The organism is Streptomyces sp. NPDC101219, assembly GCF_044767675.1.
Lineage (GTDB): Bacteria > Actinomycetota > Actinomycetes > Streptomycetales > Streptomycetaceae > Streptomyces.
Genome location: NZ_JBIWOK010000003.1, coordinates 389,138 through 445,939 on the forward strand (window position 1 = coordinate 389,138; position 56,802 = coordinate 445,939).

Annotated in this window: 48 protein-coding genes and 1 tRNA gene (2 of these 49 only partly in view); 23 read left to right on the forward strand and 26 right to left on the reverse strand. The window is 72.2% G+C overall.

Annotated features, from left to right (window positions below):
* On the reverse strand, positions 1-870 hold the 5' portion of the coding sequence (locus tag ACIRPP_RS07970; RefSeq protein WP_403638929.1) for an energy-coupling factor ABC transporter permease. The gene continues 351 nt to the left of window position 1, outside the view; only the first 870 of its 1,221 coding nucleotides appear in the window; the start codon lies at positions 868-870; its stop codon lies beyond the left edge, outside the window.
* 186 nt (positions 871-1,056) lie between these two features.
* On the opposite strand from ACIRPP_RS07970, the gene ACIRPP_RS07975 reads away from it, so the two are divergent.
* The gene (locus ACIRPP_RS07975) at positions 1,057-1,419 is read left to right on the forward strand and encodes an SsgA family sporulation/cell division regulator (RefSeq protein ID WP_403638930.1); all 363 of its coding nucleotides are present in this window, start codon (positions 1,057-1,059) and stop codon (positions 1,417-1,419) included.
* A gap of 219 nt (positions 1,420-1,638) precedes the next feature.
* On the opposite strand, the gene ACIRPP_RS07980 is transcribed toward ACIRPP_RS07975, so the two are convergent.
* Together ACIRPP_RS07980 and ACIRPP_RS07985 are read right to left on the reverse strand one after the other, a co-directional pair.
* Positions 1,639-3,309 carry a penicillin-binding transpeptidase domain-containing protein gene (locus ACIRPP_RS07980; RefSeq protein ID WP_403638932.1) on the reverse strand — a complete coding sequence of 557 codons (1,671 nt, stop codon included), beginning with the start codon at positions 3,307-3,309 and terminating at the stop codon, positions 1,639-1,641.
* A gap of 180 nt (positions 3,310-3,489) precedes the next feature.
* Positions 3,490-5,130 carry a penicillin-binding transpeptidase domain-containing protein gene (locus ACIRPP_RS07985; protein WP_403638934.1) on the reverse strand — a complete coding sequence of 547 codons (1,641 nt, stop codon included), beginning with the start codon at positions 5,128-5,130 and terminating at the stop codon, positions 3,490-3,492.
* 536 nt (positions 5,131-5,666) lie between these two features.
* On the opposite strand from ACIRPP_RS07985, the gene ACIRPP_RS07990 reads away from it, so the two are divergent.
* Positions 5,667-6,200, forward strand: coding sequence for a GNAT family N-acetyltransferase (locus ACIRPP_RS07990; protein ID WP_403638935.1), 534 nt, complete (start codon positions 5,667-5,669; stop codon positions 6,198-6,200).
* 245 nt (positions 6,201-6,445) lie between these two features.
* Here the strand turns inward: ACIRPP_RS07990 and ACIRPP_RS07995 are convergent, their stop codons facing one another.
* Complete coding sequence (locus ACIRPP_RS07995; protein ID WP_403638937.1) at positions 6,446-8,191, reverse strand: dolichyl-phosphate-mannose--protein mannosyltransferase; 1,746 nt, start codon at positions 8,189-8,191, stop codon at positions 6,446-6,448.
* Positions 8,192-8,286: 95 nt separating this feature from the next.
* Here ACIRPP_RS07995 and rsmI point away from each other — a divergent pair, with 95 nt between their 5' ends.
* The 6 genes from rsmI to ACIRPP_RS08025 all read left to right on the forward strand — a co-directional run bounded on the left by rsmI (position 8,287) and on the right by ACIRPP_RS08025 (position 14,055).
* Complete coding sequence (gene rsmI / locus ACIRPP_RS08000; RefSeq protein WP_403638939.1) at positions 8,287-9,135, forward strand: 16S rRNA (cytidine(1402)-2'-O)-methyltransferase; 849 nt, start codon at positions 8,287-8,289, stop codon at positions 9,133-9,135.
* Positions 9,136-9,348: 213 nt separating this feature from the next.
* Positions 9,349-9,747 carry a hypothetical protein gene (locus tag ACIRPP_RS08005; protein ID WP_403638941.1) on the forward strand — a complete coding sequence of 133 codons (399 nt, stop codon included), beginning with the start codon at positions 9,349-9,351 and terminating at the stop codon, positions 9,745-9,747.
* Between the two features lie 44 nt (positions 9,748-9,791).
* Positions 9,792-10,673, forward strand: a complete 882-nt coding sequence (locus ACIRPP_RS08010) for a TatD family hydrolase (RefSeq protein ID WP_403638943.1) — start codon at positions 9,792-9,794, stop codon at positions 10,671-10,673.
* Positions 10,674-10,795: 122 nt separating this feature from the next.
* Positions 10,796-12,193: a ubiquitin-like domain-containing protein gene (locus ACIRPP_RS08015; protein WP_403638945.1), complete on the forward strand. Its 1,398-nt coding sequence runs from the start codon at positions 10,796-10,798 to the stop codon at positions 12,191-12,193.
* Positions 12,194-12,277: 84 nt separating this feature from the next.
* Entirely contained in the window at positions 12,278-13,156 is an 879-nt protein-coding gene (gene rsmA / locus ACIRPP_RS08020; protein WP_403638947.1) for a 16S rRNA (adenine(1518)-N(6)/adenine(1519)-N(6))-dimethyltransferase RsmA, read from the forward strand.
* Entirely contained in the window at positions 13,153-14,055 is a 903-nt protein-coding gene (locus ACIRPP_RS08025) for a 4-(cytidine 5'-diphospho)-2-C-methyl-D-erythritol kinase (protein WP_403638948.1), read from the forward strand. Before rsmA ends, ACIRPP_RS08025 begins: the two co-directional genes overlap by 4 nt.
* A 10-nt stretch (positions 14,056-14,065) precedes the next feature.
* Here the strand turns inward: ACIRPP_RS08025 and ACIRPP_RS08030 are convergent, their stop codons facing one another.
* Complete coding sequence (locus ACIRPP_RS08030; RefSeq protein WP_239150608.1) at positions 14,066-14,671, reverse strand: Uma2 family endonuclease; 606 nt, start codon at positions 14,669-14,671, stop codon at positions 14,066-14,068.
* 143 nt (positions 14,672-14,814) lie between these two features.
* Between ACIRPP_RS08030 and ACIRPP_RS08035 the strand changes: the two genes are divergently transcribed.
* From ACIRPP_RS08035 to ACIRPP_RS08050, 4 genes are all read left to right on the forward strand, one after another.
* Positions 14,815-16,632 (forward strand): ABC-F family ATP-binding cassette domain-containing protein, encoded by a 1,818-nt coding sequence (locus ACIRPP_RS08035; protein WP_403638950.1) that lies wholly within the window; start codon positions 14,815-14,817, stop codon positions 16,630-16,632.
* A gap of 237 nt (positions 16,633-16,869) precedes the next feature.
* The gene (locus ACIRPP_RS08040) at positions 16,870-18,639 is read left to right on the forward strand and encodes a PQQ-binding-like beta-propeller repeat protein (RefSeq protein WP_403638952.1); all 1,770 of its coding nucleotides are present in this window, start codon (positions 16,870-16,872) and stop codon (positions 18,637-18,639) included.
* A 103-nt stretch (positions 18,640-18,742) separates the two neighbouring features.
* A complete protein-coding gene (locus ACIRPP_RS08045; protein WP_403638954.1) occupies positions 18,743-20,689 on the forward strand; it encodes a PQQ-binding-like beta-propeller repeat protein in 1,947 nt (648 codons plus the stop codon).
* 237 nt (positions 20,690-20,926) lie between these two features.
* Positions 20,927-21,628 (forward strand): LuxR C-terminal-related transcriptional regulator, encoded by a 702-nt coding sequence (locus ACIRPP_RS08050; RefSeq protein WP_403638956.1) that lies wholly within the window; start codon positions 20,927-20,929, stop codon positions 21,626-21,628.
* Positions 21,629-22,040: 412 nt separating this feature from the next.
* Here the strand turns inward: ACIRPP_RS08050 and ACIRPP_RS08055 are convergent, their stop codons facing one another.
* Entirely contained in the window at positions 22,041-22,427 is a 387-nt protein-coding gene (locus ACIRPP_RS08055; protein WP_403638958.1) for a hypothetical protein, read from the reverse strand.
* A gap of 31 nt (positions 22,428-22,458) precedes the next feature.
* Complete coding sequence (locus ACIRPP_RS08060) at positions 22,459-24,156, reverse strand: sodium:solute symporter family protein (RefSeq protein WP_403638960.1); 1,698 nt, start codon at positions 24,154-24,156, stop codon at positions 22,459-22,461.
* A 193-nt stretch (positions 24,157-24,349) separates the two neighbouring features.
* Between ACIRPP_RS08060 and galT the strand changes: the two genes are divergently transcribed.
* From galT to galK, 3 genes are read left to right on the forward strand one after another with little or no spacing between them, the layout of a single operon-like run.
* A complete protein-coding gene (galT, locus tag ACIRPP_RS08065) occupies positions 24,350-25,411 on the forward strand; it encodes a galactose-1-phosphate uridylyltransferase (protein ID WP_403638961.1) in 1,062 nt (353 codons plus the stop codon).
* Positions 25,408-26,376 carry a UDP-glucose 4-epimerase GalE gene (gene galE / locus ACIRPP_RS08070; protein WP_403638963.1) on the forward strand — a complete coding sequence of 323 codons (969 nt, stop codon included), beginning with the start codon at positions 25,408-25,410 and terminating at the stop codon, positions 26,374-26,376. The genes galT and galE overlap by 4 nt, the downstream gene beginning before the upstream one ends.
* A gap of 2 nt (positions 26,377-26,378) precedes the next feature.
* The gene (gene galK / locus ACIRPP_RS08075; protein ID WP_403638965.1) at positions 26,379-27,536 is read left to right on the forward strand and encodes a galactokinase; all 1,158 of its coding nucleotides are present in this window, start codon (positions 26,379-26,381) and stop codon (positions 27,534-27,536) included.
* Positions 27,537-27,545: 9 nt separating this feature from the next.
* Here the strand turns inward: galK and ACIRPP_RS08080 are convergent, their stop codons facing one another.
* Positions 27,546-28,001, reverse strand: a complete 456-nt coding sequence (locus ACIRPP_RS08080; RefSeq protein ID WP_403638967.1) for a GNAT family N-acetyltransferase — start codon at positions 27,999-28,001, stop codon at positions 27,546-27,548.
* 291 nt (positions 28,002-28,292) lie between these two features.
* Here ACIRPP_RS08080 and ACIRPP_RS08085 point away from each other — a divergent pair, with 291 nt between their 5' ends.
* Positions 28,293-29,063 carry a LuxR C-terminal-related transcriptional regulator gene (locus ACIRPP_RS08085; RefSeq protein WP_403638968.1) on the forward strand — a complete coding sequence of 257 codons (771 nt, stop codon included), beginning with the start codon at positions 28,293-28,295 and terminating at the stop codon, positions 29,061-29,063.
* A 34-nt stretch (positions 29,064-29,097) separates the two neighbouring features.
* Here the strand turns inward: ACIRPP_RS08085 and tamR are convergent, their stop codons facing one another.
* A complete protein-coding gene (gene tamR / locus ACIRPP_RS08090) occupies positions 29,098-29,595 on the reverse strand; it encodes a MarR family transcriptional regulator TamR (protein WP_192234588.1) in 498 nt (165 codons plus the stop codon).
* A gap of 122 nt (positions 29,596-29,717) precedes the next feature.
* Here tamR and ACIRPP_RS08095 point away from each other — a divergent pair, with 122 nt between their 5' ends.
* A complete protein-coding gene (locus ACIRPP_RS08095) occupies positions 29,718-30,536 on the forward strand; it encodes a trans-aconitate 2-methyltransferase (protein WP_403638970.1) in 819 nt (272 codons plus the stop codon).
* Between the two features lie 2 nt (positions 30,537-30,538).
* Here ACIRPP_RS08095 and ACIRPP_RS08100 read toward each other — a convergent pair whose 3' ends face one another.
* From ACIRPP_RS08100 to ACIRPP_RS08115, 4 genes are read right to left on the reverse strand one after another with little or no spacing between them, the layout of a single operon-like run.
* Positions 30,539-30,790 (reverse strand): type II toxin-antitoxin system RelE/ParE family toxin, encoded by a 252-nt coding sequence (locus tag ACIRPP_RS08100; protein ID WP_164442701.1) that lies wholly within the window; start codon positions 30,788-30,790, stop codon positions 30,539-30,541.
* On the reverse strand, positions 30,787-31,041 hold the full coding sequence (locus ACIRPP_RS08105; protein ID WP_164442700.1) for a type II toxin-antitoxin system Phd/YefM family antitoxin: 255 nt from the start codon (positions 31,039-31,041) through the stop codon (positions 30,787-30,789). Before ACIRPP_RS08105 ends, ACIRPP_RS08100 begins: the two co-directional genes overlap by 4 nt.
* Before the next feature lie 41 nt (positions 31,042-31,082).
* A complete protein-coding gene (locus tag ACIRPP_RS08110) occupies positions 31,083-31,757 on the reverse strand; it encodes a TetR/AcrR family transcriptional regulator (protein WP_403638972.1) in 675 nt (224 codons plus the stop codon).
* Positions 31,754-32,767: a fatty acid desaturase gene (locus ACIRPP_RS08115; RefSeq protein ID WP_192234386.1), complete on the reverse strand. Its 1,014-nt coding sequence runs from the start codon at positions 32,765-32,767 to the stop codon at positions 31,754-31,756. The genes ACIRPP_RS08110 and ACIRPP_RS08115 overlap by 4 nt, the downstream gene beginning before the upstream one ends.
* Before the next feature lie 289 nt (positions 32,768-33,056).
* On the opposite strand from ACIRPP_RS08115, the gene ppc reads away from it, so the two are divergent.
* Positions 33,057-35,786 carry a phosphoenolpyruvate carboxylase gene (gene ppc, locus ACIRPP_RS08120; protein ID WP_403638974.1) on the forward strand — a complete coding sequence of 910 codons (2,730 nt, stop codon included), beginning with the start codon at positions 33,057-33,059 and terminating at the stop codon, positions 35,784-35,786.
* A 116-nt stretch (positions 35,787-35,902) separates the two neighbouring features.
* Here ppc and ACIRPP_RS08125 read toward each other — a convergent pair whose 3' ends face one another.
* The 7 genes from ACIRPP_RS08125 to ACIRPP_RS08155 all read right to left on the reverse strand — a co-directional run bounded on the left by ACIRPP_RS08125 (position 35,903) and on the right by ACIRPP_RS08155 (position 41,594).
* Entirely contained in the window at positions 35,903-36,388 is a 486-nt protein-coding gene (locus tag ACIRPP_RS08125; RefSeq protein ID WP_403638976.1) for a hypothetical protein, read from the reverse strand.
* Between the two features lie 77 nt (positions 36,389-36,465).
* On the reverse strand, positions 36,466-37,062 hold the full coding sequence (gene pth, locus ACIRPP_RS08130; RefSeq protein WP_403638978.1) for an aminoacyl-tRNA hydrolase: 597 nt from the start codon (positions 37,060-37,062) through the stop codon (positions 36,466-36,468).
* A gap of 100 nt (positions 37,063-37,162) precedes the next feature.
* Positions 37,163-37,747 (reverse strand): 50S ribosomal protein L25/general stress protein Ctc, encoded by a 585-nt coding sequence (locus tag ACIRPP_RS08135; protein ID WP_403638980.1) that lies wholly within the window; start codon positions 37,745-37,747, stop codon positions 37,163-37,165.
* A 220-nt stretch (positions 37,748-37,967) separates the two neighbouring features.
* Positions 37,968-38,948: a ribose-phosphate diphosphokinase gene (locus tag ACIRPP_RS08140; protein WP_403638982.1), complete on the reverse strand. Its 981-nt coding sequence runs from the start codon at positions 38,946-38,948 to the stop codon at positions 37,968-37,970.
* Between the two features lie 133 nt (positions 38,949-39,081).
* Complete coding sequence (gene glmU, locus ACIRPP_RS08145; RefSeq protein ID WP_403638984.1) at positions 39,082-40,530, reverse strand: bifunctional UDP-N-acetylglucosamine diphosphorylase/glucosamine-1-phosphate N-acetyltransferase GlmU; 1,449 nt, start codon at positions 40,528-40,530, stop codon at positions 39,082-39,084.
* Positions 40,531-40,640: 110 nt separating this feature from the next.
* Positions 40,641-40,713: transfer RNA gene (locus ACIRPP_RS08150), tRNA-Gln, on the reverse strand.
* Between the two features lie 8 nt (positions 40,714-40,721).
* Positions 40,722-41,594, reverse strand: coding sequence for a hypothetical protein (locus ACIRPP_RS08155; protein WP_403638985.1), 873 nt, complete (start codon positions 41,592-41,594; stop codon positions 40,722-40,724).
* Between the two features lie 166 nt (positions 41,595-41,760).
* Here ACIRPP_RS08155 and ACIRPP_RS08160 point away from each other — a divergent pair, with 166 nt between their 5' ends.
* The gene (locus ACIRPP_RS08160; protein ID WP_403638987.1) at positions 41,761-43,071 is read left to right on the forward strand and encodes a sensor histidine kinase; all 1,311 of its coding nucleotides are present in this window, start codon (positions 41,761-41,763) and stop codon (positions 43,069-43,071) included.
* A gap of 24 nt (positions 43,072-43,095) precedes the next feature.
* Here ACIRPP_RS08160 and ACIRPP_RS08165 read toward each other — a convergent pair whose 3' ends face one another.
* Entirely contained in the window at positions 43,096-43,629 is a 534-nt protein-coding gene (locus ACIRPP_RS08165) for an SUKH-3 domain-containing protein (RefSeq protein ID WP_403638989.1), read from the reverse strand.
* A gap of 87 nt (positions 43,630-43,716) precedes the next feature.
* Positions 43,717-44,247: a YwqJ-related putative deaminase gene (locus ACIRPP_RS08170; protein ID WP_403638991.1), complete on the reverse strand. Its 531-nt coding sequence runs from the start codon at positions 44,245-44,247 to the stop codon at positions 43,717-43,719.
* 354 nt (positions 44,248-44,601) lie between these two features.
* Here ACIRPP_RS08170 and ACIRPP_RS08175 point away from each other — a divergent pair, with 354 nt between their 5' ends.
* Entirely contained in the window at positions 44,602-45,597 is a 996-nt protein-coding gene (locus ACIRPP_RS08175; protein WP_164334615.1) for an SMI1/KNR4 family protein, read from the forward strand.
* A 2-nt stretch (positions 45,598-45,599) separates the two neighbouring features.
* Positions 45,600-48,320 carry an SUKH-4 family immunity protein gene (locus ACIRPP_RS08180; protein ID WP_403638993.1) on the forward strand — a complete coding sequence of 907 codons (2,721 nt, stop codon included), beginning with the start codon at positions 45,600-45,602 and terminating at the stop codon, positions 48,318-48,320.
* An 80-nt stretch (positions 48,321-48,400) separates the two neighbouring features.
* On the opposite strand, the gene ACIRPP_RS08185 is transcribed toward ACIRPP_RS08180, so the two are convergent.
* The 4 genes from ACIRPP_RS08185 to ACIRPP_RS08200 form a co-directional block, all read right to left on the reverse strand.
* Positions 48,401-50,014, reverse strand: coding sequence for a cation acetate symporter (locus ACIRPP_RS08185; RefSeq protein ID WP_403638995.1), 1,614 nt, complete (start codon positions 50,012-50,014; stop codon positions 48,401-48,403).
* The gene (locus ACIRPP_RS08190) at positions 50,011-50,526 is read right to left on the reverse strand and encodes a DUF485 domain-containing protein (RefSeq protein ID WP_403638997.1); all 516 of its coding nucleotides are present in this window, start codon (positions 50,524-50,526) and stop codon (positions 50,011-50,013) included. Before ACIRPP_RS08190 ends, ACIRPP_RS08185 begins: the two co-directional genes overlap by 4 nt.
* 460 nt (positions 50,527-50,986) lie before the next feature.
* On the reverse strand, positions 50,987-51,484 hold the full coding sequence (locus ACIRPP_RS08195) for a GNAT family N-acetyltransferase (protein WP_403638999.1): 498 nt from the start codon (positions 51,482-51,484) through the stop codon (positions 50,987-50,989).
* 21 nt (positions 51,485-51,505) lie between these two features.
* A complete protein-coding gene (locus ACIRPP_RS08200; RefSeq protein WP_403639001.1) occupies positions 51,506-53,038 on the reverse strand; it encodes an MFS transporter in 1,533 nt (510 codons plus the stop codon).
* A gap of 469 nt (positions 53,039-53,507) precedes the next feature.
* On the opposite strand from ACIRPP_RS08200, the gene ACIRPP_RS08205 reads away from it, so the two are divergent.
* Both ACIRPP_RS08205 and ACIRPP_RS08210 read left to right on the forward strand, forming a co-directional pair.
* Complete coding sequence (locus ACIRPP_RS08205; RefSeq protein WP_403639003.1) at positions 53,508-54,296, forward strand: ABC transporter ATP-binding protein; 789 nt, start codon at positions 53,508-53,510, stop codon at positions 54,294-54,296.
* Positions 54,293-56,802, forward strand: the 5' portion of a protein-coding gene (locus ACIRPP_RS08210; protein ID WP_403639005.1) for an ABC transporter permease. It continues 70 nt past the right edge of the window; the window shows 2,510 of its 2,580 coding nt (coding positions 1-2,510); the start codon lies at positions 54,293-54,295; the stop codon falls past the right edge of the window. Before ACIRPP_RS08205 ends, ACIRPP_RS08210 begins: the two co-directional genes overlap by 4 nt.

Genomic DNA, 56,802 nt, shown 5'->3' on the forward strand with positions numbered 1-56,802 from the left:
GGCGATGCCGTGGTCGGTGGCGACCTTCTCCAGGCCGTCCGGGTCGGCGGACGCGTAGAAGCTGACGAACCCGGCGAGGAGCAGCGAGGTGACCAGGCCGGCCGCCCAGATCCGGCGCGGTGAGCGGGCCGGCGCGGAGGCCGCCGGCTCCGGCTCGGGCGCGTCGACGAGTTCGCCGTCCACCCGCAGCTTGAGCCGCTGCCGCAGCCCGCGCGCCCCGTGCACCAGGTCCGGACGCACGGCGACGACGGCCCCCACGGTCAGCGCGGTGATCGCGGCCTCGCCCAGTCCGATCAGCACGTGCACGCCCACCATGGCGGTCGCGACCTTGCCGATCGGGACGTCGGTGGTGCCGCCCAGCGCGAAGAGCAGGGTGAAGACGAGGGCGGAGGCGGGCACCGAGACCAGGGCGGCGACGAAGGACGCGACGGTCACCGAGCGGCGGGAGCGGGGCAGCACCGTCACCAGGCCGCGGAAGAGCGCGTAGGCCACGACGGTCGTGGTGAGCGCCATAGTGGTGAGGTTGACGCCGAGCGCGGTCAGCCCGCCGTCGGCGAAGAGGACCGCCTGGAGCAGCAGCACCACCGACACGCACAGCATCCCGGTGTACGGCCCGACCAGGATCGCGGCGAGCGCCCCGCCGAGCAGATGGCCGCTGGTGCCCGCCGCGACGGGGAAGTTGAGCATCTGCACGGCGAAGATGAACGCGGCGACCAGCCCGGCCAGGGGAGCCGTGCGGTCGCCTCCGCCAGAGGGGTCCCCCGCGAGTTCCCGGCGCGCTCCCCGCAGGCTCACGGCGATGGCGCCGGCGGCGAGGAGACCGGCCGCGGCGGACAGGGGCGCGTCGATGAATCCATCGGGTGCGTGCACACATCGATGATGTGGGCAGTTGCGAATCCTTCGCAAGAGCGAGTGGCTCGTTTCTTGCCCGGTTCACATCCGTGCCGTGCTGTACGGCGGCCGGACGGGCGCATTCCGCTTTTAGGTGGGACATTGGACGGGGGTGGGTATACGGCCTGCAAGGCTTTCCCTGGACAGCACGCGAAGGGGCCCACGATGTCCGTAGTCGAGCAGTACGCGCGAGCCCACGTCGTCACGGACGCCGACCCTCTGCTGGGCGACCGCGGAGCCGTCCCCGTGGTGCTGCGCTACGACCCCGAGTCCGACCCCCGGTCCGTCCGCGTCGCGCTCCCCGGATCGGGGCCCCGCGAGTGGACCGTGCCCCGCGAACTGCTGGAACAGGGGCTGCACATGCCCGTCGGCCACGGCGAGGTGCAGGTCTGGCCGTGCGGCCGGGTGCAGACGGTGGTGGAGCTCCACACCGCGCGCGGGGTGTCGGTGGTGCAGTTCGAGAACAAGGTGCTGAACCGGTTCCTGAGCCGGACGTACGCCGCCGCGGCGGCGCCCGTCCCGCACTGAGCCCGCAGCGCACCGAGCCCGTTTTCATCGCGTCGAGTCGGCGGCCCGGACGGTCCCAGTCCCGGCAGCCCGGACGGCCCGGATCTCCGGGCGGTTTCCAGCCCGGAGCCCGCACCGGCCTACACCGGCGTACCCGGGCGGACGCCGGTGACGGGCCGCCACGGGGATCGCGTCGGCCGGGTCAGCCGCCCGGCTGCCACGGGGATCGCGCGGGGCGGGTCAGCCGCCCAGCTTCAGCAACGACGCCACGATCGGGCCGGCGGACGAACCGCCGTGCCCGCCCTGCTGGACGACCGCCGCACCGGCCACGTCCCCGCGGTACGCGGTGAACCAGCCGTTGGGCTTCTTCTGCCCGTCCACCTCGGCCGACCCGGTCTTCGCGCCCTTGTCGCCGCCGACCCCGGCCATCGCCTCCGCCGCCGTGCCGGCGGTCGCCGTGTACGCCATCAGGTCCCGCAGCTGCGACGCCGTCTGCGGCGACATCGTGCGCCCGGCCTTCGCCAGGGTGCGCCCGTCCACCTCCGGCGGGACCAGGTACGGCTGACGGAACACGCCCGCCTTGACCGTCGCTGACACCGACGCCATGTTCAGCGGGTTCATGCGCACCCCGCCCTGGCCGATCAGGGACGCCGCCATCGACGCGTCCTTCTGCACCGGCACCGAGCCGTCGAAGGTGGACACCCCGACCTGCCAGTCGTTCTTCGACAGCCCGAAGACCTGCTGGGCCTGCTTGGTCAGGTCGTCGTTCTTCAACTCGGGCGCCTGGCTGATGAAAGCGGTGTTGCAGGACCGGGCGAAGCCGGCCCGGAAGGTGCCGTCCTTGATCTGGAACTTGTCGAGGTTCTGGAACTTCCAGCCGCCGTAGCTGAAGAACTTGGGGCACGGGTGCTTCTCGTCGACGCCCGCCAGGTCCTTCTCCAGCAGCATCGACGCCGTGACGACCTTCATCGTCGAACCGGGCGCCAGCGACCCCTGGAAGGCGGTGTTGAAACCCCGCGAGGAGTTCGCCGCCGCCAGGATCTCCCCGGTCGACGGGCGCAGCAGCACCACCGACGCCCGCGGCTTCTTCGCGACCTGCTCCTCGGCGGCCGCCTGCAGCGACGGGTCCAGCGTCGTCGGCACCGTGCCCGGCGTGCCCTCGCGCAGCTCCAGCAGCGTCTTGTCGGCCAGCTCCGCCTTCTCCGCCGCCTTGCCGCGCACCACCTGGAGCTCGATGCCCGCCGTGCCGCCCGCCGTCTTGCCGTACTTCTCGCGCAGCCCGTCCAGCACCGGGCCCAGACTCGGGTACTTCCCGGTCGTCAGCTCGCCGCCGTCCCGGTCCAGCGCCTTGACCGGCGGGGTGCCCGACTCCCCGGTGACCAGCCGGTCACCGTCCTTCAGATCGGGGTGCACCACCGACGCCCGCCACGCGACGCGCGGTTCGCCGTCCCCGGCACGGCGTACGACGGTCAGCTCGCTGTCGTACGCCAGCGGCTTGCTGATCTCCTCGTACTCCACCGTGCCCTTGACGGAGAACGGCACCTTGGCCGCGGCCGGCGCCGCCGGGGTGAGGGTGACGTCCTTGACGCGGGCGTCCTTGGTGTAGCCGCTGAGCAGCGCGGTCGCGGCCTTCGGGTCGTCGGTGAGCGCGGCGGCCTCGCCCACCTTGCCCTGCTGCCAGGCGGTGAGGAAACGCTCGGCCGTGCCGGTGACCTCGGCGGCGGACAGCGGGCCGGTCTTGGCCTCGACCTGCTGCGCGGACGCCGCGCGGGTGCCGTCCTCGGCGGCGGCACCGCCCCCGAACAGCGCGTAGGCGCCGACCCCGGCGCCGGTGGCCACCACGGCGATCATCCCGCCGAGGACGACGGGTCTCGTCTTCCGCCGCTCGGCGACGCGCTTCCTGTTGCCCACTGCTGCTCGTTCCTCCGCTGCTCGCCGGGCCCCTACGGCCCCGGGGTGTGTCCCGCGACCGGCCCGTGACACCGCGATGTCCGGCACCGGGCTGCGCGGGACATCCGCCGGTGGCCGTCGTGACGGGCCTGTGCACACACGACGGCCCCACCCTAGAGTCCCCGTCCGGGCGGGGCCCGCTCAGCCTGCCGCTCGTAGCACGGCTGCGACAATCGGACCGGCCGCGTCGCCGCCGTGGCCGCCCTGCTGGACCATGGCCGCCGCCGCGGTGTCGCCGCGGAAACCGGTGAACCAGCTGTCCGAGGTGGCGTTGCCGTCGACCTCCGCGGAGCCCGTCTTCGCCCCGATGTCGCCGCCGAGCCCGGCCATCGCCTTCTGCCCCGTGCCCTGCGTGGCGGTGAGCCGCATCATCTGCTTGAGCTGGGCGGCGGTCCCGGCGGGCAGGCCCTTGGCCTGCGCCAGCTGACGTCCGTCGAGCCGGGGGGAGACGAGGTACGGCTGCCGGAAGGTGCCGGTGATGGCCGTGGCGGTCACCGAGGCCATGTTCAGCGGGTTCATCTGCACCTGGCCCTGGCCGATGGCGTTCGCCGCGCGGTCCGGGCCGCTCACCGCGGGAACCCGGCCGTCGAAGGAGGCGATGCCGGTCTTCCAGTCGTCCCGGCCCAGCCCGAACCTCTCCTGCGCCTCCCGGGTCAGCGAGTCGTCGCCGAGCGGCGGCTCGTCGACCAGCTTGATGAAGGCGGTGTTGCAGGAACGCAGGAAGCTGTTGGCGAGGCTGGCGTTCTCGTCGGGCCGCATGCCGGTGAGGTTCTTGAAGGTCTGGCTCTGCCACTGCGCGGTGGGCGGGCAGGGCGCCGGGCCGTTCATCGTGGTCACGCCGTTGTCGATGAGCATCGCCGCGGTGATGATCTTCATGGTGGAGCCGGGGGCGACCTGGCCCAGGAAGGCCGCGTTGAAGCCGTCCTCGCGGTGGTTGGCCACCGCCAGCACCTCACCGGTGCTCGGCTGCACCGCCACCACGGAGGCGTCGGCGTGCTGCTGCACCGCCTTCTCCGCCGCCGCCTGCACCGACGCGCTGAGCGTCGTGCGCAGCTTGCCCGTCCGGCCCTTCTCCAGGGTGACCAGCGGGGTGTCGGCGGGTGCTTCCCCCGAGGCGTCCCCGGCGTGCCGGATCACCAGCTCCACACCGGGCGTGCCGCCCGCCTTGTCGCCGTACTTCTCGCGCAGGGTGTCCAGGACCGGGCCCAGCGAGGGGTACTTCCGCTTCGTCAGCACCGTCCCGTCGCGGCCCACCGCCTCGATGGGCGGCTGCTCCGACTCCCCGGTGACGAGGGTGTCGCCCTCCTGCAGATCCGGATGGACGACGGACGGCTCCCAGTCCACCAGCGCCCGCCCGGTCGACTTACCCCGCACCACCGTCAGTTCGCTCCGGTACTCCAGCGCCTTCGTGGTGCCCTCGAAGCCCACGGTCGCCCGCACCCGGAACGGCACGGTGTTCCCGCTCGGCGCACCCGGGGTGATCTTCACGCCGGATATCCGGGCGTCGTCCCCGTAGGCCGTCAGCAGCGCGTCGGCCGCCTGCGCGTTGTTCGTGTACGCCGCCGCCTGCGTCGCCTGCCCCTTCTCCCAGGCCGCGAAGAACTTCCCGGACGCCTCCTTCACCTCGCCCCCGTCCGGCGGGCCCGACTTCGTCACCGACGCAGGCCCGGACCCCCCGTCACCGCCGAGCGCCGACACGAAGGTGTACGCGCCGTACCCCGCCCCGCCGACCATCACCGCGAACACCCCGCCGACGACGGCGGCCTTGACCCCCTTGCCCATCGGGCGATTCCCCTCCCCCACCGGGCCCCCCACGCCTTGTGGACGTGTCCATGAGGCACGATGCCCGAGCACTCTACGCACGGTCTGTGACAGGGGCACCACTGTTTCCGTTTGGTGGCCGAAGAGAAAGGAGGTCGTGTGCGGACGGGTGCGCCGGGCCCCCTGGGAGCGCCGACCGCCCGGCGGCGCGGACCCGCCGAACCCGAGACGGCCGAGGGACCTCCCTGGTGGACACTGCTGGTCCAGTGAGTGAACTCGGCGTCGATCAGACGGTGCGGTGGGCCATGCCAGGGGGCGACGACCAGTGCTGTGACTGCTTTCCGCGGCGGATCCGCGATCAGCCCGAGCACCAGCTGCCGTGCCCGAGGGCGGGTTCGACCCGGGCAAACCCATCCGCGATCCGCCCATCAAGCTCTCGAACGCGTCCCGCCAGCGATCAAAGTCTGCGCACCAACGCCGGTGGAACTGAGCACCTCGAGCGGCCACCCTGAGTGCTTCAGCTGGCCAGGAGTCGGCACGAACAGGACCATGACAAGATGACTGATCGCCTCTCTTCCGCATCACCAACCGTGGTACGGCTCACGGAATATACGAAGACCGAGCAGATCGAAATCCTCGGTGACAGTGCCGATCCCTTCGGCGTTGCAGATGCCGGATTGACGTGGCTGCCCAAGGAAGAGCATTTCGGCATCCGGCACGAAGGCCGCCTCGTGGCACACGCCGGCCTGCTGCAGCTGCCCATATCGATCGGCGGGGTCGGCACACAGGTGGTGGGTGTCGGCGGGGTGGCTGTCGCGCCTGATCTGCGAGGGCACGGGCTCGCACGGTGGGTCGTATCGGCGGCCCTGGAGCACGCACGAACGATGGGGCCGAAGCACGGGCTTCTCTTCTGCAGGCCTTCCCTCGTCCCGCTCTACCGGCGACTCGACTGGCAATTGCTTGAGCAGGACGTCCATGTCGAGCAACCCGAGGGGTCCGTGATCATGCCGCTGCGGACCATGTGGACGCCGCTGCGCGACGGTGCGATTTGGCCTACTGGGGCGGTACGCCTGCTTTCGTTCCCCATGTGATGGACGGCTCCGGTGAGGGCCGTCACCGGACCGTCGGCCGTCATCTTTATGAATGCCTGAGCACGGGGTCGGCCGACTCGGGCGCTCGTCGGCCAACTGAAAACCCAGTCACAGCCAGTGAGATCACGATCTACGGCTGTAGTGCCGGCCTCGGACACCCCACCTCGTGAAAGCGCGAGGCTGACGACGTACGACGCACCTGTGGGCATGCCATGCCGCCGTGCCCACAGGGCGTGGCTGCCCAGCTAGACCCACGTGTCCAGCCACATCCGTGCCCGCCAGTCGTCGATGGGGATGGCCTGGCCGGTGTACAGGGGCCAGAAGTAGATGAAGTTCCAGGCGATCAACAGGGTCAGGACGCCCGCTGCCGTGGCGCCGGCGACGCGGCGGGTGTCGGTGGAGCGGGGCGGGCCGACGAGGGCGCCCAGGAGCATGGCGACGGCGAGGCAGAGGAAGGGGACGAAGACGACGGCGTAGAAGTAGAAGATGGTCCGTTCCTGGTAGAGGAACCAGGGGAGGTAGCCGGCGGCGATGCCGCAGGCGATGGCGCCCGCGCGCCAGTCGCGGCGGAAGAACCAGCGCCACAGGACGTAGAGGACGGCGAGGCAGCCCACCCACCACAGCACCGGGGTGCCGATCGCCAGGACCTCGCGGGCGCACTTCTCGGCGGCATCGGCCGGGCAGCCGTCGGTGCCGGGGGCCGGGGACTCGTAGAAGTAGGAGACCGGGCGGCCGGTGACGAGCCAGCTCCACGGGTTGGACTCGTAGGTGTGCGGGGAGGACAGGCCGACGTGGAACTCGTAGACCTGGGCCTCGTAGTGCCACAGGCTGCGCCACCAGTCGGGGAACAGCCAGGACCAGTCGCTGTCGCGGCCGTCCCTGACCGCCCAGTCGCGGTAGTAGCCGCCGCTGCCGTCGGAGGGGGAGAGGATCCAGCCGGTCCAGGACGCGATGTAGGTGACGACGGCGACGGGCACCGTGGACAGGAAGGCCCAGCCCAGGTCGCGCCGGACCACCGCCCGGTAGGGGTGGTGGGCGCCCGCGACCTTGCGCGCGCCGACGTCCCACAGCACCGCCATCACGCAGAACGCGGCCATCACGTACAGGCCGTTCCACTTGGTGCCGATCGCCAGGCCCAGCATCAGGCCCGCCGCCACCCGCCACGGCCGGAAGCCGATGCGGGTGCTCTCCGCGATGCGGGCGTTCGGGCGGACCCGGCCGTCCGCGTCGGCGGGCAGCGCGGCGGCCAGCTTCTCGCGGGCCCGGTCCCGGTCGACGAGCAGGCAGCCGAAGGCGGCCAGCACGAAGAACATCAGCACCCCGTCGAGCAGCGCGGTGCGGCTCATGACGAAGTGCAGGCCGTCCACGGCCATCAGGGCGCCCGCGAGGCAGCCCAGGAACGTGGACCGGAACAGCCGGCGGCCGATCCGGCACAGCATCAGCACGGAGAGCGTGCCGAGCACCGCGGTCATGAACCGCCAGCCGAACGGCTCGAAGCCGAAGATGAGTTCGCCGAGCCCGATGACGTACTTGCCGACCGGCGGGTGCACCACGTAGGCCGCGTCGGCCGGGATGGGCACGTCGCCGCCGGACGACAGGATCTGGCTGTTGGCGTTCTTCGCCCAGTTGACCTCGAAGCCGCGGTGGACCAGCGCCCACGCGTCCTTGGCGTAGTACGTCTCGTCGAATATCACGCCCTTGGGGCGGCCCAGGTTCCAGAACCGCAGGACGCCCGCCAGCAGGGTGACCAGCAGCGGACCGCCCCACCCCGACCAGCGCACGAGGCGCTCGGCCCGCGACGGCGGCACCCCGAGCGCCGACCACATCCGGCCCGACGGCTCGGTGTACGGCGGGACCAGCTGATCACGGACGTCGCCTCTGTGGCCCGACGCCGTGTAGCCGAAACGGCGCAGCCGCTGCTGCCACGACGGCCGCTGCTCGTGCGGCGCCTGCTCCTGCCGGGTGTCCGTGGAGGACGCGGTACTGGTCACCGCGCCATCGTAGGGAACCGTGCGGTGGGAGTCCCGCCCATGGGCGGTATGCCCCGGCTCCGGCCGCGCCGGGTCCGCCCTGGGAGGATGGGGAGGTGACCGGAACCCTCGTACTCGCAGGCACTCCCATCGGCGACGTCTCGGACGCCCCGCCCCGGCTCGCCGAGGAGCTCGCCGCCGCCGACGTCGTCGCCGCCGAGGACACCCGGCGGCTGCGCCGGCTCACCCAGGCGCTCGGCGTCACGCCCAAGGGGCGCGTCGTGTCGTACTTCGAGGGCAACGAGTCGGCCCGCACGCCCGAGCTGGTGGAGGAACTGACCGGCGGCGCGCGGGTGCTGCTGGTGACGGACGCGGGCATGCCGTCGGTGTCGGACCCCGGGTACCGGCTGGTCGCCGCGGCCGTCGAGCAGGACGTGCGGGTCACCGCGGTGCCCGGGCCGTCCGCCGTGCTCACCGCGCTCGCCCTGTCCGGGCTGCCGGTCGACCGGTTCTGCTTCGAGGGGTTCCTGCCCCGCAAGGCCGGCGAACGGCTGGGGCGGCTGCGGGAGGCCGCCGGGGAGCGGCGCACCCTCGTCTACTTCGAGGCCCCGCACCGCCTGGAGGACACGCTCGCCGCGATGGCCGAGGTGTTCGGCGCGGACCGCCGGGCCGCCGTCTGCCGCGAGCTGACCAAGACGTACGAGGAGGTCCGGCGCGGTCCGCTGGCCGAGCTGGCCGAGTGGGCCGCGGCGGGCGTGCGCGGCGAGATCACCGTCGTCGTGGAAGGGGCGCCCGAGCCGGGGCCGGGGGACGTGGACGCCGACGAGCTGGTGCGCCGGGTGCGGGTGCGTGAGGAGGCCGGGGAGCGGCGCAAGGAGGCGATCGCCGCGGTGGCCGTCGAGGCGGGTGTGCCGAAGCGGGAGGTGTTCGACGCGGTGGTGGCGGCGAAGCGCGCCGGGACGTGACCCCGGGCCGCCGCTGACGGCCGGCCCGGCCGGGACGTCGACCCATGGGGTTCCCCGTCACACCCCACGGGGTCCCCAAGAGAACGGGGCCGTCCGGCAAGGAACGCCCAAATCGCCCTCAACTCTTGACAGGTCACGTGCCTGCGCGGGCGCCGGGGAGTCCACTGGGGACAGGGACGGATCCGGTCCTCCGGCGAACCGACAGGAGCGGGCATGACAGAGATCTCAGGACAGCCGCAGGGGCTGCGCGCAGGTGCCACCGCCGTCGTCAACGAGTCGTACTCCTTCGTCTGCCTGCGCTGCGGGTTCGGCTGGGAGCAGGCGTACGAGATCGAGCACCACACCCGGGCCGACGGCGGCGACCTGCTCGTCTACGTCGCGGACGGGGCCGTCGTGCCCTCGCCGCTGAACCGGCCGGTGTGCGGGAACTGCGACGGCCACCTGGTGCGGATCATGCGGTCCGGCCGTGTCGCCTCCGCCCGGGGCGCCGCCGACCGCGAGCACCGGGTACCCGCCGCAGGCCCCGTCGAGGTGCCGCAACCGGGACGTCAGAGCCGGCACGAGTACTGGCACCTGTCCGCCCTGCTGCGCGGCCTGCACGGCGCCCACTGACGCGCCCGGCCGGCACGGGCGGGGCCTTCCGTAGGATCGGGGGCATGCCTGCGAACGCCCCCGACAAGAACGCCGCCCCGCCGCTCCCGGAACCCCTGCGGGTGCCGGTCGCGGACTCGCACACCCACCTCGACATGCAGTCCGGCACCGTCGAGGAGGCGCTCGCCAAGGCCGCGTCGGTGGGGGTGACGACGGTCGTGCAGGTCGGCTGCGACGTCAACGGCTCCCGCTGGGCGGCGGACACGGCGGCGGCGCACGACGCCGTGCACGCCACGGTCGCCCTGCACCCCAACGAGGCACCGCGCATCGTGCACGGCGACCCCGACGGCTGGTCCCGGCAGGGGGCGCGGGAGCCCGGCGGGGACGCGGCGCTGGACGAGGCGCTGGCCGAGATCGACCGGCTGGCCGCGCTGCCGCAGGTCAAGGGCGTCGGCGAGACGGGCCTGGACCACTACCGCACCGGGCCGGAGGGCAAGGACGCCCAGGAGCGGTCCTTCCGCGCCCACATCGAGATCGCCAAGCGGCACGGCAAGACCCTGGTGATCCACGACCGGGACGCCCACGCCGACGTGCTGCGCGTGCTGAAGGAGGAGGGCGCGCCCGAGCGCACCGTCTTCCACTGCTACTCGGGGGACGCGGAGATGGCGGAGATCTGCGCCCGCGCCGGGTACTTCATGTCCTTCGCAGGCAACGTCACCTTCAAGAACGCCCAGCACCTGCGCGACGCCCTCGCAGTGGCCCCGCCGGAGCTGGTCCTGGTGGAGACCGACGCGCCCTTCCTCACCCCGGTGCCCTTCCGGGGCCGGCCCAACGCGCCCTATCTGGTGCCGGTGACCGTGCGGGCCATGGCGGCCGTGCGGGGCATCGACGAGGACACGATGGCCGCCGCGCTCGGGGCCAACACGGCACGCGCGTTCGGCTACTGACCGGGCGGTCGACGGGCCGCCCTCGCGCACACGTTCCGTGGTCGTGCCGCTTTGGAGAGTGACCGCGGCTCGGCTACGTTGCGGGGGTTCGATCGGACCCTGGGGCCCTGGAGTGTGTCGGCGTGAGCAACGCGCGGTTCGGGACGCAGCCGGCGTACGGCGCGGCGTATCGGACGGTCCACGGTGACGAGCTGCACCTCGCGGAGACCGTCGGACACGGCGTCCCCGGCAGGCCGGGCCCGCCCGGCCCGCCCACCCTGCCCGACCCCGACGCCGTGCCCACCCTCGCTTCCGCCACCGTGCCCACCCACGCCACCGTGCCCGACACCGACCCCGCCCCCGCATCCGCCCCTGCCACCGGGCCCGCGCCCGACACCGCCCCCACCGAGCCCGGCCGACGGTCCGCGCACCGGCGCCGCCCCCGCTGCGCCGACCGGACGGACGGCATGCGCCGCCTGCTGCCGCAGGCCCTCGTCGTCGCCTTCCTGGCCGGGGGCACCGCCGCCTTCGTCGCCGAGGACAAGGCCGTCCGCCTCGACGTCGACGGCCGGACCCGCACCCTGCACACCTTCGCCGACGACGTCACCGGACTGCTCGCCGAGGAGGGCGTCCGGATCGGCCCGCACGACGCGGTGACGCCCGCGCCCGGCACCGGACTCGGCCACGGCGACCGGGTCGAGGTCCGCCACGGCAGGCCCTTGGTGCTCACCCTGGACGGCCGGCGCACCCGGGTCTGGACGACAGCCGACACCGTCGAGGGGGCGCTCAGACAGCTCGGGGTGCGCGCGGAGGGCGCGTACCTGTCCACCTCGCGCTCCCGTCGGATCGGGCGCGAGGGGCTGACGCTGGATGTGCGCACCGAACGCTCCGTGACCGTCATGGCCGACGGCCGGGCCCGCACCATCCGCACCAACGCGGCGACGGTGCGCGAGGCCGTCGCGCAGGCCGGGATCGGGCTGCACGGCCAGGACACCACGTCCGTCGCCCCCGACAGCTTCCCGCGCGACGGCCAGACCGTCACCGTGCTGCGGATCACCGACGGCCAGGAGGTCCGCGACGAACCGATTCCCTTTCACGAACTGCGCGTCGAGGACCGGACCCTGCCCCGCGGCACGGAGGTCGTCGAACGCCCCGGCCGGGCGGGGGTGCGCCGGGTCACCTTCGCGCTGCGCACCGTCAACGGGGTCCGGCAGAAGCCGCGCCGGCTGCGCGACGAGGTGGTGCGCGAGCCCCGCCCGCAGCAGGTGCGCGTCGGGACCGCCTCCGCGGCGGCCCCGGCCGGCGGGCTCCACTGGGAGCGGCTGGCGGCCTGCGAGTCCGGCGGCCGGCCCGACGCCGTCGACGCCTCCGGCACGTACGGCGGGCTGTACCAGTTCGACACCCGCACCTGGCAGAGCCTGGGCGGCCGGGGCCGCCCGCAGGACGCCCCCGCCGAGGAACAGACGTACCGCGCGCAGCAGCTCTACGCCCGCAGCGGCACCAGCCCCTGGCCGCACTGCGGCAGCAGGCTGCACGGATGACGGGCCGCGGCGGCCCCGCGCGTGCCGCGGTGCGCCCGGCCGAGGGGTGAACCGGGCGGTCCCCCCGCCCCGTACCCTTGTCCCGTGACCAGCCCCACCCCCGACGCCCTCCTGGGCCCCGCCGACGTCCGCGAACTCGCGGCCGCCCTCGGCGTGCGGCCCACCAAGCAGCGCGGCCAGAACTTCGTCATCGACGCGAACACGGTCCGCCGTATCGTCCGCACCGCCGAGGTACGCCCCGACGACGTGGTCGTCGAGGTCGGCCCGGGGCTCGGCTCGCTCACCCTGGCGCTGCTGGAGGCCGCCGACCGGGTCACCGCCGTCGAGATCGACGACGTGCTGGCCGCCGCGCTGCCCGCCACCGTCGAGGCCCGCATGCCGGAGCGGGCCGACCGGTTCGCGCTGGTCCACTCCGACGCGATGCACGTCACCGAGCTGCCCGGCCCGCCGCCGACCGCGCTGGTCGCCAACCTCCCCTACAACGTGGCCGTGCCGGTGCTGCTGCACATGCTGGAGACGTTCCCGAGCATCGAACGCACCCTGGTCATGGTCCAGTCGGAGGTCGCCGACCGGCTCGCCGCCGCCCCCGGCTCGAAGGTGTACGGCGTGCCCTCGGTCAAGGCCAACTGGTACGCGGAGGTCAAGCGGGCCGGCGCGATCGGCCGGACCGTGTTCTGGCCCGCACCCAACGTGGACAGCGGACTGGTGTCCCTCGTCCGCCGGGCCGAGCCGCCGAGGACCACCGCCTCCCGGCGTGAGGTCTTCGCCGTCGTCGACGCGGCCTTCGCGCAGCGCCGCAAGACCCTGCGGGCCGCGCTCGCCGGGTGGGCCGGTTCGGCCGCGGCGGCCGAGGCCGCCCTGGTCGCGGCCGGTGTGTCGCCGCAGGCGCGGGGGGAGTCGCTGACCGTCGAGGAGTTCGCGCGCATCGCCGAGCACGCCCCGAGCAAGGAGTCCGCCGCGTGAGCACCGGCGTCACCGTCCGCGTCCCCGCCAAGGTCAACGTCCAGCTCGCGGTCGGCGCCGCCCGCCCCGACGGCTTCCACGACCTGGCCAACGTCTTCCTCGCCGTCGGCCTGTACGACGAGGTCACCGCCACCCCGTCGCCCGGCGGACCGCGCGTCACGTGCGAGGGCACCGACGCCGGGCAGGTCCCCCTGGACGGCACCAACCTCGCCGCCCGGGCCGCCCTCGCCCTCGCCGAGCGCTACGGCCGCCCGGCCGACGTGCACCTGCACATCGCCAAGGACATCCCCGTCGCCGGCGGCATGGCGGGCGGCAGCGCGGACGGCGCGGGCGCGCTGCTCGCCTGCGACGCACTGTGGGGCACCGGCGCCTCGCGAGAGGAACTCCTCGGCATCTGCGCCGACCTGGGCAGCGACGTGCCGTTCAGCCTGGCCGGCGGGGCGGCCCTCGGCACCGGGCGGGGCGAGCGGCTGACGGAGCTGGAGGTCGGCGGCACCTTCCACTGGGTGTTCGCGATGGCCCCGCGCGGGCTGTCCACCCCGGCGGTGTTCCGCGAGTTCGACCGGCTGGCCGAGGGCCGGGACATCCCCGCGCCCACCGCCTCGCAGGACCTGCTCGCCGCCCTCGCCAAGGGCGACGCGGACGCCCTCGCCGCCGCCGTCTCCAACGACCTCCAGCCGGCCGCGCTGTCGCTGTTCCCGGAACTGGCGGACACGCTGGCGGCGGGCGAGGCGGCCGGGGCGCTGGCCTCGCTGGTCTCCGGGTCGGGCCCGACCACGGCGTTCCTCGCCCGGGACGCGGACACGGCGGAGGCGATCGCCGACGCCCTGCGCACCTCGGACACCTGCCGCACGGTCCGCACGGCGGCGGGGCCGGTCCCCGGGGCGACGGTTCTCTGAGGGGAGCGGCTCAGAGCTCGTCGACGGCGGTCAGGTCGATGTCGATGGAGTAGGGCTTGTCGACCTTGATGCGGTCACGGTGCATGCCCATGTGCACGTAGGACCGGGTGAGCGGGTCCAGTTCGTAGACGTGGATGACGGGCCTGCCGCTCGTACCGTTCTCCTCGACGCGCCAGAAGTTCGGGATGCCCGCAGCCGCGTACTTCTGCGGCTTGGTGGTGCGGTCGCGCGATTCGGAGTCCGGCGAGACGACCTCGACGGCGAGCAGCACGTCCTTCGCCGCGTAGCGCGTCTGGCCCGATCCGGTGATCGCGTCGGTGCGGACAACGCTCACATCGGGCTCCGGGCCGTTGCGCCGGTCGAGGACGATGGTCATCTCCCGCCTGATTCTGAGCCCGGGCGGCACAGTCTGACGAAGTCCGTTGACCAACAGGTCGATGACGATGCTGTGGAAATCCCGCTGCGGACTCACGAAGACAAGGCTCCCGTCGATCAGCTCGGTGTGCGGCGGGAGATCCGGCAGGGTGAACAGGTCGTCCACGGTGTAGCCGTCCACGGGCGGCACCGGCCAGGTGCAGCGGTGCTGTGCGGACTCGGCGGTCATGGTTCCTCCCATGGACGGGATCCTGCTGCCTGAGACCACGGTAGTCGCCTCTTTCCGATCACGTCATTACATCGAGTGACGGTCACCTCGCGCGCGGAGCGTCCTCCCCCAGGCCCTACGCTGGAAAGCTGATCGATCCACCGGGCAGGAGAGAAATGGCCGTCAACCTGGTCAATGTCGAGAACGTGAGCAAGGTGTACGGCACCCGTGCCCTGCTCGACGGGGTGTCGCTCGGCGTCTCCGAAGGGGACCGGATCGGGGTCGTCGGGCGCAACGGTGACGGCAAGACCACCCTCATCCGGATGCTCGCCAAGCTGGAGGAGGCCGACACCGGCCGGGTGACGCACTCCGGCGGGCTGCGCATCGGCGTGCTCACCCAGTACGACTCCCTCGACCCCGCCGCCACCGTCCGCCACGAGGTCATCGGGGACCTGGCCGACCACGAGTGGGCCGGCAACGCCAAGGTCCGGGACGTGCTGACCGGACTGTTCGGCGGGCTGGACCTGCCCGGCTTCCCCAAGGGGCTGGACACCGTCATCGGACCGCTGTCCGGCGGTGAGCGGCGGCGCATCGCGCTGGCCAAGCTGCTCATCGAGGAGCAGGACCTGATCGTCCTCGACGAGCCCACCAACCACCTCGACGTCGAGGGCATCGCCTGGCTCGCCGAGCACCTGCGCGCCCGCCGCTCCGCACTCGTCTGCGTCACCCACGACCGCTGGTTCCTCGACCAGGTCTGCACCCGCATGTGGGACGTGCAGCGCGGCGACGTGTACGAGTACGAGGGCGGCTACTCCGACTACGTCTTCGCCCGCGCCGAACGCGAGCGCATCGCCGCCACCGAGGAGGCCAAGCGGCAGAACCTGGTCCGCAAGGAGCTGGCCTGGCTGCGCCGCGGCGCCCCCGCGCGGACGTCGAAGCCGCGCTTCCGGGTGGAGGCCGCCAACGAGCTGATCAAGGACGTGCCCCCGCCCCGGGACACCAGCGAGCTGATGAAGTTCGCCTCCTCACGGCTGGGAAAGACGGTCTTCGACCTGGAGGACGTCACCGTCCAGGCCGGACCCAAGGTGCTGCTCCGGCACGTCACCTGGCAGCTCGGCCCCGGCAACCGCATCGGCCTGGTCGGTGTCAACGGCGCCGGCAAGACGTCCCTGCTGCGCGCGCTGACCGACGCCGCCCGCAGCGAGGGGCAGGTGCAGCCCGCGGCCGGCAGCATCCGCGTCGGCAAGACCGTGAAGCTGGCCTACCTCTCCCAGGAGGTCGCCGAACTCGACCCCACCTGGCGGGTCCTGCAGGCCGTGCAGCAGGTGCGCGAGCGCGTCGACCTCGGCAAGGGGCGCGAGATGACCGCCGGGCAGCTGTGCGAGACGTTCGGCTTCGGCAAGGAGAAGCAGTGGACGCCCGTCGGGGACCTGTCCGGCGGTGAGCGGCGCAGGCTCCAGCTGCTGCGGCTGCTCATGGACGAGCCCAACGTCCTCTTCCTCGACGAGCCCACCAACGACCTCGACATCGAGACCCTCACCCAGCTGGAGGACGTCCTCGACGGCTGGCCCGGCTCGATGATCGTCATCTCCCACGACCGGTTCTTCATCGAGCGCACCACCGACCGTGTCTTCGCCCTCCTCGGCGACGGCACCCTGCGGATGCTGCCGCGCGGCATCGACGAGTACCTGGAACGCCGCAAGCGCATGGAGGAGGCCGCCGCCGCGGCGTCGGCCGTGCCGGCCGCCGTGACGCAGACCACGGGGCAGCCCGAGCGCAGCGCCGCCGACCAGCGGGCCGCGAAGAAGGAACTGCAGCGGATCGAGCGCCGGCTGGACAAGGTGTCCGAGAAGGAGAGCGCGCTGCACGCCGCCATCGCCGAGCACGCCACCGACTTCGCCAAGGTCGCCGAACTCGACGCCGAGCTGCGGGAACTGACGGGGGAGAGGGAGGAGCTGGAGCTGCGCTGGCTGGAACTCGCGGAGGACGCCTGAGCTGCACGCCCCGGCGCGTGCAGGGGGCGCGCACGTCGTGAAGGGCCGGTGAAGGCGCGTAACGGGGGTATCACGGGCCGGTCCTCCCTTGGGAACAGGGGCGGACGGGGCCCGGTGGCGTGTCGGTGCCGGGTGATAGAAAGGGCCCGTCCGTATGAGAAACGTCTGAATACGACTCTGGGTTCATCGCTACCTCAGGGCGTGGCTAAAAATCAGTGAGTAAGGGGGAACGCGCTGATGACTCAGCCGCCCAACCAGCTGCCTCAGGGCGGCTTCGGAGCGTCGCAGGATCCGCAGTCCGGCGGCTTCGGACCTCCCGGGACGCCGCCGCCCCCGCAGGGGCAGCCCCCGGCCCCGCCGCCTCCGCAGGGCCCGCCGTCCGGTGCGCCGCAGCCCGGGTACGGCTACCCGCAGCAGCCCGGACAGCAGCCCGGCCCCTACGCCGCCGGGCCGTACCAGTCCGGTCCGTACGGCCAGCCGCAGCAGCCCGGCCCCTACGCGCAGCCCGGGTACGGCTACCCGCAGCCGCAGTTCCCCGGGGCGCCCGGAACCCCGCCCGGCGGCGGTTCCCGCAACCCGTTCAAGGGTAAACCGGCCATGATCATCGGTGCCGCCGTGGCGGCACTGCTCGTCGCCGGGGGCACCACCTGGGCGCTCGTCGGCGGTGACGACGACGGCAAGAAGGACAAGAAGCCCGTCGCCCGGACGTCCGACGACCCCAAGCCGAGCGCCTCCGACGACCCGGTCAACCCCGGCGACGGCAGCGGCGACGGCGACTCCGACCCCGAGGACCTCAACGAGGGCCGCCAGGCGGGCGAGTCCAAGGTGCTCTGGTACAAGGAGGCGCCCGACGCCCCCGGCTCCGGCGCCGAGGCCCCCGGCATGTGGATCACCGGGGACACCGCGGTCAAGGCCGCCTACAAGCAGCTGTTCGCGTACAACGTCTCCGACGGCCGCCCCGCCTGGGAGGCGCTGACCTTCCCCGAGAAGATCTGCGCGGTCACCCAGGAGGCGACGGCCGACAACAAGATCGTCGTCGCCACCATGAACGGCAGCAGCAGCCGCGCCAAGTGCAACCAGATGCAGCAGATCGACCTGAAGACGGGCGAGAAGGGCTGGTCCGAAGAGGTCGCCGACGGCGCCCTGTTCGACACGGTGTCGTCCATCGAGATGTCCCTGGCGGGCAGCACCCTGATGGTGGGCCGCTCCCAGTCGGGCACGGCCTACGACGTGTCCAGCGGCAAGAAGCTGTTCGACACCAAGAAGTACGGCGACGCCTGCTTCCCGACCGCGTTCGCGGGCGGCAAGAAGCTGCTCCAGGTCGCCTCGTGCGGCGCGGGCGGCGACAACGCCCACGACGAGCTGCGCGAGCTGGACCCGAAGACCGGCAAGGTGAAGTGGACCCAGAAGTTCGACAAGGGCTGGCGCATCTCCCGCGCCTACTCCGTCGACCCGGTGGTCATCTACAGCACCAACGACGACAAGAAGGCGTGGAACATCTCCACCTTCACGTCCACCGGCAAGTTCCGCTCCCAGGTCGGCTTCGACGAGGACTTCGCCCCCCAGTGCGGCTGGGCCATCCTCGCCCGCAACCTCCAGGGCTGCGAGGGCGTCGCCGCCGACAGCGACACGCTCTACCTGCCCACCGAGGCGCGGACCGGGGCCAACGAGATCGTCGCCGTCAACCTGGCCAACGGCAAGGAGAAGTGGCGCGTGAAGTCCCCCGCGGACGAATCGATGCGGCCCATCAAGGTCGAGGGCGGCAAGCTCATCGCCTACGTGGACCCGTCGTACGACGCGGGCGGCCAGATCGTGTCCATCCCCGTCACCGGCAGCAGCCACAAGCCGGTCAAGCTGATGCAGAACCCGCAGGGCGTCGCGCGGATCGAGAACGGCTTCTTCAACAAGACCGTCGACTGGGCCGACGGACGCTTCTTCATCTCGGCCACCCGGCTGTCCGGCAATGACGAATCGAAGGAGAAGTTGATGCTCGCCTACGGCAAGTGAGGCGCGTGACAACGGTGAGGAGCGCCGGCCCCCGACGGCCGGCGCCCTCGCTCCGTCCGGTCACTTCCCCGTCGCCCGTCCCCTTCACCGAGGTGTTCCCGTCATGACCCAGCCGCCCCCGCCGCCCAACCAGCCCCCGCAGCAGCCGGGATTCGGCCCGCCGCAGGACCCCGCGCAGCAGCCGGACCCGTCCGCGGCCCAGCAGCAGCCCCCGCAGCCGGAGCAGCCGGCCACCCCGCCGGCCACGCCGGCGCAGCCGCCCGCGGCCCCGGCCGGCCCGGACCTCACCAAGGCCCCCGAGCCCGGCTACGGCTACCCGCAGGCGCCGCAGACACCCCCGCCGGCCGGCCCGCCGACGCCCGCGCAGGGCCCCGGCTACGGCTACCCGCAGCAGCCGCCCGCCGCCGGCTACGGCTACCCGGGCCAGCAGCCCGGACCGTACGGCCACCCGACCCCGCCGGCCGGCTACGGCCAGCCCGGCCCCTACGGCCAGCCGCAGCAGCAGCCGTACGGCCAGCCCGGCTACGGCTACCCGCACGCCACCGTGCCGATGCAGCCGCAGGCCCAGCCGCCGGGCGGCGGCCGCAAGTTCAACCCGCAGCTGGCGATCATCGTGGCGGCCGTCGCGGCCATCGCCCTGATCGTCGGCGGCGGCGTCATGTACGCGGCCGGCAAGGACGACGACAAGAACACCTCCGCCGACGGCGGCGGCGACAAGGGCGGCAAGGACGCCAAGGGCGGCGACGACGGCGGCACCTCCGGGGGCACCTCCGGTGGCACCAGCGGTGCCGCCGAGAAGGCGCCGGACGACCCGGCCTCCAAGGTCCTGTTCCAGGTGCCGGCCCCGAAGCCCCCCAAGGACAGCTCCAGCATCGTGGTCGCCGGCTCCTGGCTGACCGACAAGGTGTACGCCAAGAGCGGTATCGCCGAGATCGTCGGCTACGACCGCGACAAGGGCACCAAGCTGTGGACGATCAAGCTGCCCGGCCCGGTGTGCGAGGCCAGCAGGCACGCGACCGACGACGGCCGGACGGCGATCGTCTACAAGCCCGACATGCCCACCAAGTCCGAGCCGCAGTCCTGCACCGAGGTCGCGGCGATCGACCTGGAGGCGGGCAAGGAACTGTGGACCAAGACCGCCAAGGCCGGCACCCGGCCGATCAGCTTCAACAACGTCACCGTCAGCGGTGACACCGTCGCCGCCGGCAGCACCAGCGGCGGCGCCGCCTGGGAGATCGGCAGCGGCAAGCAGCTGTGGGCGCCCAAGCCGTCCGACTCCTGCTACGACTCCGGCTACGGCGGCGGCCCCAAGCTGGTCGCCGTGCGCAAGTGCGGCCCGTACTCCCAGCGCCAGCTGCACATCCAGACCATCGACCCGAAGTCCGGGAAGGTGGTCACCGAGTACAAGATGAGCGAGGGCATCGAGTACGCGAGCGTCGTGTCCACCGACCCGCTGGTCGTGGCCGCCGACGTCGGCGACTCCGCCGGCGACGGCAGCGGCATCTCCGACTTCTTCTCCGTCGACAACAAGACCGGCAAGCTGCGCGCCCGCATCTCCGCCCCCGGCGACGACTACGCGGCCCGCTGCGACGGCATCACCAAGATCGAGAAGTGCTCGGGGCTCGCCGTGGGCCAGGACAAGCTGTACATCGCCACCGAGGAGCACGAGGGCACCGGCAAGTACAGCGACACCAACGAGATCATCGCCTTCGACCTGGCCACCGGCAAGCAGACCGGGCAGCGCGCCGACGCCGGCGACGGCTACACGCTGACCCCGCTGCGCATGGACGGCGCCAACGTCATCGCGTACAAGCGGCCGCCGTACGACAAGGGCGGCGAGATCGTCAGCATCGACGGCGGCTCGTTCAAGCAGACGACGCTGCTGCGCAACCCGTCGACGGAGTCGGTGCGCAACGCCGAGACGAGCATGCTGCCCGAGTACTCGGAGATTCTGTTCTCGGACGGACGGCTCTACATGTCGGAGGTGTTCGCCAGTGACTACGAGAGCAGCAGGAAGGAATACCTGGTGATCGCTTTCGGAACCGGCTGACCGGCTCCCGAGGCCCCGTGACACGGCCCCGTCCCTGCTCAGGGACGGGGCCGTGCGCGTACCGCGCATCCGGTGCGCTTCGCCGCCGAATGAGAGAATCTCGGTGATCCGGGGCGATTCTCGCCGGTAGGGGAAGCGCAACGTCGAACAAGCGTGTAGCTTCCGGGGGCATCCAGGGGATGCGCACGGGGGTGCGGGTGCGAGTGGGAGTCCGGTGGGGGACTGGGGGGTTGCTCGATGGGAGTGCGGCTGATGGTGGTCGACGACCACCGTTTGCTCGCCGAGGCACTGGCCTCGGCGCTGAAGCTGCGGGGACACCGGGTGCTGGCCGCGGCCGCGCCCGTGGCGGGTGCGGCGGACCTGGTGATCAGCCGGGCGCCGGAGGTGTGCGTGCTGGGCACGGCGGCACCGGCGGAGCCGGGGATCTTCGACCCGGTGGTGAAGATCAAGCGGGAGCGGCCGCAGGTGGCGGTCCTGGTGCTGGGCCCGGTGCCGAGTCCCCGGGGGATCGCGGCGGCGTTCGCCGCCGGGGCGTCCGGCTACGTGCGGCACGACGAGCGCATCGAGACGGTGGAACGCGCGATCACGAAGGCCCGCGCCGGGGAGGCCGCGGTGGCGCCGCAACTGCTCCAGGGGGCGTTCGGGGAGCTGCTCAATCCCGCGGTGCAGCCGGACGACGAGGGGCAGCGGCTGCTGCAGATGCTGACCCCGCGTGAGGTGGAGGTGCTGGTCCGGGTCGCCGAGGGCGAGGACACCCGCCTGATCGCGGCGGGCATGGGCATCGCGCCCTCGACGGCCCGCACCCACGTCCAGCGGGTGCTGATGAAGCTGGGGGTGGGCTCCCGGCTGGAGGCGGCGGCCCTGGCGGCCCGCACGGGCCTGCTGGACCGGGCGGGACCGCTCCGCCCGGCGGACCTGCCGTCGTCCCGGGAGAACTGACCGGGCGGCAGACCGCGCCGGGACCGCGCCGGGCCTCGTCACCCGGGGAGGCTCCCGGCCCCGGCCACGGCCACGGTCTCGGTTCCGGCCACGGCCACGGCCCCGGTCCCGGTCCCGGCCACGGCCCCGGCCCTGGTTCCGGCCACGGTCCCGGCCACGGCCCCGGTCCTGGTTCCGGCCACGGTTCCGGCCACGGCCACGGCCACGGCCCCGGTCCCGGTCCCGGCCCCGGCCCTGGCCCCGGCCCCGGTCCCGGCCCTGGCCCCGGCCCCGGTCCCGGCCCTGGCCCCGGCCCCGGTCCCGGCCCTGGCCCCGGCCCCGGTCCCGGCCCTGGCCACGGCCCCGGTCCTGGTTCCGGTCACCGTCCCGGTGACGCCCCCGCCGGACCGTCCCGGCGGGGGCGTCCGCCGGATCAGCCGGCCGTGCTCCCGCCGTCCCGGCCGGGGCCGCCGCTGCCGTCCGGGGTGCCGGTCCCGTCGTCCGGGCCGGTCCCGTCGGCGGCGTCCGGTGCGGTGCCGGGCGGGGGCGGAACCGTCGGGCGCAGCTTCAGCCAGAGCAGGAACAGCAGGCCCAGCGCCAGCATGCCCAGGCCGGTCCAGAGGTTGATGTTGACGCCCTCCGCCTTGTCGATGTCCTCGTCGGAGGCGGTGATGCCCGCGACGGTGACGATGATCCCGTAGAGGACGAACAGGCCGCCGATGATGCGGCGGATGTCGAAGAGGCGGGCGGCCGTCGTCGACTGGGCCTCCAGCTCGGTGATCTCCCGCTGCAGGTCGCGGTCGGAGTAGTGCTCGGACATGGTCTCTCCATCTTCCCGGTCGACGGCGCGATCAGAACGAGAACGGGATGTAGCAGGCGGCGGCCAGGATCACCGCGCCCCAGCCGAGGAGCGCGGGCTTGCGGTACCAGGCGTCGTCGCCCTCGGCCGGCGGTTCGGCCATGCCGGGGGAGCGGGTGCCGTAGACGAGTCCTTCGAGGTCCTCGGCCGGCTTGGGCGCGGTGAAGAGGGTGACGGCGACCATGACGACCGCGCCGGCGACGAAGCCCGCGATCGCGGAGACGAAGTTGGCGCCCTGATCGGTGGGGATGCCGATGACGCCCTGCTTGTAGAAGACGAAGTAGTTCACCATCGCGGCGGTGGTGCCGGCGAGCAGGCCCCAGAAGCCCGACTTCATCGAGGCGCGCTTCCAGAACATGCCGATGATGAAGACGACGAACATCGGCACGTTGAAGAAGGAGAACAGCGTCTGGAGGTAGGCCATGATGTTGGAGAACGAGGAGGCCAGGAAGGCGGTGCCGATGGACGCGAGCACCCCGATGGCGGTGATCAGGCGGCCGAAGCGGACGTAGTACCCGTCCTCGCGGTCCTTGACCACGTACCGGTGCCAGATGTCCGCGGTGAAGACGGTGTTGAAGGACGACACGTTCGCCGCCATGCCCGCCATGAACGCGGCCAGCAGGCCGGTCACCGCGATGCCGAGCACGCCGTTGGGCAGCAGTTGCTGCATCAGGTACGGGATCGCGTCGTTGTACTGCAGGTCCGAGCCCCCGGTGCCGATCTTCGGCACCAGGACGGCGGCGACCAGGCCGGGGATCATCACCAGGAAGACGATGAAGATCTTCGGGAAGGCGGCGATGAGGGGCGTGCGCTGCGCGGCCGAGAGGTTCTTCGCGGACAGGGCGCGCTGCACCTCGGCGAAGTTGGTCGTCCAGTAGCCGAAGGAGAGGACGAAGCCGAGGCCGAGGACGATGGTCAGCCAGTTGGCGCCGAGCGGGTTGTCGCTGCCGATGCCGGTGCCGCCCCAGGCGGTCATGAAGTTGTCGCCGCGGGCCGCGGTGAGGGAGTCGGACAGGCCGTCCCAGCCGCCGACGCTCCTGAGGCCGAGCACGGAGATCGGGATCAGCGCGGCGAGGATGACGAAGAACTGCAGGACCTCGTTGTAGATGGCCGAGGAGAGTCCGCCGAGGGTGATGTAGGCGAGGACGAAGAACCCGGCGACGACGATGGCCACCCACTGCGGCCAGCCCAGCAGGGCCTCGACGACGATGGCGAGGGCGTAGAGGTTCACCCCGGCGATCAGGATGGCGGCGGCGGCGAAGAGGATGGCGCTGAGCAGGTGGGCGGCCTTGTCGAAGCGCAGCAGCAGGAACTCGGGGACCGAGCGGACCTTGCTGCCGTAGTAGAACGGCATCATCACCAGGCCCAGGAAGACCATGGCGGGGATGGCGCCGATCCAGTACCAGTGCGTGGTGTAGACGCCGTACTGGGCGCTGTTGGCGGCCATGCCGAGGATCTCGGTGGCGCCGAGGTTGGCGGCGATGAACGCCAGGCCGGTGATCCAGGCCGGCAGGGAACGGCCGGACAGGAAGAAGTCCAGGCTGGTCCTGACCGAGTGGCGGGCGGCGAAGCCGATGCCCAGCACGACGGCGAAGTAGATGCCGAGGATCGTGTAGTCGAGCCAGTTGGTCGGCAGCCGCAGCTCGGCGGCCAGCAGGGTGGGGGCGGTCGGGCCTGTGGGGGTGTGCATGAGTACTCGCTTCGTTGCGCGAACCGATACCTCGCGGAACCTACGCCTCCGCGTTCGTTGATTGAACACTTCTGTTGGTGTTCTTTGTTTGATTGTGATGCTGACGGGGTCCGGTGGGTTGTGTTTTGGTATGTTGGGTTCTGTTGGAAGAGTGTGGTGCCCTGACCCGAGCGGCCCGAATGGAGCGTCCGGCGTGAAGAAGACCTCGACCCGACTGGCCGACGGTCGGGAGCTGATCTACTACGACCTCAGCGACGCCACCGTGCGCGACGCGGTCGACCGCCGCCCCCTCGACGCCACCGTCACCACCTCCGAGATCCGCCGCGACCCCCTGCTCGGCGACCGCGTCGCCATCGCCTCCCACCGCCAGGGCCGCACCTACCACCCGCCCGCCGACCAGTGCCCCCTGTGCCCCTCCGACGGCGACCGGCTCAGCGAGATCCCGGACTCCTCCTACGACGTGGTCGTCTTCGAGAACCGGTTCCCCTCCCTGGCCGGCGACTCCGGCCGCTGCGAGGTCGTCTGCTTCACCTCCGACCACGACGCCTCCTTCGCCGACCTGAGCGAGCGACAGGCCCGGCTCGTACTGGACGCCTGGACCGACCGGACCGCCGAGCTGTCGCACCTCGCCGCCGTCCGGCAGGTGTTCTGCTTCGAGAACCGCGGTGCCGAGATCGGCGTCACCCTCCAGCACCCGCACGGCCAGATCTACGCCTACCCGTTCACCACCCCCCGGACCGACCTGATGCTCCGCCAGGTGGCGGCGCACAAAAGGACGTCCGGCGGGGAGAACCTCTTCGACGTGGTGCTCCGCCGCGAACTCGCCGGGGAACGGGTCGCCCTGGAGGGTGACCACTGGGCCGCCTTCGTGCCGTACGCCGCGCACTGGCCCTACGAGGTGCACCTCTACCCCAAGCGCCGGGTGCCCGACCTGCTCGCACTCGACGAGGCGGCCCGCGCCGAGTTCCCGCGCGTCTACCTGGAACTGCTGAAGCGCTTCGACCGGATCTTCGGGGAGGCCGAACCGCCCACGCCGTACATCGCGGCCTGGCACCAGGCGCCCTTCGGCGGGCTGGAGGACCACGACGGGATCACACGCGACGACTTCGCGCTGCACCTCGAGCTTTTCACCGTCCGCCGCACCTCCGGCAAGCTGAAGTTCCTCGCGGGTTCCGAATCCGGCATGAACGTGTTCATCAACGACGTGCCGCCGGAACGGGCGGCACAGCGACTGCGGGAGGTAGCGAGTTCATGAGCGGGAAGTACCTGGTCACCGGAGGCGCGGGATACGTCGGCAGCGTCGTCGCCGCACACCTGCTGACGGCCGGTCACGAGGTCGTCGTGCTCGACGACCTCTCCACCGGCTTCCGCGCCGCGGTCCCCGCCGGGGCCGGATTCGTCGAGGGCGACGTCCGCGACGCCGCCAAGTGGCTCGACGCCTCCTACGACGCCGTCCTGCACTTCGCCGCGTCCTCCCAGGTCGGCGAGTCGGTCACCCGGCCCGAGAAGTACTGGGACAACAACGTCGGCGGCACCATGGCCCTGCTCGGCGCCATGCGCGAGGCAGGGGTGCGCCGCCTCGTCTTCTCCTCCACGGCCGCCACCTACGGCGAACCCGACCGGATCCCCATCACCGAGTCGGCGCCCACCCGCCCCACCAACCCCTACGGCGCCTCCAAACTGGCCGTCGACCACATGATCGCCGGCGAGGCCGCCGCCCACGGCCTGGGCGCGGTCTCCCTGCGCTACTTCAACGTCGCCGGCGCCCACGGCGCCCACGGCGAACGCCACCAGCCGGAGACCCACCTCATCCCCCTCGTCCTCCAGGTCGCCCAGGGCCGCCGCCCGTCCGTCTCCGTCTACGGCGACGACTACCCCACCCCCGACGGCACCTGCGTCCGCGACTACATCCACGTCACCGACCTGGCCGAGGCCCACCTGCTCGCCCTGGACGCCACCACCCCCGGCGAACACCTCGTCTGCAACCTCGGCAACGGCAACGGCTTCTCCGTCCGCGAGGTGATCGACAGCGCCCGCCGCGTCACCGGCCACCCGATCCCGGAGACCGCGGCCCCCCGCCGGCCCGGCGACCCCGCCGTCCTCGTCGCCTCCGCCGACACCGCCCGCGCCCGGCTGGGCTGGACCCCGACCCGTACGGACCTCGACGCGATCGTCGCGGACGCGTGGACGTTCGCACAGCACCCGGCGAAGGAGCAGTAGTGGTGGCGGAACAGCAGGTCACGGACCGCTTCACCGAGCTGTACGGCACCGCCCCGCAGGGCGTCTGGGCGGCGCCCGGCCGGGTCAACCTGATCGGCGAGCACACCGACTACAACGACGGCTTCGTCATGCCGTTCGCCCTGCCCCACCGCACCACGGCCGCCGTCTCCCCCCGCACCGACGGCATCCTGCGCCTGCACTCCGCGGACGCCGACGCGCCGGTCGCGGAACTCACCGTCGACGCCCTCGCCCCCGGCACCGACCGCACCTGGACCGCCTACCCGGCGGGCGTCGTCTGGGCCCTGCGCGAGGCCGGCCACCCCGTCACCGGAGCCGACATCCACCTGTCCTCCACCGTGCCCGCCGGCGCCGGACTGTCGTCCTCGGCCGCCCTGGAGGTCGTCGTCGCCCTCGCCCTGAACGACCTGTACGGGCTGGGGCTCGACGGCGGCCGCCTCGCCCTGCTGTGCCAACGCGCGGAGAACGCCTACGTCGGCGCGCCCGTCGGCATCATGGACCAGACGGCGTCCGCCTGCTGCGAGGCCGGCCACGCCCTGTTCCTCGACACCCGCGACCTGACCCGGCGTCAGATCCCCTTCGGCCTGTCCGCCGAGGGCCTGCGCCTCCTCGTCGTCGACACCCGGGTCGAACACAGCCACAGCCAGGGCGAGTACGGCCGGCGCCGCGCGGGCTGCGAGAAGGGCGCCGCCCTGCTCGGCGTCGGCGCCCTGCGCGACATCCCGCACTCCGGCCTGGACGCGGCGCTGGCCCGGCTCGGCGACGAGGAGGAGATCCGCCGCCTGGTGCGGCACGTGGTGACGGAGAACGAGCGGGTGCGGCGGGTGGTGGACCTGCTGGAGGCGGGCGACCCCCGCGCGATCGGCCCCGTCCTCGTCGAGGGGCACGCCTCGCTGCGCGACGACTTCCGCGTCTCCTGCCCCGAACTCGACCTGACCGTGGAGACCGCCCTCGCGGCCGGGGCCCTCGGCGCCCGGATGACCGGCGGCGGCTTCGGCGGCTCGGCCGTCGTCCTGGCCGAGGAGGCCGACGTCCCCGCGGTCACCGCGGCCGTCCGGGAGGCGTTCGCGGCGGCGGACCTCACCGCCCCGCGCACCTTCGAGGCCGTCCCGTCGGAAGGAGCGCGCCGCCTGCTGCCGTGACCCGCCCCGTCAGCGCAGGGTCTTGGTCAGCGTGTACTCCGTGATCCCCGGCGGATAGTCGGGGATCACGCACACCACCTCGTAGCCGTGCCGGCGGTAGAAGCCGGGGGCCTGGAAGTCCCAGGTCTCCACCCGCGCGTGCCGGGCCCCCCGCCCGGTGACCGCGAGGGCCTCCGCCTCCGCCAGGATCCGGGACCCGATCCCGGCCCCGCGGTGCCGGGCGTCGACCCAGAGGTAGGTGACGTGGAGCCAGGTCGTCCAGGTGTGGCCGACCAGGCCGCCGGCCAGCGCGCCGTCGGAGTCCATCACCCACACGTGCAAAGCCGACTCGCGTGCGCCGGGGGTTCCGCGCAGGGCGCGCAGCACCGGGGAGGCCGCCGTGTTGGTGTCTCTGAGCCGCCTCCGGAGCAGATCACGTCGTGCGTTGTCGACTTCTGTCTCCAGACGAAACATGGGGCTCACCATAAACGCGGGGGAGCGCCAGTTCTGCAAATATCCTTCCCCTCCCGGCGCCCGCCCGTACTCTGAAGCACAGCGCCGGTGGGGGCCGGTGCCGGTCGGAGAGCGGGACAGCCGGGCAGGACGCCCGGGCGGCAGGTGCGGTCACCGCGCGGCAGCGGCCGGGTGGTCCCGCGGCGATCCGTCCGGCGTCCCCGCGCGACAGGGCGTGGGCCCCGTCGTCGTGTGCGCGGTGGTGTCGTCTCCCGGCGATGGGGTAATCCCCTGCTCTACAGAGAGCCCGGGGAAGGGGGTTTCGTGGTTCGCATCCGAGTCCTGGTCGTCGACGACCATCGTATTTTCGCCGAGTCACTCGCCGCGGCCCTGGCCGCAGAGCCCGACGTCGACGTGTCCGCCGCGGGCAGCGGCCCGGCCGCCCTGCGCTGTCTGGAACGCGCCGCCGCCGAGGGCCGCCGGTTCGACGTGCTGCTCGTCGACGCCGACCTCGGCGGGAGAGTGCCGGGCGGCCGCCCGGCGGTGCCGGTGCAGGACGGCGACGAGGACGGGCTGGTCGACGGGATCTCCCTGGTCGCCGGGGTCCGCTCGGTGCAGCCGCAGGTCCGGACCGTCGTCCTCGCCGAGAAGGACGACCCGCGCCGGGCCGCCCTCGCCCTGCAGGCCGGGGCCGGCGGCTGGGTGGCCAAGGACTGCTCGCTGAGCCGGCTGCTCACCGTGATCCGCGGCGTTCTGCGCGACGAGACGCATCTGCCGCCCGCGCTGCTGACCGGGGTGCTGCGCGAGCTGACCGCGGCCCGCAGGCACCGCACCGAGAGCGAACGGCTGGTGGAGTCCCTCACCCCGCGCGAGCGGGAGGTCCTGCGGTGCATGGTCGCGGGCCTGGGGCGCAAAGCAGTCGCCGAGCGCCTCTACCTGTCCCCGCACACCGTCCGTACCCACATGCAGAACGTGCTCGGCAAACTGGGCGTCCACTCCACCCTGGCCGCCGTCGCCCTCGCCCGCCGCGCGGGCGTGGGCCCGGCCGACCTGGGGCCGCCGGCCCGCATCCCGGAGGAGAGCAGCAGCGCCTGAGCGGCGTGCCCCGGCGTCGGCGGCGGGCCGCCGGTCAGCCGGGGATGTTGTCGAACGGGGCGGTGAGCTGCCGGAGCAGTCCGGCCAGTTCGCCGCGCTGGGCGGCGGACAGCTCCGCGAGGATGGCGCGCTCCTGCGCCAGCAGCCCGGCCAGGGCCTGGTCGGCCCGGTCGCGTCCGACGTCCGTGAGACGGACCAGGACACCGCGCCGGTCACTGGGGTCCGGGAGGCGTTCCACCAGGCTCTTCTTGGCCAGCCGGTCGATGCGGTTGGTCATGGTGCCCGAGGTGACGAGCGTCTGGGTGAGAAGCTGTCCGGGGGAGAGCTGGTACGGGGTGCCGGCCCGGCGCAGCGCCGTCAGGACGTCGAACTCCCAGGGTTCCAGGCCGTGCTCGGCGAACGCCAGCCGCCGGGCACGGTCCAGGTGCCGGGCGAGCCTGCTCACCCGGCTGAGCACTTCGAGCGGTTCCACGTCGAGGTCCGGGCGCTCCCGGCGCCACGCTGCGACCAGCCGATCGACCTCGTCCTCCATGACGATCAGTGTAGTGGTTGTGTCGACGTGAAGTCTCTTGATGTCGAGTCTCTTGACGTCGAGAGGTTGGGTGGGTGACGGTGGTACCCGACCGCCGTTCCGCCCGCACCGCAGGAGGCCCCGTGACCCGCACGACCCCCACCTGGGACCCCGCCCAGTACCTGCGGCACGCCGGCCATCGCGGCCGCCCCTTCACCGACCTCCTCGCCCGCGTCCCCGGCCTCCCGTCCCACCCGCCCCGCATCGCCGACCTCGGCTGCGGCCCCGGCAACGTCACCGCGCTCCTCGCCGACCGCTGGCCCGCAGCCCGCATCACCGGCTACGACACCTCGCCCGAGATGCTCGACCGGGCCCACGCCGACCACGCCGGCCCCACCCCGGGCGGCGGCCGCCTCGACTTCGCCCGCGCCGACGCCCGCACCTGGAGCCCCGCGGAACCCTGCGACCTCATCGTCAGCAACGCCACCCTGCAATGGGTGCCCGGCCACACCGGCCGGTTCGGCGACTGGACCGACGGGCTCACCCCCGGCGGCACCCTCGCCTTCCAGGTGCCCGGCAACTTCGACGCCCCCAGCCACGTCCTGATGCGCGAACTGTCCGCCTCCCCCCGCTGGCGCGGCCGCCTCGACGGCGTCCTGCGCCATGCCGACGCCGTCCAGCCGCCCCGCACCTACCTGGAGCGGCTGACCGCCCTCGGCTGCACCGCCGACGTGTGGGAGACGACGTACCTGCACCTGCTGCAGGGCGAGGACCCCGTCCTCGACTGGGTCAAGGGCACCGGACTGCGGCCCGTGCTGACCGCCCTCGCCGACGACCCGCAGGCCCGGGACGCCTTCGTCGCCGAGTACCGGACGGCCCTGCGGACCGCCTACCCGGGCGGCCCCCACGGCACCCCGTTCCCCTTCCGCCGGATCTTCGCCGTCGCGACGAAGGGCAGTTGATCTCAGGGGGTGCGCCCCAAGTGGGTGACCAGGATGCGGATGACGTGGTCGTCGATGACGTACAGGACGCGGTAGTCGCCGATGCGCAGACGCCGGATGTCCGCCGATCCATACGGAACCGACCCTGCGGGACGAGGGTCCTCGGCGAGCTTGTCGACGGTGTCGAGGACCAGCGCCAGGCCGCTCGCGTCCTCCTTCAGAAATCGGGCTGCGGAATCGAGGGCGTGCGGCTCGAAGACGATCTCGTACGTCACTTCTGCTCAAGCCCCAACCGCCTGCGGACCTCGGCCATGGGGATGCCCGGACCGAGGGTCCCCTCGGCCTTGCGGCGCTCGTAGTCGGCGACCGCCAAGGCGTCTTCCAGATCCTCTATCACCTGCGGCGACACGAGCAGTGCGGCCACGTGCCCGTGATCCGTGAGGGCGATGGTCTCGCGTCCGTGGGCGGCACGACGGACGAGGTCGCCGAGCTGGGCACGGGCCGCGCTGATCGTGATCTCAGTCATGCACACATGATGGCACAACATTCATCTAGTGCACCATTGATTCAGTTCTTGCGGTGGCCTATCAGCCGCGGCTTCGGCTCCAGGCCGTCCAGGCCGTGCCACGCCAGGTTCACCAGATGCGCGGCCACCTCCGCCTTCTTCGGACGGCGCACGTCCAGCCACCACTGGCCGGTCAGCGCCACCATCCCCACCAGCGCCTGCGCGTACAGCGGCGCCAGCTTCGGATCGAAACCGCGGCTCTTGAACTCCCGGCCCAGGATGTCCTCCACCTGGGTGGCGATGTCCGAGATCAGCGACGCGAACGTGCCCGTCGACTGCGGGATCGGCGAGTCCCGCACCAGGATCCGGAAACCGTCCGTGTACTCCTCGATGTAGTCCAGGAGCGCGAACGCCGCCTGCTCGCACAGCTCCCGCGGATGCCCCGCCGTCAGCGAACTGGTCACCATGTCCAGCAGGCGGCGCATCTCGCGGTCCACCACCACCGCGTACAGGCCCTCCTTGCCGCCGAAGTGCTCGTACACGACCGGCTTGGAGACCCCGGCCTTCGCCGCGATCTCCTCCACCGACGTGCCTTCGAACCCCTTCGCCGCGAACAGGGTGCGGCCGATCTCCAGCAGCTGCTGGCGGCGCTCCGCACCGGTCATCCGGGTGCGGCGCGTCCGCCGCGGCTTGTCGTTGCCGGGAGTGTTCGAGTCGGTCGCCACAGCGACCATCATGCCGCCTCGGCGGGCTCCTTCCCGCGCCGGGAGCCGCCTTCCACGGTGTTGCGACGCGAATCGATACGCGAGCGTGACGGCCAGCGCACGTCGTACGCCCAGCCCGCCAGCTCGAAGAAGCGGATCAGCCGCGCCGAGGAATCCAGCTGGCCGCGCTCCACACCGTGCCGCGCCGACGTCGGATCCGCGTGGTGCAGGTTGTGCCAGGACTCACCGCACGACAGCACCGCCAGCCACCACACGTTGCCCGAACGGTCCCGCGACCTGAACGGCCGCTTGCCGACCGCGTGACAGATCGAGTTGATCGACCACGTCACGTGGTGCAGCAGCGCCACCCGGACGAGCGACCCCCAGAAGAACCCGGTGAACGCCCCCCACCACGACATCGTCACCAGACCGCCGATCAGCGCCGGCAGCGCCAGCGACAGCGCCGTCCACAGGATGAACTGGCGCGAGATCGCCCGCAGCGCCGGGTCCTTGATCAGATCCGGTGCGTACTTGTCCTGCGGCGTCTGCTCCTCGTCGAACATCCAGCCGATGTGCGCCCACCACAGGCCCTTCATCAGCGCCGGCACCGTCTCCCCGTACTTCCACGGCGAATGCGGGTCACCCTCGTCGTCGGAGAACTTGTGGTGCTTGCGGTGGTCGGCCACCCACCGCACCAGCGGCCCCTCCACCGCCATGGACCCGGCGATCGCCAACGCGATCTTCAGCGGGCGCTTCGCCTTGAACGAACCGTGCGTGAAGTGCCGGTGGAAACCGATGGTGATGCCGTGGCACCCGAGGAAGTAGAAGAACACCAGCAGGCCGAGATCCAGCCAGCTCACCCCCCAGCCCCACGCCAGCGGCACCGCCGCCAGCAGCGCCAGGAACGGCACGGTGATGAAGAGCAGCAGGGTGATCTGCTCGATGGAACGCTTGCGTTCCCCGCCGAGCGTGGCGGAGGCCGCGGCGTCGTCCGACCGGGGTTTCTTCGAGGCTTCTTCGATCACGTCGGAACTTGAGGTCATACCTGTCCCCTGGGGGGTGTGTGGACGGAGGGTGTGCCCGGGCGACCGGGACCGCGTCCTTCCTACGGTCCCGTAACCTACGGCAACGTAAGTATGGCAGTGCGCCGCCCCGCGGCAAGAGCCCGTGGCCCAGCGCGTCCGGCCCGACACCTATCCTGGAGGCCGGTCGGACAGCGCGGTCCGCTCTGAACCTTCTTCCCGGATGCCCGCCCCGTATGCGGCAGCCCCGCGCACGAGACGCCGTCCGGGCCCCTCCAGACGAGCTTCAACACTGCAAGGAGCCGCACCTGTGAGCAGTGCCGACGACCAGACCACGACGAGCAGCGAGCTGCGCGCCGACATCCGCCGCCTGGGTGATCTCCTCGGAGAGACCCTCGTCCGGCAGGAAGGCCCCGAACTCCTCGACCTCGTCGAGAAGGTCCGCCGCCTCACCCGCGAGGACGGCGAGGCCGCCGCCGCCCTCCTGCGCGGCACCGAACTCGAAACAGCCGCCAAGCTGGTCCGCGCCTTCTCCACCTACTTCCACCTCGCCAACGTCACCGAGCAGGTCCACCGCGGCCGCGAACTGCGCGCCCGCCGCGCCGCCGAGGGCGGACTCCTCGCCCGCACCGCCGACCGGCTCAAGGACGCCGACCCCGAGCACCTGCGCGAAACGGTGCGGCACCTCAACATCCGGCCCGTGTTCACGGCCCACCCCACCGAGGCCGCCCGCCGCTCCGTCCTCAACAAGCTGCGCCGCATCGCCGCGCTCCTCGACACCCCCGTCATCGCCTCCGACCGGCGCCGCCTCGACACCCGCCTCGCCGAGAACATCGACCTCGTGTGGCAGACCGACGAACTGCGCGTCGTCCGCCCCGAACCCACCGACGAGGCCCGCAACGCCATCTACTACCTCGACGAACTCCACGCCGGAGCCGTCGGCGACGTCCTCGAGGACCTCACCGCCGAACTCGAACGCGCCGGCGTCAGACTGCCCGACGACACCCGCCCCCTCACCTTCGGCACCTGGATCGGCGGCGACCGCGACGGCAACCCCAACGTCACCCCCCAGGTCACCTGGGACGTCCTCATCCTCCAGCACGAACACGGCATCAACGACGCCCTGGAGATGATCGACGAACTGCGCGGCTTCCTCTCCAACTCCATCCGCTACACCGGAGCCACCGAGGAACTCCTCACCTCCCTGCAGGCCGACCTCGACCACCTCCCCGAGATCAGCCCCCGCTACAAGCGCCTCAACGCCGAGGAGCCCTACCGCCTCAAGGCCACCTGCATCCGCCAGAAGCTGGAGAACACCAAGCTCCGCCTCGCCAAGGGCACCCCCCACGCCCCCGGCCGCGACTACCTCGGCACCGAGGGCCTCCTCACCGACCTGCGGATCATCCAGGCCTCCCTGCGCGAACACCGCGGCGGACTCTTCGCCGACGGCCGCCTCGCCCGCACCATCCGCACCCTCGCGGCCTTCGGCCTCCAGCTCGCCACCATGGACGTCCGCGAACACGCCGACGCCCACCACCACGCCCTCGGCCAGCTGTTCGACCGGCTCGGTGAGGAATCCTGGCGCTACGCCGACATGCCCCGCGACTACCGCACCAAGCTGCTCGCCAAGGAACTCCGCTCCCGCCGGCCCCTCGCCCCCACCCCGGCCCCCGTCGATGCCGACGGCGAGAAGACCCTCGGCGTCTTCCAGACCGTCCGGCGCGCCCTCGAAGTCTTCGGACCCGAGGTCATCGAGTCCTACATCATCTCCATGTGCCAGGGCGCCGACGACGTCTTCGCCGCCGCCGTCCTCGCCCGCGAAGCCGGACTGATCGACCTCCACGCCGGCTGGGCGAAGATCGGCATCGTCCCCCTGCTGGAGACCACCGACGAACTCAAGGCCGCCGACACCATCCTGGAGGACATGCTCGCCGACCCCTCCTACCGGCGCCTCGTCGCCCTGCGCGGCGACGTCCAGGAGGTCATGCTCGGCTACTCCGACTCCTCCAAGTTCGGCGGCATCACCACCAGCCAGTGGGAGATCCACCGCGCCCAGCGCCGGCTGCGCGACGTCGCCCACCGTTACGGCGTCCGGCTGCGCCTCTTCCACGGCCGCGGCGGCACCGTCGGCCGCGGCGGCGGCCCCACCCACGACGCCATCCTCGCCCAGCCCTGGGGCACCCTCGAAGGCGAGATCAAGGTCACCGAACAGGGCGAGGTCATCTCCGACAAGTACCTCATCCCGGCCCTCGCCCGGGAGAACCTCGAACTGTCCGTCGCCGCCACCCTCCAGGCGTCCGCCCTGCACACCGCGCCCCGCCAGTCCGACGAGGCCCTCGCCCGCTGGGACGCCGCCATGGACGTCGTCTCCGACGCCGCCCACACCGCCTACCGCAAGCTGGTCGAGGACCCCGGCCTGCCGGCGTACTTCCTCGCCTCCACCCCCGTCGACCAGCTCGCCGACCTGCACCTGGGCTCCCGGCCCTCCCGCCGCCCCGGCTCCGGCGTCTCCCTCGACGGACTGCGCGCCATCCCCTGGGTGTTCGGCTGGACCCAGTCCCGGCAGATCGTCCCCGGCTGGTTCGGCGTCGGCTCCGGCCTCAAGGCACTGCGCGAAGCCGGCCTCGACACCGTGCTGGACGAGATGTACGGGCAGTGGCACTTCTTCCGCAACTTCATCTCCAACGTGGAGATGACCCTCGCCAAGACCGACCTGCGGATCGCCCGCCACTACGTGGACACCCTCGTCCCCGACGAACTGAAGCACGTCTTCGCCACCATCGAGGCCGAACACGAACTGACCGTCGCCGAGGTCCTGCGCGTCACCGGCGAACAGGAACTCCTGGACGCCGACCCCGTCCTGAAGCAGACCTTCGCCATCCGCGACGCCTACCTGGACCCCATCTCCTACCTCCAGGTCGCCCTCCTCAAGCGCCAGCGCGAAGCGCTCGACGCCGGCCAGGAACCCGACCCGCTGCTCTCCCGCGCCCTGCTGCTCACCGTCAACGGCGTCGCCGCGGGCCTGCGCAACACCGGCTGACCGGACGGCCCCGGCCCCGAACAGACCGGTGCCCCCGGCCCGCAGCACACGCTGCGGGCCGGGGGCACCGCTGTGTTCACTTCGTCAGCGGGACGCGCCGCCCGGTCCCGGGGTGCTCACACCGCCAGGAAGGCCGCCGTCAGCAGCCCCGCGCCCGACAACCCCATCACCCACGCGAGCCGCGTGCGCAGCAGACCGCCCGCCACCACCACCGACGCCAGCAGCAGCGCACCCGCGAACGGCACCCACGCGTACAGCACCCCCGCCGGACCCGAACGCACCGCCCGGTCACCGCCCGGCTTCAGCACCACCGTGTAGGTGTGACCCACCTCCAGGGCCACCGAGTCCTCCAGGACCACCTCCGGGCGCGGCTGCGACCCCGGCGACAGCGGCGCGTACGGACCCGCACAGGACCCGTCGCCGCACTCCGTCACCTCGACCGTGCCGCGCTCGCGCCCCTTCGTCAGCATCACGTGCTGCGCCGTGCCCCACGACGCCCACACACCCGCGATCAGGATCAGCGCCGTGACCGTGCCCATCGCGGCGAACCGGCACAGCCGCAGCACGGAGGAACCCCGTCCGGACACGACCGCAGAACGCATGGCCGAGATCCTTGGCCATCGTTGTACGAGGCGTCAACTCAGGTGGGGGACAACACGGCACAAGGCCGCACAGCACGTCACGAGTTGTACGAACTCTGCGCCCGCCCCAGCCCGTCGATCACCAGACACTCCACCGCGTCCGCCGCACGGTCCACGAAGTAGTCCAGCTCCTTGCGCTCCGCCGACGAGAAGTCCCGCAGCACGAAATCCGCCACCGGCATCCGCCCCGGCGGCCGCCCGATCCCGAACCGCACCCGGTGGTACTCCCGCCCGAACGCCTTCGTCATCGACTTCAGCCCGTTGTGGCCGTTGTCCCCGCCACCCAGCTTCAGCCGCAGCACCCCGTAGTCGATGTCCAGCTCGTCGTGCACCGCCACCACCCGCTCCGGCGGCACCTTGTAGAACTCCCGCAGGGCATTGACCGGACCCCCCGACAGATTCATGTACGACATCGGCTTCACCAGCACCACCCGCCGGCTGCCCGGCCCCGGCGGCCCGATCCGGCCCTCCACCACCTGCGCCTGCGCCTTGCCGGCCCGCTTGAACCGGCCCCCCACCCGCCCGGCCAGCAGATCCGCCACCATGAACCCCACGTTGTGCCGGTTCATCGCGTACTCGGGGCCCGGATTCCCCAGCCCCACGACCAGCCAGGGAGCCGCCGCATCCGTCGTCACGTCCCAGTCTCCTCACTCCGGTCCTCGTCCACCGCACACGACGGCCGCCGCCCCCGCACCGGGAGCAGCGGCCGCACGTGAACGAAGACTACGAGAACGATCAGGCCTCGTCGGCCTCGTCCTCGTCACCCGGGAGCTCCTCGGCCTGCGGCGAGAGCACCTGCAGGACCGTGGCGTCCTCCTCGGTGACCAGCACGGAGCCCTTCGGCAGGTCCAGGTCCTTGGCGAGGATCGCCGCACCGGCGTCCAGACCCTGCACCGACACCGTCAGGGTGTCCGGGATGTTCGTCGCCTCGATCTCCACCGAGACCGACGACAGGACGTGCTCCAGCAGGTTGCCACCCGGGGCCAGCTCGCCCTCGGCGACCACGGGGATCTCGACGGTGACACGCTCGCCGCGCTTCACCATCAGCAGGTCCACGTGCTCCAGGAAGCCCTTCAGCGGGTCACGCTGCACGGCCTTCGGAATCGCCAGCTGGCTGCCCTTGCCGTCCACGACCAGCTCGATCAGGACGTTCGGCGTACGCAGCGCCAGCAGCAGCTCGTGACCCGGAAGGGACACGTGCAGCGGGTCCAGACCGTGCTCGTAGACGACGCCGGGAACCTTGTTCTCACGGCGGATGCGGCGCGCGGCGCCCTTGCCGAACTCGTTACGGGTCTCGGCGTGCAGAACGACGTCAGCCATGCTCATCACTCCTCGAAGTCAGAAAACGGACGTGGTCACCCGGCCACGAACGGCCTGCTACGAAGAGCGCGTCGATAACGGACCACCGCCACCGCTCCTCACGAAGCGGCACGGCCTCCCTCGCCGAGCAACTCGGGCAGTCTACTCGGACAGGGAGGCCGCACCCAAAACGATCACCCGGGTCCGCCCGGAACCCCGGCCGGACCCGACTGCAGAACCCTTACTGCTCGTCGAACAGGCTGGTCACCGAACCGTCCCGGAAGACCTCACGCACCGCACTCGCGATCGTCGGCGCGATCGACAGCACCGTCAGCTTGTCCAGGTCCTTGCTCAGCTCCACCGGCGTCGGCAGCGTGTCCGTGAACACGAACTCGCTCACCCGCGAATTCTTCAGCCGGTCCGCCGCCGGCCCCGACAGCACACCGTGCGTCGCCGTCACGATGACGTCCTCCGCGCCGTGCGCGAACAACGCGTCCGCCGCCGCACAGATCGTGCCGCCCGTGTCGATCATGTCGTCCACCAGCACACACACCCGGCCGCGCACCTCGCCGACCACCTCGTGCACCGTGACCTGATTCGCCACGTCCTTGTCCCGCCGCTTGTGCACGATCGCCAGCGGCGCACCCAGCCGGTCGCACCACCGGTCCGCCACCCGCACCCGGCCCGCGTCCGGCGACACCACCGTCAGCTTCTCCCGGTCCACCTTCGCGCCCACGTAGTCCGCCAGCAGCGGCAACGCGAACAGGTGGTCCACCGGACCGTCGAAGAAGCCCTGGATCTGATCCGTGTGCAGATCCACCGTCAGCACCCGCGTCGCCCCCGCCGTCTTCATCAGATCGGCGATCAGACGCGCCGAGATCGGCTCACGCCCCCGGTGCTTCTTGTCCTGCCGCGCATAACCGTAGAACGGCACGATCACCGTGATCGACCGAGCCGACGCACGCTTCAACGCGTCGATCATGATCAACTGCTCCATGATCCACTTGTTGATCGGCGCCGTGTGGCTCTGGATCAGGAAGCAGTCGGCACCCCGCGCCGACTCCTGATACCGCACATAGATCTCGCCATTCGCGAAATCGAAGGCCCTCGTCGGGACAACCCCGACACCCAACTCCTGGGCGACCTCCTCGGCAAGCTCGGGGTGGGCGCGGCCGGAGAAGAACATCAACTTCTTCTCGCCGGTCGTCTTGATCCCGGTCACAGCACTTTCTCCTCAGAGGTGTCGCAGCTCGGTCACCACCGGCCCCCGGCCCCCTCGAACGAGGCCATCACGGCAGGTGGGGTGCGGATGTGCAGTTATCACGGTACGCCTGTTTCCGGCCCCGCCCATCCGGTCAGCCCTCCCCGGACGCCTCCCGGGCAGCAGCCTCCGCCGCCTTCGCGGCAGCACTCCCCGGACGCTTGCGCGCCACCCAGCCCTCGATATTCCGCTGCTGACCACGGGCCACGGCCAGCGAACCCGGCGGCACGTCCTTCGTGATCACCGACCCCGCAGCCGTATACGCACCGTCCCCCACCGTGACAGGCGCCACAAACATGTTGTCCGAACCCGTCTTGCAGTGCGAGCCCACCGTCGTGTGGTGCTTGTGCTCCCCGTCATAATTCACGAACACGCTCGCCGCACCGATGTTCGAAAACTCGCCGATCGTCGCATCCCCCACATACGACAGATGCGGAACCTTCGTCCCCTCACCGATCGACGCGTTCTTCGTCTCCACATACGTGCCGATCTTGCCCTTACGGCCCAGCCGCGTCCCCGGCCGCAAATACGCGAACGGCCCCACCGACGCCTCCGGTCCCACCTCCGCATCCACCGACACGGTGTTGTCCACACGCGCACCCGCACCCACCCGGGTATCCGTCAAACGCGTGTTCGGACCCACCTCACAGCCCTCCGCCAAATGCGTCGACCCGTGCAACTGCGTCCCCGGATGCACCACCACGTCCTGCTCGAACGTCACGGACACATCCACCCAAGTCGACGCCGGATCCACCACCGTCACCCCCGACAGCATCGCCGCCGTCAGCAAACGGTCGTTCAGAATCCGCCGCGCCTCCGCCAACTGCACCCGATTGTTGATCCCCGCGATCTCCCTGTGATCACCCGCCACCGACGCACCCACCCGATGACCCGCCGCACGCAGAATCCCCAGGACATCCGTCAGGTACTCCTCACCCTGACTGTTGTCCGTCCGCACCTGCTTCAACGCCTGCGCCAGCAACGCACCGTCGAACGCGAACACACCCGAATTGATCTCACGGACCGCCCGCTGCTCCTCCGACGCGTCCTTGTGCTCCACGATCGCCGTCACCGCACCCGACGCCTCGTCCCGCACGATCCGCCCGTAACCCGTCGCGTCCGGCACCTCGGCCGTCAGCACCGTCACCGCGTTCCCGTCCGCCGCATGCGTCTCCGCCAGCTCCCGCAACGTCGCACCCGTCAGCAGCGGAGTGTCCCCGCACACCACGATCACCGTCCCGTCGACGGCACCGCCCAGCTCCTCCAGGCCCATCCGCACGGCATGCCCCGTACCGTTCTGCTCCGCCTGCACCGCGGTGCGCACACCCGGGGCGACCTCCGCCAGATGCGCGGTCACCTTCTCGCGGGCGTGCCCCACGACGACGACCAGATGCTCCGGCTCCAGCTCACCGGACGCGGCGAGCACATGACCCACCAGGGAACGGCCACAGATGTCGTGCAGGACCTTCGGAGTGGCCGACTTCATACGGGTGCCCTCACCCGCTGCGAGAACGACGACGGCTGCCGGGCGATTGGCGCTCACGGGATGCCCTTCGGCTGTTGGGTGGGGTTGGACATCCGCAGGATAGCGGGGGGTTTCCGGGGGGCATGAGTGCGGGCCCTGACGGAGAGGTCAGGGCCCGGACGGAGCAGCTCCGCCAGCTGGATTCGAACCAGCACTACAGAGCTTCAAAGGCTCGCGGGCTACCAGTTACCCCATGGCGGATGGCTGCGTCAGACCTTACCCGAGGGAGACCGCCCCGTGATCCCGGAGAGCATCCCCGCCCACCAGCCTTCGATGCGCCGGTACAGGTCGGCGCCCTGTGAGACGCGAATGACCAGGCATCCGTGATAGGTCTCGCCCACATTCTTGCGGACGGTCTTCGGATTGTGCTTCTTGATCGTGGTCTTCTGGAAGCAGGAGGCGTCCACTCCGACGAGGTCGGCCCAGTACCGCTTGGCGCCTTCCACGTCCGCCGTCATGTGAATCATGACGCGATAGCGGACTCGTTCGGGCTCGACGCCCAGCAGGAGCAGCCAGGCGAGGTAGAGCTTGATCACTCCGGGGTCGCTGTTCACGAAGAGGACGTTCTCCCGCCGGTCGTACGGCTTGTCCTTGGCTCCTTCAGCCCAGTAGAGGGAGACGCCGGCGATGAAGAGATCGCGGTCCGACATGGCCCCGATCTCCTGGGCGGCGACCTCCTTCGTCCGTCGGCGCTGCTCGTCGCGGACCGCCAGCTCGTGCTCCCAGCGCTTCCGGGCCGCGAGTCGGGCCTGCTCGGTCGGATCGCGCCGCTCCGGCTTCGGCAGATCCCGCACCCACAGCGAGATCGACCCTTTCGAGCAGCCGAGCTCCACCTGGATGCGGTCGTACGTCCAGCCCTGGAGGCGGAGCTCGCGGGCCCGTGCGCGGAGGTCGTCCTTCGCGTTCGGGCGTTTGGTCCATTCCGGGGCGGGCTCTCCCTGGAGGAGGCGATTGAGGATGTCGTTGTTGTCGACGTGGAGGCGGTCGCGGATCTGGCGCCGGCTGAGCCCGGCTCGCCGCAGCGCCACCGCCCGTTCGCGCAGGTTCTCGAAGTCGGCGTACTTGCCGTGCGTGTGTGTCACATCCGTACCGTCCGGCCGGAATGGGGGCCTCCGGGGTCGAACGGTGAGCGGTTCAGCAGTTCGAGGGAATTCGGGCGTACCGCATGCGATCGGTCACCCTCTGTGGTGTGGACCAGGAGCGGAAACTCGCCGGAAAAGCGGGGGCGGGCGCCCGTAGGCTGGAGTCATGACCGCGACGGGGGAAGAGCATGTGACGGCCCGGGGTGGGCCGTGGTGGTGGACGAGGCGGCGCAGCGCGGCGCTGGATGTGGGCCTCGCGGTGGTGTCTGCGCTGGAGTGCGGGCTGGAGGGGGTGCCGTTCGCGCGGGAGACGGGCATCCCGGTGGTGGTGGGGGTGTTGTTCGGCCTGCTGGCGGGGTCGGTGCTGGTGGTGCGCCGCAGGTGGCCGATCGTGGTCGTGCTGGTGGCGGTGGCGGTGACGCCGGCCCAGATGGGGTTCGTGCTGGCGGTGGTGGGTCTGTACACGCTGGCGGCGTCGGAGCTGCCGCGGCGGGTGATCGGGTTGCTGGCGGGGATGTCGCTGGTGGGGACGCTCATCGTGACGTTCGTGATGGTGCGGCAGGACATGGCGCGCGGGGATCTGGGGGTGGGTGGCTGGTTCCTGCCGTTCGCGTCGATCACGACGGCGTTGGGGGTGACGGCGCCGCCGGTGTTGCTGGGTCTGTATGTGGGGGCGCGGCGGCGGTTGATGGAGAGTCTGCGGGAGCGGGCGGACAGTCTGGAGCGGGAGCTGCAGTTGCTGGCGGAGCGTGCGGAGGAGCGCGCGGAGTGGGCCAGGAACGAGGAGCGGACGCGGATCGCGCGGGAGATGCACGACGTGGTGGCGCATCGGGTGAGTCTGATGGTGGTGCATGCGGCGGCGTTGCAGGCGGTGGCGCGGAAGGATCCGGAGAAGGCGGTGAGGAACGCGGCGCTGGTGGGGGACATGGGGCGGCAGGCGCTGACGGAGTTGCGGGAGATGCTGGGCGTGTTGCGGTCCGGTCGGGCGGGGGAGCCGGAGTCGGTGCCGTTGGTGGCGGTGGGGGCTGCCGCGGCTGCGGCGGCGTCGCGTGCGGCGGAGGTGGAGGAGGAGTCGGCCGAGGGTCAGGGGCCGTGTCTGTCGGAGATCGACGAGTTGGTGGGGCAGTCGGCTGCGGCGGGGATGGTGGTGGATCTGTCGGTGGTGGGGGAGAGCCGGTCGTATGCGCCGCAGGTGGAGTCGACGGCGTATCGGGTGGTGCAGGAGGCGTTGACGAACGTGCACAAGCATGCGGCGGGTGCGAAGACGTATGTGCGGGTGGCGCACCGGGTGTCGGAGATCGCGATGCAGGTGGAGAACGAGCCTCCGCCGGAGGCGGCGTCGTCGGCGCGGTTGCCGTCCGGGGGGAATGGTCTGGTGGGGATGCGGGAGCGGGTGTCGGCGTTGGGCGGGGTGTTCGTGTCGGGGCCGACGGATGCGGGGGGTTTCCGGGTGTCGGCGGTGATTCCGGCGTCGTAGGCGCCTGCTGTGGCGCTGTTGGCGTCAGCCGGTGGTGAGGCGGGTGGGCGGGGTGCCGGTGAGGAGTGCGGTGAGGGCGTGGTCGATGCCGGGGCCGAGGTACCAGTCGCCGGTGTGGTCGAGGGTGTAGACGCGGCCTTCGGTGTCGATGGCGAGGAGGGCGTCGGTGTCGGTTTCGGCGCCGAGGGGGGTGAGCCGGGTGTCGAGGGCGCGGCCGAGGTCGCCGAGGGTGCGGGTGAGGTGGAGGCCGTGGAGGGGGTCGAGGTGGAGGGTGGCGGGGGCGATCTGCCGGCCGGGTGCGGTGGGGTGGATGTGCAGTCCGCCGAATTCGGCCCAGGCTTCGACGGCGGCGGGGAAGACGTGGTGGCGGTGGCCGGCGGGTGAGGCGTGGTCGCGCAGGGTGTCGGCCCAGATTTCTGCTTGTTTGATGTCCCAGCGTCCGGTCTGCCAGCCGGCGGTGCGCAGGGCGGCGTCGACCGGGGTGGGGAAGCGGGGTGCGGGTGCCCCTGGCTCGGTGGGGGTCGTGGGCCGGGGGGCGGGGGCGCGGTCGGTGTGCATCTGCCGTTCGTTCGTCGGGGACGGGGGATCGGGGCCGGTGGGTGGGGTGTCCGGGTGTCCGGGTGGTGGGGCGGGCGGTCCGGTGGGTCAGTCGCGGGTGGTGCCGGGGTCGACTATGCGGACGCCGAAGTGGGCGCTGAGGGCGGTGCAGGCGCGGCAGGGGGTGGCGAAGGCGCCGTGGAGGGGGTCGCCGTCCTCGCGGATGCGGCGGGTGGTGAGTTTGGCGTGTTTGAGGGCTTTGCGTGCTTCGCCGTTGGTCATGGGTTTGCGTGCGGCGCGTTTGCTGCGGGCGGCGTCGGCGGTGGTGAGGTGGCGGGAGATGAGGATGGTCTCGGCGCAGCGGCCGGTGAAGCGGTCGCGTTGGGCGCTGGTGAGGGTGTCGAGGAAGTCCTGGACGAGGGGGTGCAGGGCGGGGGGTGTGTCGGCGCGGGCGGGGGTGCCGGTGAGGGTGGTGCCGCGGACGGAGAGGGCGGCGGCGACGGTGGGCAGGATGCCGTCGCGGCGGTGGTGGAGGAGGGGTGCGGGGCTGGTGTCGGTGGCGCTCCAGCCGATGCGGGGGTCGCCGGTTCGGGGGTCGCCGGTGTGACCGGTCGGTGTCCCCGTTTGCGCCATGTTCATGATCGTCTTCCCCTCCCGAGCATCCCCCCGGTGGTCACAGAGTGCCAAACGGCGTGGCTGAAGCGGAAGCTGGGGCGGGGCGACACGCCCGGGTTTGGGCGGGCTGTCACGGGAGGGTGACGGTTGGTCACGGAAGCGGAGGGGCCGGTGCCCGGTGCCCGGTGACCGGTGTCGTCGTACCGCATAGGCTGTCGGCACCGCGATTCCCGCGGTGTTCCGCGCGGTTTCCGTGGGGGCGCCGGTGGGGCCGCGGGACGGTAAGCAGTCGAAACAGACGTGAGAGTCGAATACGTTCCGTAGTGGTCCACACGTGGTCGGTGCGGGTCGTACAGAGTGCCGCAGGGGGCAACCGCCATGACGACAGGTCGGCTCGGGCAGCAAGCCGCGCCGCCGAACGCGGCCTATGCCGGGCAGGTCGTGCACTTCCCGGATCCGGTGCGGGCGGCCCGTCACCCGAGAGGGGTACGAGTGGACGAGCGTGGTTACCCCGATTTCTCGCCGTACGCGCGCGCGGCGGCGCAGATCGCGGATCCGCCGGAGGGCTTCGGTGTCGACGAGCTGCGGCTGACGGACTACGTGTCGGCGAACGCGGCGCTGGCGGCGAGCGGTCATCCGCTGTGGGACACGGTGCCGGCGGTGGCGACGCCGCACGGCTGGACGTGGCACCACGTGGTGGGGTCGCGGCGGCTGGAGCTGGTGCCGGTCGAGGTGAAGGCGCTGCTGCGGCATCACGGTGGTGTGGCGACGGCGAACGTGGACCAGGCCAAGCGGGGCACGCGTCCGCTGCAGGAGACGCGTCCGGCGCATTTCGGTCTGCCGAAGTCGGGTGTGGCGGTGACGGAGGCGCAGGTGCTGGGGGTCGAGGAGGACCTCGGGTACCGGCTGCCGGGCGCGTACCGGTCGTTCCTGAAGGCGGCGGGCGGGTGTGCCCCGGTGGGTACGGCGCTGGACGCCGAGCTGGGGCTGCTGGTGGACCAGCCGTTCTTCACGGTGCGGGACGAGGCGGCGGTCAATGATCTCGTCTACGTCAACAAGTGTCTGCGGGATCACCTGACCAAGGACTATCTGGGCGTCGCGTTCGTCCAGGGTGGTCTGCTGGCGGTGAAGGTGCGGGGCGACCGGGTGGGTTCGGTGTGGTTCTGCGCGTACGACGACGTGCGGGACGTGGACCCGTCGGTGCCGCCGGCCGAGCGGGTGGAGCGGCTGCTGCTGCCGTGCGGGGACGATTTCGACGCGTTCCTGTCGCGGCTGGCGGGGTCGCCGCCGGAGCTGGAGACGGTGGCGAATCTGATGGTGGACGGCGGCTTCGCGGAGGTCGTCCCGGTTTCTTCCCCGGGGAGTGAGCGATAGCGATGGTGACGTTCGCGCAGGCGCAGGAGCGCGCCGAGGAGTGGATCAACGGCGATGTGCCGTCGTACCAGCACCGTGAGGTGCGGGTGCGGGAGTTCGGCCTGGGGTTCGTGGTGTGGGCGGAGGACCGTGCGGACGGTCCCCGTTCGGACGGCGGGACGCAGCGGCTGGTGATCGCCCGGGACAGTGGTGAGGCGACGCTGTGGCCGGGGCTGCCGGTGGGTGAGGTGATCCGCCGGTTCGAGGAGGAGTACGGCCGTGCGGAGCAGGAGCCGGAGGCGGCGCCCGCGCCGGCGGCCCGGGTGGACCTGAACCAGACGTCGTTCCTGCTGAGTCCGCCGGAGTGGTTGCAGGAGGCGGCGGACCGGATGGGCATCCCGGACCGGCGCGGGGATGCGGCGGCCGGTACGGCCGCGAGCGACGGCGACGACGGCACCGGTGACGGTACGGGCGGCGGCAGCGGCGGCGGTGCCGGGTCGGCGCCCGCGGTGCCGTCGCCGACCCGGGCGACGCAGGTGCCGGCCGCCGATTCCGCGCCGGCCGCATCGAGCACGCCTGCCCCTTCCCCGTCTCCTGCCCCTTCCCCGGCTCCCGCGGCCGGGAGCGGGACCGCCTGGCCGGCCGCCGGGGGCGTTGACGAGCCGGCGGACGCGGTGCCCGGCGGGTCGGCGGAGGCGACGCCGTGGGCCGGTACGGACACCACGGCGGACGGTGAGGACCGTTCCGTTCCGCTGCCCGACACGGTGTTCGCGCCGTCGCTGAGCGAGCCCGGCGAGGACCCGCCGCCGCCGTCGGCGACGGCGGACGCCAAGACGGCGCTCATGTCCGGCGGCAGCCGGCTGCCGGCCACGGCCGTGGCGCCGGCCCTGCCGGAGCCCGGGGCGGCCCCGATGCCTCCGGCCGCGGACGCGTCGCGGGGCGCTACGCCCCCGCCGCCCACGCAGGCCGGTCCGTCGCCGTACGACAGCGGGCCGGGCGCGGGGCCGGGTGCGGGCCCGCAGCGGCCGCTCGCGCCGAACGCGGGCGACATCGCCGACGCCGCGACCAGCAAGGCGACCCCGCCGCCGCGCCGCAGCACCGGTCCGACGACTCCGCCTCCGCCGGGTGCGCCGGGCACGCCGGGCGCGCGGTCCGGCGGCACCCCGCCGCCCCCGGGCACCCCGGGTGCGTCCGGGACGTCCGGTGCGGGGACGGGGGGTGCCGGTTCCGGTGGGGCCGACGCCTATGTGCCGACGCAGCTGGGCTCGGCGCTGCGGCTCGACGCGTCCGGTGCCCCGGACGCGTCGCAGGGCGGCACGCCGCCGCCCCCGGCTCCGCCGAACGCGCCCGGTACGCCGCCGGGCGGGGTGCACCACGCGGCGACGATGCTCGCCGGCCCGGGAGCCCAGCAGCCGGGCGGCCCGCCCACGCCCGGTGCGCCCGGCGCGCCCGGCGCACCTGCCGGCCCCGCAGCCCCCGGCGCTCCCGGAGTGCCTGGTGCACCCGGAACTCCCGGGTCCACCGGTGGTGGGTCCGGGCCCGTCCACCACGCCGAGACGGTGCTGGCCGCGCCCCCCGTCTCGGGCCCCGGCACGCCGCCTCCCCCGCCGCCGCCCGCGCCGGCTCCGGGCCTGCCCGGTACGCCGCCGCAGGGAATGCCCGGGATGCCCGGCGCCGGCCACCGCATGCCGCCGGGGGCGGTGCCGCCGCCGGGCGGTCCGGTGCCCGGGCCGCCGCCGGCCTACGGCTATCCGCCGCAGCCCACGGGGCAGCCGACGGTCGGCCCCGGCTACCAGGCGGTGCTCCGCTACCGCGCGCAGGACGGTTCCGAGCAGCAGCTGATCCGGCGTTCGGCGCCGGGCACGCCGCACCCGGAGTGGCAGATGTTCCACGAGCTGCGGGGCATGAACGTGCCCCCGGACCAGGTGCTGGAGCTGCACACCGAGCTGGAGTCGTGCGAGCTGCCGGGCGCGTACTGCGCGCGGATGATCCGGGAGCAGTGGCCGCAGGCGCGGATCACCAGCATCGCCCCGTACGGCACGGATCATGCGAGCCGGCAGCAGGGCATGCAGCAACTGCTGGCGCACCAGGGCGAGTTGCACCAGGTGGCGGACGGTCCGGCGCGCCCGGCCCCGGTGCGGGCGCCGATTCCTCCGGTTGCTCCGGTGCCTCCGGTGCCGCCGGAGGCGGTCGCGCAGGAGCTGGCGGCGGCGTTCGGCCCGGGCGTGTTCCGGTTCGAGCAGGCGGCGGTGTCCCGGCAGGGCGTGCCGCCGGTCGTGGCGCACACCCTGGTGGTGGCCGGTCTGCCGCTGGACATGGGCCCGTTCTTCTGGGCGCAGGCGCAGCCGGGCCGTCCGGTGCCGACGCTGGCGGAGCTGGCGGCGGAGCGGGGGGTGCAGCCGGCGCCGGACGCGGGGTCGTACCTGGTCATGGGCAGCGACTTCGGCAAGGCGCTCTGTGTGCAGTACGGCACGGCGAACATCGTCGCGGTGCCGGTGGAGGCGGGTCCGGGCGGGACGTCCGTGCCGCCGCAGTTCGTGAACACCGGGTTGTTGGAGTTCGCGCGCTGCCTCGCGCTGCTGGGGCGGATGTGGCGGCTGCGGTTCGGGCTGAACCAGGAGCAGGCGGGCCGCTGGACGGTCGACTTCCAGGCGCAGTTGGCCGCGCTGGATCCGGCGGCGCTGGGTTCGCCGGAGAGCTGGTGGTCGGTGCTGCTGGAGCAGATGTGGGACGGGCTGCTGTGAGGCGCCGTCCCTGAGGTGCGACGGGCCGGGCCCGGTCGGAGTGTTCCGACCGGGCCCGGCCCTGTTTCTGCCGGCGGGGGTCAGTCCTTGCGGCGGGCGGCGCCGGCGAGGATCCAGCCCTCGACCGCCTCGTACTGGCGGCGGTGTTCCTCGGACCGGGCGCGGCCGGAGGCGAGGGTGCCGAGCCAGCCGCAGGCGAAGCCGATGGGGACGGTGAGGATGCCGGGGGTGGTGAGCGGCAGCCAGGCGAAGTCGGCCTCGGGGAAGGCGGACACGGGGGATCCGGAGACGAGGTTGGTGCCCGGCATGAGCAGCAGGACGGCGAGGGTGCCGCCGATGAGGGTGGCGAGCAGGCCGGTGCGGGTGTAGCGGCGCCAGAAGAGGCTGTAGACGAGGGCGGGGGCGATGGCGGAGGCGCCGAGGCAGAACGCCAGGGTGATCAGCGGGTGGAGGCTGCGGTGCTGCACCTGCGTGGCGATGAGGATGGCCGGGGCGCCGACGGCGAGGGCGGAGAGGCGGGCCAGGGTCATCTCGCGGCGGGGGGACATCTCCTGCACGCGGGAGGCGAAGACGTCGTGGGCGAGGGAGTTGGCGCAGGCGAGGATCATGCCGGCGACGGAGGCGAGCAGGGTGAGGAAGATGGCGGTGGTGACCGTGGTGAAGAGAAAGGTTTCGGCGGTGGACACCTCCGCGCCGAACGCGGCCTGCGAGCCGAGCAGGTAGGCGGTGTTGCCCTGCGGGTCGATCCCGGCGATCGTCTCCCGTCCGATCATGGCGGTGGCGCCGAAGCCGACCACGGTGAGGACGAGGACGAACAGGGCGACGGTGGAGACCGCCCAGGTCATGGAGCGGCGCACCTGACGGGCGCTGGAGGCGGTGTACATGCGCATGGTGACGTGGGGGAGGCAGGCGCCGCCGAGGACGACCGTCAGGTGTGAGCTGATCATGTCCAGGCGGGGGTGGGCGCTGCCGGTGAACTGCAGGCCGGAGGAGAGGAAGGCGTCGCCCACGCCGCTGCGTTCGGCGGCGGCGCCGAACAGGGCTCCGGGGCTCCAGTCGAAGCGGTTGAGGATCAGCGCGGCGACGACGAGGCCGGAGCCGAGCAGGATCACCATCTTCAGGAACTGGATGAGGGCGGTGCCCTTCATGCCGCCGATGGCCGCGTAGCTGATCATCAGGGCGCCCACGCCGATGATGCAGCCGGTCTGCAGGGACTCGCCGGAGAAGCCGAGGATGAAGGCCAGCAGCTGCCCGGTGCCGGCGAGCTGGACCACCATCAGGGGCAGCAGCGCGGCGAGGGTGACCGCGCAGGCGGTGATGCGTATGCCGCGGCCGGGCATGCGCCGGGTCAGTGCGTCGCCCATCGTGAACCGGCCCGCGTTGCGCAGCGGTTCGGCCAGCAGGAACATCAGCAGCATCAGGGACAGGGCGGTGCTCAGGGCGAGGACCGTGCCGTCGTAGCCGAAGAGGGCGATGATGCCGCTGGTGCCGAGCACGGTCGCGGCGGAGATGTAGTCGCCGGCGATGGCCAGCCCGTTGCGCAGCGGGGAGAGGGAGCCGTAGCCGGTGTAGAACTCGTCGAGGTCGTCGCGGTCGGGGCCGGTCATCACGCACAGCAGCAGGGTGACGGTGGCGACGGCGGAGAAGCCGACGAGGGACATGGCCTGGGCGTTTCCGCTGAATTCGGTGTTCATCGCGTCTCCCCCCGGCGGGCGTCGAGTTCGGCCTGCTTGCGGATGAGGTCGGCCAGGGGGTCGACGCGCCGCCGTGCGGTGCGCTCGTACAGGACGATGGCCAGCCAGGTGACCGGGACCTGGATGAGGGCGAGCAGCAGTCCGGCCGGGAGGCCGTCGGTGACCGTGGACGTCATGAACGAGGGGGCGAACGCGGACAGGACGAGGAAGAGGACGAAGTAGCCGAGCGCGGTGAGGGTCGCCACCCGCCGCTGCCACCGGTAGGCGGTGCGCAGGATCCGCAGGTCGCTGTGGTGGCCGAGGGCCGTCCGTTCCCGGGCGCGCCGCGGCGGCTCCGGCGGGGCCGGCGGCGGCTGCCACGGGTAGGTGGCGTAGGAGGGGGAGGAGGGCGGCGGCGGGGGCGGGGCGAAGGGGTCGTGAGCGGGGCGGGCGGGGACGCCCTGGTGGGGGGAGGACTGCGGGGACCGCGGTGGGGGCGGGTCCCAGTGGGACGTGTACGGATCGAAGGACATCCCGTACTCCTTGCGGGCTCGGGTCCGTGCGGGGACGGCAGGGAGGTGGGGGGTGGGATCGAGCCACGCGCACGTTACCCCCGCGTACGGGGCCGCGCTGCGTTTTGGCCGAACTGTTCGGTCGGTGAGTCCGGACCGTGCTGACCAGGGGTGTTACCCGCGTTAACTCAGACTTTTCGGTGGGTGAGGGGCCGGTGGCGGACGGTGCGGATGCCGTGGGACGCGGCCGGACCGGGGTGGGTGAACCGTGCGCCGGGCCGGGGCGGGTGAACCGTGCGCCGGGCCGGGGTGGGTGAACCGTGGGCCGGACCGGGGTGGGTGAACCGTGCGCCGGGCCGGGGTGCGTGGGGCGACCCGGTGGGGGCGCGCACCGTGTGCCGGGCCCGCCCCCGCCCCGCCGCTCCGGCGCTGAGGGGCCTCAGACGCTCGGGTCCCGGCGGACCGGGCGCACGCCGGGGCGTCAGGTGGGCAGGTCTCGGCGGATGTAGCGCACGCCGGGGCGGCCGGTCAGGACGGTGTCCCCGGCGCGGGTGAAGCCGTTGCGGGTCAGGACGCGCATGGACGCCGGGTTGTCGAGGGTGGTGGCCGCGGTCAGCGTGGTCAGGCCGTAGGACCGGGCGGCGAGCCGGCAGATCTCGGCCACCGCGGCCGTCGCCACGCCCCGGCCGGTGGCGTCCCCGCCCACGCGGTACCCGAGTTCGGCGGAGCCGTCCGCCACGTCGACGAGGTTGACGCGGGCCACGAGCGTGCCGTTCTCCAGCACGACGTGGAAGTGGCAGACGCCCGCGTCCTGGTCGGCCAGCAGGGCCGCGTGCCGGGCGGCGAAACCGGCGGGCGTGAAGTACGCGTCCCCGCGGTCGGGCACCGTGCGGGCGAAGTGGGCGCGGTGGGCGCGCTCGAAGGCCAGCACGGCGGGCGCGTGATCCGCGCGGAGGCGTTCCAGCGTCAGGGTGGCCATGCCGGGCAGCCTACGCAGCGGTCAGTCCTTCAGCACGGGGAATTTCCGCGGGGCGAGGAACAGCAGCACCAGGAACGCCAGGGCCGCCGCGCAGGCCGCGCCCAGGTAGACCGCCTGCACGGCGTCGGCGACGGCCCGGCGGGTCGCCTCCGGGACGGCGCCGCCGCCGAGGGGGCCGGTCACCGCGTCCAGGTCGCCCGAGCCGCCGAGGCGGGCGGCCAGGACGCCGTTGGCCACGGCGCCGAACAGGGCCGCGCCGACGGTCTGGCCGGTCTGGCGGCAGAAGAGCACCGACGCCGTCGCGGTGCCGCGCTCCTCCCACGTCACCGACGACTGGACGCCCACCACCAGCGGCAGTTGGAACAGTCCGAGGGCCGCGCCGAGCAGCATCATCAGCAGCATCGGCTGCCAGGCCCGGCCCGGGTAGGGCAGGAGGGGGAACGCGGCGAGCACGAGGGCGGCCGCCCCGATGCCGGCCAGGGCGGTGTTGCGGAAGCCGATGCGCCGGTAGACGTGCTGGCTGAGGGCCGCCGACACGGGCCAGGTCAGGGTCCACACGGACAGCACGAACCCGGCGGCCACGGGGGCCAGTCCGAGGACGGTCTGAGCGTAGGTGGGCAGGAAGACGGCCGGGGCGATCATCAGCAGGCCGAGGGCGCCGAGGGCGAGGTTGACGGCGGCGATCGTGCGGCGCCGCCACACCCAGCCGGGGATGATGGGCTCGGCCGCCCGGCGTTCCACCACGACCACGGCCACCACCAGCGCGAGCCCGGTGCCGAACAGGGCGAGCGAGGGCGTCGACAGCCAGTCCCAGGCCACCCCGCCCTGCACCAGGGCCGTCAGGAGCGCCCCGCCGCAGGCGAACACGGTGAACGCGCCCGCCCAGTCGACGCGCGGCGGGGACGTGGACGCGGGCCGCACCTCGTGCAGGTGACGGACGATCAGCCACAGGGCGAGCGCGCCGACGGGCAGGTTGACGAGGAAGATCCAGCGCCAGTCGGCGTAGGTGGCGAGGAGCCCGCCCAGGCCGGGCCCGGCGACGGACGAGACCGCCCACACGGTGGACAGCCGGGCCTGGATCCTGGGGCGCTGCTCCAGCGGGTAGAGGTCGGCGGCGAGGGTCTGCACGGTGGCCTGGAGGGCCCCGCCGCCCAGGCCCTGCACGATGCGGAAGGCGACCAGGGCGCCCATGTTCCAGGCCAGGGCGCACAGCAGGGAGCCGGTCAGGAACACGACCGCGCCCGCGACGAGGACGGGTTTGCGGCCGAAGGTGTCGGACAGCTTGCCGTAGACGGGGAGGGTGACCGTGACGGCGAGCAGGTAGCCGGAGAACAGCCAGGAGAAGTAGGAGAAGCCGCCGAGGTCCCCGACGATCTGCGGGACTGCTGTGGAGACGATGGTGGAGTCGAGCGCAGACAGGGCCATGGCCAGCATCAGGGCGGCCACGACGGCCCCGCGCCGGTCGGTGGCGGCCGTGGGCGAGCCGGCGCGGGCCGGCGCACCGGTGCCGCGCACGGCGGGGTCGCCTCCCGGCGGTCCGTGACTGTCGCCCATGTCCCCGTGGTGTCCTTCCCGGCCCCGCCCGATGTCGGTCGCCCGATGTCGGTGCCCCTTGCATCTACCTGTTGCGGGACAGCTTCGCATTGACCCTGCCGCAGCGGGAGGGTGCAGTCTGGACCCGCCCGGCGGAGGACGCGACCCCGAGACGGTCTCCCCCTGTGGGGGGAGGGCCCTTAGGGGTAGCTCCGTAGGACGGCTCGGGGAGGGTTCGTTCCGTCGGAGGACGAGACGGGCCGGGTGGCGTCCTTAACCTGGCTTTACGCCGCTGGGGGGCGGCTGGGCCCAGCAGCGGGGGTGGGGTTTTCCTCAGCAGAAGACTGCGCTGAACACCAGGGCGCCCGACCCCTGACCGCCGCCAGACTGAAGCACGTCGCACCACGAGAACGAGGAACGGCCGTCCCGGGCACCACGGCGGCCGACGGCACCACCGCACACATCTGCTGACCGACATAGGAGACTTACCGTGACATCGGCTGTGACCATTCCCAGGCACGGGGGTACTGGAGGGCGTACGGCCGTTGCCGCGCGGGCGCGGCAGGTCGTGAAGGCGTACGGGTCCGGGGAGACCCGGGTCGTCGCCCTCGACCACGTCGACGTGGACATCGACCGCGGGCGGTTCACCGCGATCATGGGCCCCTCGGGGTCCGGCAAGTCCACGCTGATGCACTGCCTCGCCGGGCTCGACACCGTCACCAGCGGTCAGATCTATCTGGACGAGACCGAGATCACCGGCCTGAAGGACAAGAAGCTGACGCGGCTGCGCCGCGACCGTATCGGCTTCATCTTCCAGGCGTTCAACCTGCTTCCGACGCTGAACGCGCTGGAGAACATCACGCTGCCCATGGACATCGCCGGCCGCAAGCCCGACAAGGCGTGGCTGGACCGGGTGGTGGAGACCGTCGGGCTCGCGGAGCGGCTCAGGCACCGGCCGACGCAGCTGTCCGGCGGGCAGCAGCAGCGCGTCGCGGTGGCGCGGGCGCTGGCGGCCCGGCCGGAGATCATCTTCGGTGACGAGCCGACCGGGAACCTCGACTCCCGGGCGGGCGCCGAGGTCCTCGGCTTCCTGCGCCGCTCGGTGGACGAGCTGGGCCAGACCATCGTGATGGTCACCCACGACCCGGTCGCCGCCTCCTACGCGGACCGTGTGCTGTACCTGGCGGACGGCCGCATCGTCGACGAGATGCACCAGCCGACCGCCGAGCAGGTCCTGGACCGCATGAAGGACTTCGACGCCCGGGGGCGCACGTCATGACCGTCCTGAAGACCTCGATGCGCAACTTCTTCGCGCACAAGGGGCGGATGGCCCTCTCGGCGGTGGCGGTGCTGCTGTCGGTGGCGTTCGTGTGCGGGACGCTGGTGTTCACGGACACCATGTCCACCACCTTCGACAAGCTGTTCGCGGCCACCTCGTCGGACGTCACGGTGAGCGGGAAGGACGCCTCGAACACCGGCGAGACCACCTCCCGCAACGGCAAGCCGCCGGTGATCCCGGCCTCCGTCCTCGACCAGGTGCGCAAGGCGGACGGCGTGCGGGTGGCGGAGGGCACCGTGTTCTCCACCTCGGTGACCGTCGTCGACTCCGACCGCGACGACCTGTCCCCGACCAGCGGCGGACCCACCATCGTCGGCTCCTGGAACTCCAACGACGCCCGCACCATGGAGATCACCTCCGGCAAGGCGCCCAAGGGCCCGGACCAGATCATGGTGGACTCCGACACCGCCGACAAGCACGGCCTGGAGCTGGGTGACGAGCTCGGCGTGATGAGCGCCGTCGGCACCCACCGCGCCAAGATCTCCGGCATCACCGACTTCACCGTCACCAACCCCGGCGCCGCGATCTTCTTCCTCGACACGAAGACCGCCCAGCAGGCCCTGGTCGGCAAGGGCGGCGTCTACACCAACGTCCAGGTCACCGCCGCCGACGGCGTCAGCCACGAGCAGCTCAAGAAGAACGTGCGGGCCGAACTCGGCACCGGCTACAAGGTGCAGACCGCCGCCGAGACCGCCGAGGAGAACCAGAAGGACGTCGAGGGCTTCATGAGCGTCATGAAGTACGCCATGCTCGGCTTCGCCGGCATCGCCTTCCTCGTCGGCATCTTCCTGATCATCAACACCTTCTCCATGCTGGTCGCCCAGCGCACCCGGGAGATCGGCCTGATGCGGGCCATCGGATCCTCCCGCAAGCAGGTCAACCGCTCGGTCCTCGCGGAGGCACTCCTCCTCGGCCTGGTCGGCTCGCTGCTGGGCGTGGGCGCGGGCATCGGGCTGGCGGTCGGTCTGATGAAGCTCATGGGTAGCATGGGCATGGAACTGTCCACCAAGGACCTCACCGTCGCCTGGACCACCCCCGCGATCGGCCTGTTCCTCGGCATCGTCGTCACCGTCCTCGCCGCCTACCTGCCCGCCCGCCGGGCCGGCCGGATCTCCCCGATGGCCGCCCTGCGCGACGCGGGCGCCCCCGCCGACGCCCGGGCCGGCTGGGTGCGCGGCATCACCGGCACGGTCCTGACCGGCGGCGGCGCGCTCTTCCTCTACCTGGCGGGCTCCGCCGACAAGGCCACCGAGGGCTCGCTGTGGCTGGGACTCGGCGTGGTGCTGTCGCTGGTCGGCTTCATCGCCGTCGGCCCGCTCCTCGCCGGGGGCGTGGTCCGGGTGCTCGGCGCGGTCCTGCTGCGGGTCTTCGGCCCCGTCGGCCGCATGGCGGAGCGCAACGCGCTGCGCAACCCGCGCCGCACCGGCGCGACCGGCGCCGCCCTGATGATCGGCCTCGCCCTGGTCGCCTGCCTGTCCGTGGTCGGCTCCTCCATGGTCGCCTCGGCCACCGAGGAACTCGACAAGACGGTCGGCACCGACTTCATCATCGGCAACGACAACGGCGCGCTCCTCACCCCGCAGGTCGTCGAGGCCGTCAAGGGGACCCCGGGCCTGGACCACGTCACCGAGTACCGGTGGACCGGCGCGGACTTCACCACGCCGGACGGGAAGACCACCAAGGACTCCTCGATCACGGGCGCCGACCCGACGTACGCGAGCGACCTGCGGGTCGAGACCGTCGCCGGCAGGCTGTCGGACGCCTACCTGCCCGGCGCGATGTCCGTCCACGAGGACTTCGCGAAGGACCACGGCATCACGATCGGCTCGAAGGTGAAGGTCGCGTTCGAGGACGGTACCGCGGGTGACCTGACGGTCCGCGCGATCACCAGCAGCGAGGGCGTCGTCGACGCCGGGGCGATGTACACGTCGATCGAGACGATGTCCCGGTACATCCCGGCCGACCGGATGCCGCTGAACCAGATGATGTTCGCCGCGGCGAAGGACGGCCAGAAGGACGCCGCGTACACCGCGCTCAAGGAGTCCCTCGACCCGTTCCCGCAGTACAAGGTGCGCGACCAGACCGACTACAAGGAGGCTCTGAAGGACCAGATCGGCCAGCTGCTGAACATGATCTACGGTCTGCTGGCGCTGGCGATCGTCGTCGCGGTCCTCGGTGTGGTGAACACCCTGGCCCTGTCGGTCGTGGAGCGGACCCGGGAGATCGGCCTGATGCGGGCCATCGGCCTCTCCCGCCGCCAGCTGCGCCGCATGATCCGCATGGAGTCGGTCGTCATCGCTCTCTTCGGTGCCCTGCTGGGCCTCGGGCTGGGCCTGGGCTGGGGTGCGACCGCCCAGCAGCTCCTCGCCCTGGAGGGCCTGAAGGTCCTCGACATCCCGTGGCCGACGATCATCGGCGTGTTCATCAGCTCGGCCTTCGTCGGCCT

Bases quoted from the DNA above. Each gene is read 5' to 3' on its own strand.
- ACIRPP_RS08050 (WP_403638956.1), top strand. From the start codon at position 20,927: ATGGGAGTGCGGCTGATGGTGGTCGACGACCACCGTTTGCTCGCCGAG.
- ACIRPP_RS07990 (WP_403638935.1), top strand. From the start codon at position 5,667: ATGACTGATCGCCTCTCTTCCGCATCACCAACCGTGGTACGGCTCACG.
- tamR (WP_192234588.1), bottom strand. From the start codon at position 29,595: ATGGAGGACGAGGTCGATCGGCTGGTCGCAGCGTGGCGCCGGGAGCGC.
- ACIRPP_RS08005 (WP_403638941.1), top strand. From the start codon at position 9,349: ATGACAGAGATCTCAGGACAGCCGCAGGGGCTGCGCGCAGGTGCCACC.
- ACIRPP_RS08125 (WP_403638976.1), bottom strand. From the start codon at position 36,388: ATGCGTTCTGCGGTCGTGTCCGGACGGGGTTCCTCCGTGCTGCGGCTG.
- ACIRPP_RS08030 (WP_239150608.1), bottom strand. From the start codon at position 14,671: ATGGGAGGAACCATGACCGCCGAGTCCGCACAGCACCGCTGCACCTGG.
- ACIRPP_RS08200 (WP_403639001.1), bottom strand. From the start codon at position 53,038: ATGGGCGACAGTCACGGACCGCCGGGAGGCGACCCCGCCGTGCGCGGC.
- ACIRPP_RS08060 (WP_403638960.1), bottom strand. From the start codon at position 24,156: ATGCACACCCCCACAGGCCCGACCGCCCCCACCCTGCTGGCCGCCGAG.
- ACIRPP_RS07975 (WP_403638930.1), top strand. From the start codon at position 1,057: ATGTCCGTAGTCGAGCAGTACGCGCGAGCCCACGTCGTCACGGACGCC.
- ACIRPP_RS08185 (WP_403638995.1), bottom strand. From the start codon at position 50,014: ATGAACACCGAATTCAGCGGAAACGCCCAGGCCATGTCCCTCGTCGGC.
- ACIRPP_RS08170 (WP_403638991.1), bottom strand. From the start codon at position 44,247: ATGAACATGGCGCAAACGGGGACACCGACCGGTCACACCGGCGACCCC.
- ACIRPP_RS08055 (WP_403638958.1), bottom strand. From the start codon at position 22,427: ATGTCCGAGCACTACTCCGACCGCGACCTGCAGCGGGAGATCACCGAG.
- ACIRPP_RS08110 (WP_403638972.1), bottom strand. From the start codon at position 31,757: ATGATGGTCGCTGTGGCGACCGACTCGAACACTCCCGGCAACGACAAG.
- ACIRPP_RS08045 (WP_403638954.1), top strand. From the start codon at position 18,743: ATGACCCAGCCGCCCCCGCCGCCCAACCAGCCCCCGCAGCAGCCGGGA.
- ACIRPP_RS08105 (WP_164442700.1), bottom strand. From the start codon at position 31,041: ATGACTGAGATCACGATCAGCGCGGCCCGTGCCCAGCTCGGCGACCTC.
- ACIRPP_RS08010 (WP_403638943.1), top strand. From the start codon at position 9,792: ATGCCTGCGAACGCCCCCGACAAGAACGCCGCCCCGCCGCTCCCGGAA.
- ACIRPP_RS08165 (WP_403638989.1), bottom strand. From the start codon at position 43,629: ATGCACACCGACCGCGCCCCCGCCCCCCGGCCCACGACCCCCACCGAG.
- ACIRPP_RS08180 (WP_403638993.1), top strand. From the start codon at position 45,600: ATGGTGACGTTCGCGCAGGCGCAGGAGCGCGCCGAGGAGTGGATCAAC.
- ACIRPP_RS08035 (WP_403638950.1), top strand. From the start codon at position 14,815: ATGGCCGTCAACCTGGTCAATGTCGAGAACGTGAGCAAGGTGTACGGC.
- ACIRPP_RS08040 (WP_403638952.1), top strand. From the start codon at position 16,870: ATGACTCAGCCGCCCAACCAGCTGCCTCAGGGCGGCTTCGGAGCGTCG.
- ACIRPP_RS08175 (WP_164334615.1), top strand. From the start codon at position 44,602: ATGACGACAGGTCGGCTCGGGCAGCAAGCCGCGCCGCCGAACGCGGCC.
- ACIRPP_RS08115 (WP_192234386.1), bottom strand. From the start codon at position 32,767: ATGACCTCAAGTTCCGACGTGATCGAAGAAGCCTCGAAGAAACCCCGG.
- ACIRPP_RS08080 (WP_403638967.1), bottom strand. From the start codon at position 28,001: ATGGTGAGCCCCATGTTTCGTCTGGAGACAGAAGTCGACAACGCACGA.
- ACIRPP_RS08135 (WP_403638980.1), bottom strand. From the start codon at position 37,747: ATGGCTGACGTCGTTCTGCACGCCGAGACCCGTAACGAGTTCGGCAAG.
- ACIRPP_RS08195 (WP_403638999.1), bottom strand. From the start codon at position 51,484: ATGGCCACCCTGACGCTGGAACGCCTCCGCGCGGATCACGCGCCCGCC.
- galE (WP_403638963.1), top strand. From the start codon at position 25,408: ATGAGCGGGAAGTACCTGGTCACCGGAGGCGCGGGATACGTCGGCAGC.
- ACIRPP_RS08160 (WP_403638987.1), top strand. From the start codon at position 41,761: ATGACCGCGACGGGGGAAGAGCATGTGACGGCCCGGGGTGGGCCGTGG.
- ACIRPP_RS07985 (WP_403638934.1), bottom strand. From the start codon at position 5,130: ATGGGCAAGGGGGTCAAGGCCGCCGTCGTCGGCGGGGTGTTCGCGGTG.
- ACIRPP_RS08190 (WP_403638997.1), bottom strand. From the start codon at position 50,526: ATGTCCTTCGATCCGTACACGTCCCACTGGGACCCGCCCCCACCGCGG.